Origin of the sequence: Dechloromonas hortensis (assembly GCF_009469765.1) — a bacterium.
Taxonomy (GTDB): Bacteria; Pseudomonadota; Gammaproteobacteria; order Burkholderiales; family Rhodocyclaceae; genus Azonexus; species Azonexus hortensis.
Genome location: NZ_SSSQ01000004.1, coordinates 230687 through 286782 on the forward strand (window position 1 = coordinate 230687; position 56096 = coordinate 286782).

The 56096-nt window shown below is 62.1% G+C and carries 55 protein-coding genes (2 of these 55 running past the window's edge); 16 read left to right on the forward strand and 39 right to left on the reverse strand.

The genetic code is table 11. From position 1 onward, the window contains the following. A protein-coding gene (locus GH663_RS09285) for a M48 family metallopeptidase (RefSeq protein WP_153131359.1) crosses the window boundary here: on the forward strand, positions 1-486 show its 3' portion. 321 nt of this gene lie to the left of the window's left edge; the window shows 486 of its 807 coding nt (coding positions 322-807); its start codon lies beyond the left edge, outside the window; it ends in the stop codon at positions 484-486. Positions 487-501: 15 nt separating this feature from the next. On the opposite strand, the gene GH663_RS09290 is transcribed toward GH663_RS09285, so the two are convergent. Continuing rightward, positions 502-834: a hypothetical protein gene (locus GH663_RS09290; RefSeq protein ID WP_153131360.1), complete on the reverse strand. Its 333-nt coding sequence runs from the start codon at positions 832-834 to the stop codon at positions 502-504. Between the two features lie 122 nt (positions 835-956). Here GH663_RS09290 and GH663_RS09295 point away from each other — a divergent pair, with 122 nt between their 5' ends. Beyond that, positions 957-2273, forward strand: coding sequence for an MFS transporter (locus tag GH663_RS09295; protein ID WP_153131361.1), 1317 nt, complete (start codon positions 957-959; stop codon positions 2271-2273). Here GH663_RS09295 and GH663_RS09300 read toward each other — a convergent pair. Beyond that, positions 2267-3253 (reverse strand): ankyrin repeat domain-containing protein, encoded by a 987-nt coding sequence (locus tag GH663_RS09300; RefSeq protein WP_170291387.1) that lies wholly within the window; start codon positions 3251-3253, stop codon positions 2267-2269. The two genes, GH663_RS09295 and GH663_RS09300, sit on opposite strands and share 7 nt — an antisense overlap. Between GH663_RS09300 and GH663_RS09305 the strand changes: the two genes are divergently transcribed. Both GH663_RS09305 and GH663_RS09310 read left to right on the forward strand, forming a co-directional pair. Further along, positions 3180-3875, forward strand: coding sequence for an energy transducer TonB (locus tag GH663_RS09305; RefSeq protein WP_170291388.1), 696 nt, complete (start codon positions 3180-3182; stop codon positions 3873-3875). The two genes, GH663_RS09300 and GH663_RS09305, sit on opposite strands and share 74 nt — an antisense overlap. Positions 3876-4001: 126 nt before the next feature. After that, positions 4002-5636, forward strand: a complete 1635-nt coding sequence (locus GH663_RS09310; RefSeq protein ID WP_153131363.1) for a methyl-accepting chemotaxis protein — start codon at positions 4002-4004, stop codon at positions 5634-5636. Positions 5637-5668: 32 nt separating this feature from the next. On the opposite strand, the gene GH663_RS09315 is transcribed toward GH663_RS09310, so the two are convergent. From GH663_RS09315 to GH663_RS09335, 5 genes are all read right to left on the reverse strand, one after another. Beyond that, positions 5669-6868, reverse strand: a complete 1200-nt coding sequence (locus GH663_RS09315; RefSeq protein WP_153131364.1) for a CaiB/BaiF CoA transferase family protein — start codon at positions 6866-6868, stop codon at positions 5669-5671. Position 6869: 1 nt separating this feature from the next. Continuing rightward, the gene (murI, locus tag GH663_RS09320) at positions 6870-7661 is read right to left on the reverse strand and encodes a glutamate racemase (protein ID WP_153131365.1); all 792 of its coding nucleotides are present in this window, start codon (positions 7659-7661) and stop codon (positions 6870-6872) included. Between the two features lie 58 nt (positions 7662-7719). Continuing rightward, complete coding sequence (icd, locus tag GH663_RS09325) at positions 7720-8961, reverse strand: NADP-dependent isocitrate dehydrogenase (RefSeq protein ID WP_153131366.1); 1242 nt, start codon at positions 8959-8961, stop codon at positions 7720-7722. Positions 8962-9074: 113 nt separating this feature from the next. Further along, complete coding sequence (locus GH663_RS09330; RefSeq protein WP_153131367.1) at positions 9075-10166, reverse strand: acyltransferase family protein; 1092 nt, start codon at positions 10164-10166, stop codon at positions 9075-9077. A gap of 142 nt (positions 10167-10308) precedes the next feature. After that, entirely contained in the window at positions 10309-12546 is a 2238-nt protein-coding gene (locus GH663_RS09335) for an NADP-dependent isocitrate dehydrogenase (RefSeq protein WP_153131368.1), read from the reverse strand. A gap of 224 nt (positions 12547-12770) precedes the next feature. Between GH663_RS09335 and aceK the strand changes: the two genes are divergently transcribed. Beyond that, positions 12771-14543: a bifunctional isocitrate dehydrogenase kinase/phosphatase gene (gene aceK / locus GH663_RS09340; RefSeq protein WP_153131369.1), complete on the forward strand. Its 1773-nt coding sequence runs from the start codon at positions 12771-12773 to the stop codon at positions 14541-14543. Between the two features lie 64 nt (positions 14544-14607). Here the strand turns inward: aceK and dut are convergent, their stop codons facing one another. Then, entirely contained in the window at positions 14608-15057 is a 450-nt protein-coding gene (dut, locus tag GH663_RS09345) for a dUTP diphosphatase (protein ID WP_153131370.1), read from the reverse strand. After that, positions 15057-16247: a bifunctional phosphopantothenoylcysteine decarboxylase/phosphopantothenate--cysteine ligase CoaBC gene (coaBC, locus tag GH663_RS09350; protein WP_153131371.1), complete on the reverse strand. Its 1191-nt coding sequence runs from the start codon at positions 16245-16247 to the stop codon at positions 15057-15059. The genes dut and coaBC overlap by 1 nt, the downstream gene beginning before the upstream one ends. 46 nt (positions 16248-16293) lie before the next feature. On the opposite strand from coaBC, the gene radC reads away from it, so the two are divergent. The 3 genes from radC to rpmG all read left to right on the forward strand — a co-directional run bounded on the left by radC (position 16294) and on the right by rpmG (position 17472). Next, on the forward strand, positions 16294-16974 hold the full coding sequence (radC, locus tag GH663_RS09355) for a RadC family protein (protein ID WP_153131372.1): 681 nt from the start codon (positions 16294-16296) through the stop codon (positions 16972-16974). A gap of 76 nt (positions 16975-17050) precedes the next feature. Next, positions 17051-17284 carry a 50S ribosomal protein L28 gene (gene rpmB / locus GH663_RS09360; protein ID WP_153131373.1) on the forward strand — a complete coding sequence of 78 codons (234 nt, stop codon included), beginning with the start codon at positions 17051-17053 and terminating at the stop codon, positions 17282-17284. A 20-nt stretch (positions 17285-17304) separates the two neighbouring features. Next, positions 17305-17472: a 50S ribosomal protein L33 gene (rpmG, locus tag GH663_RS09365; protein ID WP_066883653.1), complete on the forward strand. Its 168-nt coding sequence runs from the start codon at positions 17305-17307 to the stop codon at positions 17470-17472. A gap of 66 nt (positions 17473-17538) precedes the next feature. Here the strand turns inward: rpmG and GH663_RS09370 are convergent, their stop codons facing one another. Then, positions 17539-18030 carry a disulfide bond formation protein B gene (locus tag GH663_RS09370; protein ID WP_153131374.1) on the reverse strand — a complete coding sequence of 164 codons (492 nt, stop codon included), beginning with the start codon at positions 18028-18030 and terminating at the stop codon, positions 17539-17541. Between the two features lie 240 nt (positions 18031-18270). On the opposite strand from GH663_RS09370, the gene GH663_RS09375 reads away from it, so the two are divergent. Beyond that, on the forward strand, positions 18271-19416 hold the full coding sequence (locus GH663_RS09375) for an ABC transporter substrate-binding protein (protein ID WP_153131375.1): 1146 nt from the start codon (positions 18271-18273) through the stop codon (positions 19414-19416). 58 nt (positions 19417-19474) lie between these two features. Here GH663_RS09375 and cysS read toward each other — a convergent pair whose 3' ends face one another. Next, on the reverse strand, positions 19475-20845 hold the full coding sequence (gene cysS / locus GH663_RS09380) for a cysteine--tRNA ligase (RefSeq protein ID WP_153131469.1): 1371 nt from the start codon (positions 20843-20845) through the stop codon (positions 19475-19477). Positions 20846-20951: 106 nt separating this feature from the next. On the opposite strand from cysS, the gene GH663_RS09385 reads away from it, so the two are divergent. From GH663_RS09385 to GH663_RS09415, 7 genes are read left to right on the forward strand one after another with little or no spacing between them, the layout of a single operon-like run. After that, a complete protein-coding gene (locus GH663_RS09385; protein WP_153131376.1) occupies positions 20952-22073 on the forward strand; it encodes a L,D-transpeptidase Cds6 family protein in 1122 nt (373 codons plus the stop codon). Then, positions 22043-23401, forward strand: coding sequence for a L,D-transpeptidase family protein (locus tag GH663_RS09390; RefSeq protein WP_246181543.1), 1359 nt, complete (start codon positions 22043-22045; stop codon positions 23399-23401). The genes GH663_RS09385 and GH663_RS09390 overlap by 31 nt, the downstream gene beginning before the upstream one ends. Next, positions 23401-23973, forward strand: a complete 573-nt coding sequence (locus GH663_RS09395) for a peptidylprolyl isomerase (protein WP_153131377.1) — start codon at positions 23401-23403, stop codon at positions 23971-23973. Before GH663_RS09390 ends, GH663_RS09395 begins: the two co-directional genes overlap by 1 nt. Positions 23974-23983: 10 nt before the next feature. Continuing rightward, positions 23984-24475 (forward strand): peptidylprolyl isomerase, encoded by a 492-nt coding sequence (locus GH663_RS09400; RefSeq protein ID WP_066883659.1) that lies wholly within the window; start codon positions 23984-23986, stop codon positions 24473-24475. After that, on the forward strand, positions 24472-25209 hold the full coding sequence (locus GH663_RS09405; protein WP_153131378.1) for a UDP-2,3-diacylglucosamine diphosphatase: 738 nt from the start codon (positions 24472-24474) through the stop codon (positions 25207-25209). Before GH663_RS09400 ends, GH663_RS09405 begins: the two co-directional genes overlap by 4 nt. 4 nt (positions 25210-25213) lie before the next feature. Next, the gene (gene recQ, locus GH663_RS09410; protein WP_066883663.1) at positions 25214-27040 is read left to right on the forward strand and encodes a DNA helicase RecQ; all 1827 of its coding nucleotides are present in this window, start codon (positions 25214-25216) and stop codon (positions 27038-27040) included. A 1-nt stretch (position 27041) separates the two neighbouring features. Next, positions 27042-27653 (forward strand): DUF2238 domain-containing protein, encoded by a 612-nt coding sequence (locus tag GH663_RS09415; RefSeq protein ID WP_066883665.1) that lies wholly within the window; start codon positions 27042-27044, stop codon positions 27651-27653. Positions 27654-27745: 92 nt separating this feature from the next. Here the strand turns inward: GH663_RS09415 and GH663_RS09420 are convergent, their stop codons facing one another. The 28 genes from GH663_RS09420 to truA form a co-directional block, all read right to left on the reverse strand. Then, entirely contained in the window at positions 27746-28819 is a 1074-nt protein-coding gene (locus GH663_RS09420) for a tetratricopeptide repeat protein (RefSeq protein ID WP_066883667.1), read from the reverse strand. Between the two features lies 1 nt (position 28820). Further along, positions 28821-29648: an ExeA family protein gene (locus GH663_RS09425; protein WP_153131379.1), complete on the reverse strand. Its 828-nt coding sequence runs from the start codon at positions 29646-29648 to the stop codon at positions 28821-28823. A gap of 24 nt (positions 29649-29672) precedes the next feature. Further along, on the reverse strand, positions 29673-31406 hold the full coding sequence (gene mshL, locus GH663_RS09430; RefSeq protein ID WP_153131380.1) for a pilus (MSHA type) biogenesis protein MshL: 1734 nt from the start codon (positions 31404-31406) through the stop codon (positions 29673-29675). Beyond that, entirely contained in the window at positions 31403-31804 is a 402-nt protein-coding gene (locus GH663_RS09435; protein WP_153131381.1) for a hypothetical protein, read from the reverse strand. The genes mshL and GH663_RS09435 overlap by 4 nt, the downstream gene beginning before the upstream one ends. Next, the gene (locus tag GH663_RS09440; protein WP_153131382.1) at positions 31789-32481 is read right to left on the reverse strand and encodes a type II secretion system protein M; all 693 of its coding nucleotides are present in this window, start codon (positions 32479-32481) and stop codon (positions 31789-31791) included. The genes GH663_RS09435 and GH663_RS09440 overlap by 16 nt, the downstream gene beginning before the upstream one ends. Next, complete coding sequence (locus GH663_RS09445) at positions 32478-33137, reverse strand: PilN domain-containing protein (protein WP_153131383.1); 660 nt, start codon at positions 33135-33137, stop codon at positions 32478-32480. Before GH663_RS09445 ends, GH663_RS09440 begins: the two co-directional genes overlap by 4 nt. After that, positions 33134-34021, reverse strand: coding sequence for a type IV pilus biogenesis protein PilM (locus GH663_RS09450; RefSeq protein WP_153131384.1), 888 nt, complete (start codon positions 34019-34021; stop codon positions 33134-33136). The genes GH663_RS09445 and GH663_RS09450 overlap by 4 nt, the downstream gene beginning before the upstream one ends. A gap of 110 nt (positions 34022-34131) precedes the next feature. Next, positions 34132-38370 carry an L-type lectin family protein gene (locus GH663_RS09455; RefSeq protein ID WP_153131385.1) on the reverse strand — a complete coding sequence of 1413 codons (4239 nt, stop codon included), beginning with the start codon at positions 38368-38370 and terminating at the stop codon, positions 34132-34134. Positions 38371-38380: 10 nt separating this feature from the next. Further along, positions 38381-38866, reverse strand: coding sequence for a hypothetical protein (locus GH663_RS09460; RefSeq protein WP_153131386.1), 486 nt, complete (start codon positions 38864-38866; stop codon positions 38381-38383). Further along, positions 38863-39708 carry a prepilin-type N-terminal cleavage/methylation domain-containing protein gene (locus GH663_RS09465; RefSeq protein WP_153131387.1) on the reverse strand — a complete coding sequence of 282 codons (846 nt, stop codon included), beginning with the start codon at positions 39706-39708 and terminating at the stop codon, positions 38863-38865. Before GH663_RS09465 ends, GH663_RS09460 begins: the two co-directional genes overlap by 4 nt. Next, complete coding sequence (locus tag GH663_RS09470) at positions 39692-40249, reverse strand: type IV pilus modification PilV family protein (RefSeq protein WP_153131388.1); 558 nt, start codon at positions 40247-40249, stop codon at positions 39692-39694. The genes GH663_RS09465 and GH663_RS09470 overlap by 17 nt, the downstream gene beginning before the upstream one ends. After that, positions 40239-40745, reverse strand: coding sequence for a type II secretion system protein (locus GH663_RS09475; RefSeq protein WP_281349783.1), 507 nt, complete (start codon positions 40743-40745; stop codon positions 40239-40241). Before GH663_RS09475 ends, GH663_RS09470 begins: the two co-directional genes overlap by 11 nt. 98 nt (positions 40746-40843) lie before the next feature. Next, positions 40844-41308, reverse strand: a complete 465-nt coding sequence (locus GH663_RS21350) for a pilin (RefSeq protein ID WP_153131390.1) — start codon at positions 41306-41308, stop codon at positions 40844-40846. A gap of 21 nt (positions 41309-41329) precedes the next feature. Next, positions 41330-41905 (reverse strand): prepilin-type N-terminal cleavage/methylation domain-containing protein, encoded by a 576-nt coding sequence (locus GH663_RS21355; RefSeq protein WP_281349781.1) that lies wholly within the window; start codon positions 41903-41905, stop codon positions 41330-41332. Between the two features lie 60 nt (positions 41906-41965). Further along, complete coding sequence (locus tag GH663_RS09490; protein ID WP_153131392.1) at positions 41966-42394, reverse strand: hypothetical protein; 429 nt, start codon at positions 42392-42394, stop codon at positions 41966-41968. Between the two features lie 4 nt (positions 42395-42398). Then, entirely contained in the window at positions 42399-43631 is a 1233-nt protein-coding gene (locus GH663_RS09495) for a type II secretion system F family protein (RefSeq protein WP_153131393.1), read from the reverse strand. A gap of 6 nt (positions 43632-43637) precedes the next feature. Beyond that, on the reverse strand, positions 43638-45347 hold the full coding sequence (locus tag GH663_RS09500; protein WP_153131394.1) for a GspE/PulE family protein: 1710 nt from the start codon (positions 45345-45347) through the stop codon (positions 43638-43640). A gap of 128 nt (positions 45348-45475) precedes the next feature. Further along, positions 45476-46753, reverse strand: a complete 1278-nt coding sequence (locus tag GH663_RS09505; protein WP_083518393.1) for a DEAD/DEAH box helicase — start codon at positions 46751-46753, stop codon at positions 45476-45478. A gap of 49 nt (positions 46754-46802) precedes the next feature. Next, positions 46803-47984 (reverse strand): O-succinylhomoserine sulfhydrylase, encoded by a 1182-nt coding sequence (locus tag GH663_RS09510; RefSeq protein ID WP_153131395.1) that lies wholly within the window; start codon positions 47982-47984, stop codon positions 46803-46805. Beyond that, the gene (gene purF / locus GH663_RS09515; protein ID WP_153131396.1) at positions 47984-49522 is read right to left on the reverse strand and encodes an amidophosphoribosyltransferase; all 1539 of its coding nucleotides are present in this window, start codon (positions 49520-49522) and stop codon (positions 47984-47986) included. The genes GH663_RS09510 and purF overlap by 1 nt, the downstream gene beginning before the upstream one ends. A gap of 13 nt (positions 49523-49535) precedes the next feature. Beyond that, positions 49536-50027, reverse strand: a complete 492-nt coding sequence (locus GH663_RS09520) for a CvpA family protein (RefSeq protein WP_066883704.1) — start codon at positions 50025-50027, stop codon at positions 49536-49538. Next, positions 50024-50764, reverse strand: coding sequence for an SPOR domain-containing protein (locus tag GH663_RS09525; RefSeq protein WP_153131397.1), 741 nt, complete (start codon positions 50762-50764; stop codon positions 50024-50026). Before GH663_RS09525 ends, GH663_RS09520 begins: the two co-directional genes overlap by 4 nt. 3 nt (positions 50765-50767) lie before the next feature. Next, the gene (gene folC / locus GH663_RS09530; protein WP_153131398.1) at positions 50768-52078 is read right to left on the reverse strand and encodes a bifunctional tetrahydrofolate synthase/dihydrofolate synthase; all 1311 of its coding nucleotides are present in this window, start codon (positions 52076-52078) and stop codon (positions 50768-50770) included. Beyond that, entirely contained in the window at positions 52075-52941 is an 867-nt protein-coding gene (gene accD, locus GH663_RS09535; protein WP_153131399.1) for an acetyl-CoA carboxylase, carboxyltransferase subunit beta, read from the reverse strand. Before accD ends, folC begins: the two co-directional genes overlap by 4 nt. Next, complete coding sequence (gene trpA / locus GH663_RS09540) at positions 52938-53744, reverse strand: tryptophan synthase subunit alpha (protein WP_153131400.1); 807 nt, start codon at positions 53742-53744, stop codon at positions 52938-52940. Before trpA ends, accD begins: the two co-directional genes overlap by 4 nt. Then, positions 53744-54943 carry a tryptophan synthase subunit beta gene (gene trpB / locus GH663_RS09545; RefSeq protein WP_153131401.1) on the reverse strand — a complete coding sequence of 400 codons (1200 nt, stop codon included), beginning with the start codon at positions 54941-54943 and terminating at the stop codon, positions 53744-53746. The genes trpA and trpB overlap by 1 nt, the downstream gene beginning before the upstream one ends. Further along, positions 54930-55556, reverse strand: a complete 627-nt coding sequence (locus tag GH663_RS09550; protein WP_153131402.1) for a phosphoribosylanthranilate isomerase — start codon at positions 55554-55556, stop codon at positions 54930-54932. Before GH663_RS09550 ends, trpB begins: the two co-directional genes overlap by 14 nt. After that, positions 55553-56096: the 3' portion of a tRNA pseudouridine(38-40) synthase TruA gene (gene truA, locus GH663_RS09555; RefSeq protein WP_153131403.1), read on the reverse strand. Its footprint extends 245 nt past the window's final position; the window shows 544 of its 789 coding nt (coding positions 246-789); the start codon falls outside the window, past its right edge — the gene reads right to left on this strand; the stop codon is at positions 55553-55555. The genes GH663_RS09550 and truA overlap by 4 nt, the downstream gene beginning before the upstream one ends.

Below are 56096 nucleotides of genomic sequence, written 5' to 3' on the forward strand. Positions count from 1 at the left end.
TCCAAGCAACTGAACGCCTTCTGCATGCCGGGCGGCAAGATCGCCTTCTATAGCGGCATCATCGACAATCTGACATTGAGCGACGACGAGATCGCCATCGTCATGGGCCATGAAATCGCCCATGCCCTGCGCGAACATGCCCGCGAACAGATGGCCAAGAACAAGCTGACGCAGACCGGTGCCGCCATCCTCGGCGCCCTGGTCGGCGGTGGCGAACTGTTCCGCCTCGGCGGCAACCTGATGACCCTGAAGTTCTCGCGCGACGATGAAAGCGAAGCCGATCTAGTCGGTCTCGACCTCGCGGCACGCGCCGGTTACGACCCGCGTGCCGGGATCACCCTGTGGCAAAAAATGGATGCCGCCGGCAACGGGGCACCGCCGGCCTGGCTGTCGACCCACCCGGGAGGCGAGGCGCGCATCGCCGAAATCGAACGCAACCTGCCGGCGGTGATGCCGCTTTACGAAGCAGCGCGCAAGCCCCGCTGAAACGAAGGCGATGCCTTAAAGCGGAATGATGTCGTCGCCGCCGGAGCCGAAATTTCCGGCGTAGTGCGTTTGCTGGCGAACTTCCTTGCGGCGCAACAGCTTCTCCTGCACCTTGGCCGGCAAATCGGTAAAGAGAATCAAATCCTTGCTGATCAGCAATTCGATGGTGTCTTCGATGACGCGCACGAAATCGCGGTCGAGCTGACTGAGTTCGTTCTGCCGCCAGCGTTCGTGAATGAACTGGAGCACTTCCGGATTATCAGCCGGCAAGGCTTCCTGGGCATTACCCAGCGGCATCGGATGCAATTCGCGGATACAACCTGCACTATCTCTGGCCACGTAAAGCATATCGATTCCTCATCATTGTTTGTCATCAAGTCTGCATCAGGCAGGCCCGCTTGGCAATTGGACCAAAGTTCGAGGCAGGCGATAATGCGCCCTTTCGTGCCTTACCCGACCGGCGACCACCCATGAATTCCCCAGAAGCACAAAAGACAATCCAGAAAAAAGTGGTCATCGCCGCCTGTTTCGGCACCTTTCTCGAGTGGTACGACTTTCTGACCTTCGCCTCGCTGGCCACCTACTTCAGCATTCTCTTCTTCCCCTCCGACGACCCGGTCGCCGCGCTGCTGGCCAGTCTCGGCACTTTCGGTGTCGGCATGATCGTCCGCCCGCTCGGCGCCGCGCTGTTCGGCTCACTCGGCGACCGCCACGGCCGCCGTACCATTTTCCTGGTCACCATCGTGCTGATGGGCGTATCGACCGTCCTGGTCGGCCTGCTGCCGACTTACGAGCAGGTCGGCCTGCTTGCCCCGGCCTTGCTGCTCATACTGCGCATGCTGCAAGGCCTGTCGGTCGGCGGCGAAATCGGCGGCGCCGCCGTCTATCTGACCGAACACGCCCCCGAGGGCAAACGCGGCCTCTATACCAGCGTGCTGCAATTGATGGGGCCGCTCGGCATGATGGCCTCGACGCTGCAGATCGTGGCCCTGCAATACCTGCTCAGCGACGCGGATTTCAAGGCCTGGGGCTGGCGCATCCCCTTTCTGCTCTCGGCCCTGCTGCTCGCCATTTCGATCCGGAGCCGGATGAACCTGCACGAATCACCGGTCTTCAGCCATCTGCGCCAGAAAAACGCGCTGGCCAAGGCGCCGCTACGCGACTGCTTCCGCGACCGCCACACGCTGGGCCGCATGGCCCTGTTGTTCTTCTGTGTTTCGGCCGGCGGCTCCCTGCTCTTCTTCTCGGCCCAGGTCTATACCAGCGTCTTTCTGAAAACCGTGGTCATGCTGCCGGCCGCCCAGGCTGGTGGCCTTGTCATGATTTCCACGCTGGCGCTGTTCCCGGCGACGCTATTCTGCGGCTGGCTGTCGGACAGGATCGGCCGTCGCCCGGTCCTGCTCGCCGGTCTGATCAGCGGCACTATCGCCATCTTTCCGGTCTTCCAGGGCTTGCTCCACTATGGCACGCTGCCGACGCCCGACCTGATGATGATCACGCTGCTCCTCCTGATCCTGGTCATCCCGCTAGCCTGTATCACCGGCCCGCAAACGGCCACCCTGCCCGAACTCTTTCCGGCCCGCACCCGCTACACCGCCGTCGCCCTGCCGCACAACCTGTCGGCCGGCTGGATCGGCGGCATGTCGCCACTGATGGTCACCTGGCTCGGCGTGCATTACGGCAACCCGCAGGCCGGCCTGTGGTACCCGACCGGCCTGCTCATCGTGGCCAGCCTGGTCGGTGTCTTTTTCCTGCCGGAAGTGCGTAACCGGCCGCTCGATCAGTAGTTTTTGACGGCGCCCTTGGGCGGCATTTTCGGCGTCCCGAAATAGGTCGCCGCCGGCGCCTTGTAGCCGACCGCCTTGCCCTTGTTGTCGTAGATGATCTGGGCTGACTGTTCTTCCGGCTTTTTGCGACTGGCCGAGATTTCCAGCGTTGCCGCCCGAGCCGGCACCGGTGCCTGGCGATCCAGTTCGCTACGCACGATGCGCACCCGTTCGGCCGAGATCCGCTTGTCGATTGCTTCGGTCGACATGCCCCGTTCGATCAATTTCTCGCGCATGCCGAGCAGGTTCTCCAGTTCCTTCGAACTGCGCATCGAACGCTTCGGCTCGCCCCACTTTTCCTTGGGTTGGCTGACGGCGATATTGAATTCTTCCGGGTTGCTGACCATTCGGGCAATATTCAAATGGTTGTAGCGCATCGCCCATTCCAGGGCGCCATCGCCCCAGTCGTTGCGCGGCGTACGGTCGGCACCCTTTTCGATCAGCTTGCGGGCCAGGTCTTCCCGCCCCTCGTAGATCGCCATCATCAGTACGCTGGAGCCGTTGGTGCTGAGCGCATCGATATCGGCGCCTTGTTCGATCAGGTAATCCGTCACTTGGGCATGGCCGGCAAAGACGGCGTAATGCAGGGCCGACCATTGCCGTCCCGGGGCATTGATCCGCGCCCCCCGCTCGAGCAGCCACTTGACCGCCTCCTGATTGCCGCGCCAGGCTGCCAGCGCAATCGCCGTCTCGCCGTTGGCGTTGAGCCGGTTGATATCGGCGCCGCGCGAAATGAACAGGCGCATCAGGTCGAGATTACCCTCCCAGGCGCCAATCATTAGGCCGGAACCAATCCGGCTGCCCATAAAGTCGACGGGCAGGCCGGCATCGAGCCAGGCTTCGGCCTGCCGGAGATCGCCCAGCTCCATGTTGTTGGCGAAGGCGACCGGTGTCGGCAGGCTGACAGCCTGTTCTGCCTGGACCGGTAAAAACAGGCTCATCCCGATTATCATTGCGGCCAGTTTCTTACTGACCGACCGCTTCATTGCTGGTTTCATCAACGCTTTCATCCCTCAGGCCAGCCTGCATTTTCTCATGACCCGGACCGATTACCGGCTACTGCTGGCTTTGGCAGCCTCCTTGCTGTTGCATTTGCTGCCTTTTATCGAGGCACTGCTCACCCAGCCAGCCCCTCCGCCTCAAGCACCGCCCTTGCAGGCCAGCCTGCGCGCGCCAGCCCCCCTACCGGAGCAGGTTCCGCTGAGCTTGCCGGAACCCAGTGCCGCCACGCCCAAAGCCGTAGCGCCCCCACCGCAACCAAGCCCAAAAAATAGTACAAAAGTTATAAAATCATGGACACAGGAAATTCAGCGCCAATTCCTGAAGCAGCAGAAGCAGGGAATTTTCTACCCCGCCGAAGCCATTGCCCAAGGCCTTGAAGGTGACGTCCTGGTCCTGATCGTTCTCGACCATGAAGGCCAGGTGGTCGGGGCTCGGGTTGAGGAAAGCAGCGGTTTCCGCCTGCTCGATGACGGGGCACTGCAGGCGGCGCGCGCGCTGCGTGCCCTGCCGGCCGAGACGCCCCGCGAGACGCTGCTGCCGATTCGTTTCCGGCTGAAATAATTTTCTGGCAGAGACAAACGTCTGCTAGTTTTTACATTTTTTACCGGTGTATTATCGGCAAATAATATTAATTAATCGCTGAACAGCCCGTTAGAGGCCGTCGTTTTTTGGATAGGGGAAATTGCCATGAATAGTCTGAGTTCGCTGCGCGTTTCGACGCGTATGCAGTTGCTGGTTGGGCTGACCCTGATCGGCCTGCTCGCGCTCTGCCTGACCTCCTTGTTCCAGCTCAAGTCGAGCATGCTGGACGACCGCAAACAGAAGACCCGCAACCTGGTCGAAGTGGGCGTGGGCATTCTTGCCCACCACCAAAAATTGGTTACCGAGGGCAAGCTGTCGGAGGAAGATGCCAAGAAAGCCGCCCGCGACAGCCTGCGCGGCCTGCGCTACGACAAGGACGACTACTATTTCGCATTCGATACCACCGGCACCTATTTCGTGCACGGCGGCAACCCGGCAGCGGAAGGGCAAAACAAGATCGACCTGAAGGACACCAATGGCAAGCTGATCATCAAGGAACTGATCAGTGCCGGCCAGAGTGGCGGCGGCTTTGTCGATTATTGGTTCCCGCGCGCCGGACAACAGACGCCGGAACCCAAACTCTCCTACGCAGCTCCGTTTGCCCCCTGGGGCTGGGTGCTGGGCACAGGCATCTATATTGACGATATCGATCGTCAATACAAGGAAGGCGCCCTGTTGCTCGGCGGCATCTCGTTCGTCCTGCTCGCCCTGCTCAGCCTGGTTGGCTGGCAGGTCAGTTCCAGCATCCTGCGTCAGTTGGGCGGCGAACCGAAAACAGCAACGGAGATCATGCAGCGCGTCGCCGATGGCGACCTGACGGCCAAGCTGGACAACGCGCCGGCTGGCAGCCTGCTGCACGCGCTCGGCGGCATGGTTTCCTCGCTGCGCCAGCTGGTCAGCGTCATCCATACCGATGCCAATACGCTGGTCGACAATGCCGAGCACATTGCCCGCGCTTCGGAGGAAGTGGCCAAAGCGGCCGAGCATCAGGCCGACTCGACGTCGGCGATGGCAGCCGCAATCGAGGAACTGACCGTCAGCTCGAACCACATTTCCGACAGCGCCCGGGAAACGGCCCGCGAGACCACCGATGCAGTCCAACTGGCCGGCCAGGGTAGCAGCCGGGTCAACCAGGCTTCGCAGGCCATCCAGAAGATTTCCGACACGGTGTCCGACGCCTCCGGCCGTATTCGCGCGCTGGAAGAACGGGCCAAGCAGGTTTCCTCGATTGCCAATGTGATCAAGGACATTGCCGGGCAGACCAATTTGCTGGCCCTGAATGCGGCCATCGAGGCCGCCCGTGCCGGCGAGCAGGGGCGCGGTTTTGCCGTGGTTGCCGACGAGGTGCGCAAGCTGGCCGAACGTACTTCCTCGGCGACGCTGGAAATCGAACAGATGATCACCGGCATCCAGAACGACACAGTCGGCGCCGTCGAAGCGATGAGCGCCGCCCTGCCAGAAGTTCAGGAAGGCGTCGAACTGGCCAACTCGGCTTCCGAGTCGCTGCAGGCGATCGAGGACGGGGCCCGCCGGACCCTGGAACGGGTTGGCGAAGTAGCCGACGCAACGCTGGAACAAAGCTCGGCCAGCACGTCGATTGCCCAGCGCGTCGAGCAGATTGCCAACATGGTCGAGGAAACCACCGAAACCATCCGCGGCACGGCGGCAACCGCGCATGAGCTGGAAAACATTGCCAACAACCTGAAACAGCAGATCGGCAAGTTCAGAATCTCAGGCTGACCGACTCACTCAAAGCACACTCCGGGGCGGCCTCAAACCGCCCCGTTTTCTTTCAGGGCGGCGATTTGCGCGGGCGAATAGCCCAGCGCCGACAAGACCTCTTCGGTATGCGCCCCCAATTCGGGGCCGAGCCATTCGGTACTCCCCGGCGTCGCCGACAGCTTGGGCACGATGCCGGGAATGCGAAACGGCCGCCCGTCGGGCAGCTTGGCCGTCTCCAGCATTTGCCGGGCGATGAATTGCGGGTCGGCAAACATGTCGACCGCCGAATAGACGCGTGATGACGGCACCTCCGCCGTGGCCAGCATGGCCAGCACCTCGGCCTCGTCGCGCGCGCCGCACCAGTTGTCGATCAGCCCGTAGATTTCGTCGCGGCGGGCATCGCGCCCAGCGTTGTCGGCCAGGCCGGGATCATCGGCCAGATCGCTGCGCTCCATGGCATGCATCAGGCGCTTGAAGATGGCGTCGCCATTGGCGCCGATGGTGACGTGCTTGCCGTCGCGCGTCGTATGCGTATTGGACGGGGTAATGCCCGGCATGATGTTGCCGGTCCGCTCGCGAATGAAGCCGAAGACATCGAACTCCGGCACCAACGATTCCATCATCGCGAACACCGCTTCGTAAAGCGCAACATCGACCACCTGTCCGGCCCCGCCATTGACTTCCTTGTGGCGCAGGGCCATCAGTGCGCCGATGGCGCCCCACAGCGCGGCAATCGAATCGCCGATGGAAATACCGGTACGGACCGGCGGCCGATCCGGGAAGCCGGTGATGTAGCGCAAGCCGCCCATCGACTCGCCGACCGCGCCGAATCCCGGCTGGTCCTTGTACGGGCCAGTCTGCCCGAAGCCGGAAAGGCGGACCATGACCAGGCCGGGATTGGCCTCCTTCAGCACCTCCCAGCCCAGGCCGAGCTTTTCCAGCACGCCGGGACGAAAATTCTCGACCAGGATATCCGCCTCGACAATCAGCTTGCGGACGAACTCACGGCCTTCCGGGTGTTTCAAATTGGCGGTCACCGACTTCTTGTTGCGCGCCTGGACGTACCACCACAACGAGGTGCCTTCGTACAGCTTGCGCCACTTGCGCAGCGGGTCGCCGCCATCCGGCGCCTCGACCTTGATCACCTCGGCCCCGAATTCGGCCATGATGCGGGTGCAGAACGGGCCGGCGATCAATGTCCCCAGCTCCACCACTTTCAGGCCGGCCAGCGGCTTTTGTATTTCGCTCATCTCAGGGTTCCCAGTGTTCAACGGGCAATTTCTGCCCCCACAGGCGGTCGACCGTAGCAATCACCCGGGCCGGCGCACCGCTGGTCGCAATCTGCAGATGACCATGGCCGCCGCCGAGCAGATCCTTCGCACCCAGCAAACGCTCCAGTTGGCGCGCCACCGGTTCACCGGTATCGAGCAGGCTGACGCCGGCCGGCATTCGTGCCGCAATTGCCTCGGCCACCCACGGGTAATGTGTGCAGCCGAGGACGACGACATCCGCCCCGGCTGCCGCCAGTGGCGTGACAAAACCATCGAGCAGGGCCAGGACCTGCGCACTGTGCGGCCCCTGCTCCTCGATCGTCTCGGCCAAGCCCGGGCAGGCCTGCGCGACGACACGCAGATGATTGGCGTGATTGCCGACCAGGCGCTGGAAACGTTCGCTCTGCAAGGTCCGGGTCGTCGCCAGGACGCCGATCACACCGCTCCGGGTCAGGCTGGCGGCCGGCTTGACGCCGGGTTCCAGGGCGACGATCGGCAAGCTGCTGGCCGCCCGGATCGCCTCCGCCGCCGCTGCCGTCGCCGTGTTGCAGGCGATGACCAGCGCCTTGGCGCCGCGCCGGGCGAGTGCCTCGGCGATCAGGACGCCGCGCTCCTTGAGGAAAGTCTCCGGGCGGTCGCCGTAGGGCAAAAAGCGGGTATCGGCAAAATAGAAGAAATCTTCCTGCGGCAGGCGGTCCCGCAGGGCGCGCAACACGGTCAGGCCGCCGAGGCCGGAGTCGAAAACGGCAATGGGTTGGTTGTTCAATGGCATGCCCGGAAAAGAAGAAGCCCCCTGGCGGGGGGCTCATTCAACCACAATCGCGCCCGAATTACATGCGGGCGATCATCGCGTCGCCAAAGGCGGAACAGGACAGCTCCTCGGCGCCATCCATCAGGCGGGCGAAGTCATAGGTCACCTGCTTGTCGCCGATGGCTGCCTCCATGGCCTTGATGACCAGGTTGGCGGCTTCCACCCAGCCGAGATGGCGCAGCATCATTTCGGCGGAGAGGATCAGCGAGCCCGGATTGACCTTGTCCAGCCCGGCATACTTCGGCGCCGTGCCATGCGTCGCCTCGAAACAGGCATAGTTGTCGGAGATGTTGGCGCCCGGCGCGATGCCGATGCCGCCGACCTGAGCAGCCAGCGCGTCGGAAATGTAGTCGCCGTTCAGGTTGGTGGTGACGATGGTGTCGTACTCGGCTGGCCGCAACAGGATCTGCTGCAGGAAGGCGTCGGCGATGGAGTCCTTGACGGTGACTTCACGACCGGTGTTCGGGTTGGTGAAATGACACCACGGGCCACCGTCGATCAACTGGGCACCGAACTCTTCCTGGGCGACCTTGTAGGCGATGTCGCGGAACAGGCCTTCGGTGAACTTCATGATGTTGCCCTTGTGCACGATGGTCAGCGACTTGCGGTCGTTGGCGATGACGTACTTGAGCGCGGCGCGAACCAGACGGGTGGTGCCTTCGATGGAGATCGGCTTGATGCCGATGCCGGAGGTTTCCGGGAAACGTATCTTCTTGACGCCCATTTCCTGCTGCAGGAATTCGATGACCTTCCTGGCGCCTTCGGATTCGGCCGCCCATTCGATGCCGGCATAAATGTCTTCGGTGTTCTCGCGGAAGATGACCATGTTGGTCAGTTCCGGATGCTTCAGCGGTGACGGCACGCCCTTGAAGTACTGAACCGGACGGACGCACTGGTAGAGGTCGAGTTCCTGGCGCAGGGCAACGTTCAGCGAGCGGATGCCGCCGCCGACCGGCGTCGTCATCGGGCCCTTGATCGACACCGAGTATTCCTTCAGGGCATCGAAGGTTTCCTTGGGGAACCATTCGTCCGGGCCGTAGAGGCGGGTGGATTTCTCACCGGCATAGACCTCCATCCAGTGGATCTTCCTTTTGCCGCCGTAGGCCTTGTCGACCGCAGCATCGATCACCTTGATCATGACCGGGGTGATGTCGATGCCAATACCGTCGCCTTCGATGAACGGAATGATCGGATTGTCCGGAATCGCCTGGCCCGGAACGATTTTCTGACCACCTGACGGAACCTTGATGTGAGATGCCATAGTCACTCCTAGCGTTGTTATTGGGTTGCCTTGAGCGGTCGCGAACACTCGGGAAGCCGCCTCTCCTCCAACGGGCAACCAGCGCTAATTATGGAACAAAATCAGCGCTGATGTCAGCGCTCCAAAAGCAGCCGCCGCCCAGCAACATCCTGGCCATCCAACGGATCAGGAGCACGAAAGCGCTTCGAGAGCAAGGCGGATGGTGTCTCCACCCAGCGGTGGAACGCCCAGGCACTCGTCAGGCTAAGCAGAAATGCAAACAACAAACCGCACACGGCGGCCTCTGGCGAGTTCCACTCCATGCGCGCCCATAGCGCGCCAACCAGCACCAGAACCGGAAAATGGACCAAAAACAGGCTGAACGAGATCTTGCCAAGTGCCGCAACAAGACGGTTGCGCGGCCAGCGTTGGCCCAGACCGGAACGTTCGGCAACAAACAGCATCATCCCAAACAGCATCGCGATAACCAGCCGCCAGCGCCATTCGTAAAGAATGGCCAGGACCATCAAGCCTTGGAAGGCAACAAATTCGATCGGGGAACGGCGTACCAATGCCTTGTGCACAAGTATGCCCATGAAAAAATAGGGGAAGAAATACATCGCCCAGCACTCACCGCCCGGATCAAGGTTGAAGTGGAACAGCGAATAGATCGAACTGCCCCAGCCAAGCAAGGTAAAGATGCCTTCCTTCCCTTTGCCGAAATGCTGCTGCAAGACCATCCCGAAGGCGTAGCCAAACCCAAGCTGGAAGTTGATGCAGACAAACCACAAGCCGGCCGAGAGGGCCTCATAGCCCAGAATATCCTGCAGAAAAAACAGATGGGCGAGGAATTGGGCCAGCGATACCGGCTGCCCCAGCACGTCATCAGGCACCCAGCCGCGGGCGAATTCGTAAATGGGCAGGATGGCTACGACAATCGCCAGGTAGGGCAGCCCCAGGCGGCAATAACGCTGGATCGCAAAACGTCCTAGCTGATTAACGCTCCAGACCCGGGTACCGATTGTCTGGGCAGCGACAAAGCCGCTGACCACAAAGAAAACTTGTGTAGCACGGGCATATTGAGCCAGCCAAGCCAGGAAACCACCCCAAAGCGGTGCCGCCCAGTCGGTCAACGGGGCATAAAGGGCAAAGTGATGCCAGACGATGGTCAGTGCCGCAAAGGCGCGCAATGCCAGAATAAATGAAGGCCGAACAGCAGAAGCCATGACAGGGAAGCCAGCGAACAAAACCCGCCATTTTCGCACACCTACCCTGCCATGGAGGCGCTGATCGGCCACTCGCCCCAGTCACCATAAAAAAAGGAGGTCCGAAGACCTCCTTCTGCCAACACAATCAGGAAACAGCCGATCAGGCGTTCGCAGCCTTCAGTGCAGCGTTCAGCGTCGGACTCGGACGCATCACGGCCTTGGTCTTTTCGGCATCGGCCTTGTAGTAGCCACCGATATCGACCGGCTTGCCCTGCACCGTCTTCATCTCGGCGACGATCTGAGCCTCGTTGTCGGATAGGGCCTTGGCCAGCTTGACGAAATGGTCGGCCAGTTCCTTGTCCTCGGTCTGGGCAGCCAGTTCCTGCGCCCAGTACATGGCGAGGTAGAACTGCGAACCGCGGTTGTCGAGTTCACCGGTCTTCGGCGATGGCGACTTGTTGTTGTCCAGCAGCTTGCCGGTGGCGGCATCGAGCGTCTTGGCCAGCAACTTGGCGCGGGCGTTGTTTTCCTTGATGCCCAGTTCTTCCAGCGACACGGCCAGGGCCAGGAACTCGCCGAGCGAATCCCAGCGCAGGTGGTTTTCCTGGGTCAATTGCTGGACGTGCTTCGGGGCCGAACCACCGGCACCGGTTTCGTACATGCCGCCGCCGTTCATCAGCGGCACGATGGAAAGCATCTTGGCCGAGGTACCCAGTTCCATGATCGGGAACAGGTCGGTCAAGTAGTCGCGCAGGATGTTGCCGGTCACCGAGATGGTGTCGAGGCCGCGGGCGACGCGTTCCAGCGTGTAGCGCATGGCACGGACCTGCGACATGATCTGGATGTCGAGGCCGCTGGTATCGTGATCCTTGAGGTACTTCTGGACCTTCTTGATCAGCTCGTTTTCGTGCGGACGATAGGTATCCAGCCAGAAGATGGCCGGCATGCCGGAGTTGCGGGCGCGGGTAACGGCCAGCTTGACCCAGTCGCGGATCGGGGCATCCTTGACCTGGCACATGCGCCAGATGTCGCCAGCTTCGACGTTCTGGGTCAGCAGAACTTCGCCGGTATTGATGTCGACGATGTTGGCGATGCCGTCTTCGGCGATCTCGAAGGTCTTGTCGTGCGAGCCGTATTCCTCGGCCTGCTGGGCCATCAGGCCAACGTTCGGCACCGTGCCCATGGTCCGCGGATCGAAGTTGCCATGCCATTTGACGAAATTGATCATCTCCTGGTAAATGCGGGCAAAGGTCGATTCCGGCATGACGCACTTGCTGTCGTACTGCTTGCCGTCGGCGCCCCACATCTTGCCGCCCTGACGGATCATCGCCGGCATGGAAGCGTCGACGATGATGTCGTTCGGGGAATGGAAGTTGGTGATGCCCTTGGCCGAGTCGACCATGGCCAGACGCGGACGGTGTTCCTGGCAGGCGTGCAGATCACGGATGATCTCGTCGCGCTTGGATTCCGGCAGGGTCTTGATCTTGTCGTACAGATCGACCATGCCGTTATTGACGTTGATGCCCAGTTCCTCGAAGGTCTTGCCGTGCTTCTCGAAGGCGTCCTTGTAGTAGATCTTGACGCAGTGGCCAAAGACGATCGGGTGCGAGACCTTCATCATCGTCGCCTTGACGTGCAGCGAGAAGAGGATGCCGGACTCGCGGCAATCTTCCAGTTGGGCTTCGTAGAAGTCGCAGAGCGCCTTCTTGCTCATGAACATCGAGTCGATGATCTCGCCTTCGAGCAGGGAGAGCTTCGGCTTCAGCACGGTGGTCTTGCCACCCTTGGCGATCAGCTCCATGCGGACTTCGCGGGCCTTGTCGAGGGTCATCGACTTTTCGCCATGGTAGAAGTCGCCGTGTTCCATGTGGGAAACATGGGTCTGCGACCATTGCTTCCATTCACCCATGGAGTGCGGGCGCTTCTTGGCGTAGTTCTTGACGGCACCCGGCGCGCGGCGGTCGGAGTTGCCTTCGCGCAGCACAGGGTTGACGGCGGAGCCGAGACACTTGCCGAAACGGGCCTTGAGCGCCTTCTCTTCATCGGTATTGGCCATTTCCGGATAGTCGGGGATGGCGTAACCCTTTTCCTGCAATTCCTTGATGCAAGCCTTCAACTGGGCGACCGAAGCTGAAATGTTCGGCAGCTTGATGATGTTGGTGTCCGGCAGCAAGCACTTCTTGCCCAGCTCGGCCAGGGTATTCGGCAGACGCTGCTCTTCGGTCAGGAACTCCGGGAATTCGGCGATGACACGGGCAGAAACCGAAATGTCAGCCTTTTCAATCTCGATGCCGGCCGGGCCGGTGAAAGTGCGGATGATCGGCAAGAACGCGCACGTCGCGAGCAACGGCGCTTCGTCGGTCAGCGTGTAAATGATTTTTGACTTTCCACCAGCCATAAATATCCCCTTGCGTTGGATTGAATTATTGGTCCGGGCGGGCCCCGGAACTTTTGTAAACCGGTTTGCAATAGCAAAACATTGGAAGTATCGACCTCCAGCGCATCCCAGTCAACGAAACAGCTTTTCACATCGCGGGCGAAACGCCGGCCAAGCACGACGCATCGGGCATCTTCGTCCATTGGCGGTGCTAAGATCAGCGCTTCTGCAGGAGACAAGACACAATGAAGATATCCGTGGGTCTCTACGGCACCAATGCCCACCAGATAGCGCTCGCCCTGATCCAGGGCTTCAACAAGCACTACACCCTGTTCCGCCAGACCTGCCGGGAGGCGAAGACCCGTTTCGAGCAAGGCGACTGGCTGGGTGTACACAAGGCGGTCAAGGAACGCATCCGTTTCTACGACGACCGGGTCGATGAATGCGTCGAACGCCTGCGCAACGATTTCGACGCCGGCCTGATCGACCAGCCGACCTGGCAGCAGATCAAGCTGCTCTACATCGGCCTGCTGCTCAACCACAAGCAGCCGGAACTGGCCGAAACCTTCTTCAATTCGGTGACCACCAAGATCCTGCACCGCAATTACTTCCACAACGATTTCATTTTTGTCCGTCCGACGGTGTCGACCGAAAACATCGAAGCCGACCACGACCCCACCTATCGCAGTTACTACGCCAAGGAAGATGGGGTGCGCGGTGCGATGCTGTCCATCGTCCGTGATTTCGACTGGCAGCGCCCATTTGCCGATCTGGAGCGCGACGTCGACTATGTTTATCAAGCGATTCGCCGCTTCCTGAACGGCATCCCGCGGCGCGAAGTCAATTTCCAGATTCAGGTGCTGGCCTCCGCCTTCTATCGCAACAAGGCGGCCTACATCATCGGTAAGGCGGTGAACGGGGCCGCGGAGTATCCGTTCGCCATCCCGGTCATGCACGATGAAGACGGCAAGCTCTACCTCGATACCGTGCTCCTTGACGCCTGGCGGATCGGCCTGCTTTTCTCGCTGTCGCGCGCCTATTTCATGGTTGATATGGAAGTACCCTCCGGCTATGTCCAGTTCCTGCGCTCCATCCTGCCCGCCAAGCCGCGTTCCGAGCTCTACATCATGCTCGGCCTCGGCAAGCAGGGCAAAACCATGTTCTTCCGCGACTTCATCTATCACCTGCACCATTCGGAAGACAAATTCATCATGGCCCCCGGCATCCGCGGCCTGGTCATGCTGGTCTTCACGCTGCCGTCCTACCCTTACGTTTTCAAGATCATCCGGGATGTCTTCGGCGCCTCGAAGAACATGGACCGCGCCACCGTCAAAAAGAAATTCATGCTGGTCAAGCAGGTCGACCGCGTCGGTCGGATGGCCGACACCCTGGAATTCTCGAACGTGCTGTTCCCGCTCAACCGTTTCGACCCCGAGATCCTCGACGAACTGGAAAAGCTCGCCCCCTCCTGCTATGAAATCGACGGCGAGCAGTTGATCATCAAGCACCTCTACATCGAGCGCCGGATGGAGCCGCTCAACATCCACCTTGAGCGGATGGAACGCAGCAACAATATCGAAGGTCTCGAACACGCCATCAAGGAATACGGCAGCGCCATTCGCGAACTGGCGCAAGCCAACATCTTCCCCGGCGACATGCTGTGGAAGAATTTCGGCATCACCCGTTTCGGCCGGGTCGTGTTCTACGACTACGACGAAATCGAATACATGACGGACTGCAATTTCCGCCGGATTCCGCCCGCCCCCGATTTCGAAACCGAAATGTCCGGCGAGGTCTGGTACGCCGTGGCCAAAAACGATGTCTTTCCGGAAGAGTTCGCCACCTTCCTGCTCGCCTCGCCCATCGTCCGCAAGATTTTCTACAAGCATCACGCCGACCTGCTGTCACCCAAGTTCTGGCAGGAGGCGCAGCAGAAAATCCGCGCCGGTCACGTCGAGGATTTTTTCCCCTACCCGCAGGAACTGCGCTTCGGGAACAGCAAGCCGGACGCGACCTGAAGCCCATAAGACAAAAGGCCGCAAGGCGGCCTTTTGTCTTTTCAGCAGCGCGAATCGCTCCGGCTCAGGCGTGCCCGGTACTCCCGAAGCCGCCTTCGCCACGCTTGCTGGCGTCGAACTCATCGACAATATTGAAGCCGACCTGCAGCACCGGCACGACCACCAACTGGGCAATGCGATCGAGCGGATTGAGCGTGAAACTGTCGTGCCCGCGGTTCCACACCGAGACCATCAGCTCGCCCTGATAATCGCTGTCGATCAAGCCGACCAGGTTGCCGAGCACGATGCCGTGCTTGTGACCAAGCCCCGAGCGCGGCAGGATCATCGCCGCCAAGCCGGGATCGGCCAGGTGAATCGCCATCCCGGTCGGGACCAGTGTCGTCTGCCCCGGCGCCACATGCAACGGCGCATCGAGACAGGCACGCAAATCCAGGCCGGCCGAACCGGGCGTGGCGTAGTGTGGCGGATTGTCGCGCAGGCGGTTGTCGAGGATTTTTACGTCGATACGGTGCATCAGTGTTTTCCTGTCAAATGAGCTATGTGTTCAACCAACTGCCGGGCCAGCACCGATTTTGGAGCCGGCTCCAGCGGGTGCGAACCGGCATCGTCAAATAAGACCAGTCGGTTATCGTCGCCGCCGAAACCATCCTGAATCAGGTTGCCGGCGATCAGCGGGATATTCTTCTTGCGCCGTTTAGTCTGCGCATATTCTTCAAGATTCCTGCTCTCGGCGGCAAAGCCGACACAGAACGGGCCATTCTTCAGAGCGGCCACTTCGGCCAGGATATCGGGATTCTCGACCAGCTCGATCGGCGGAATACCGCCAGTATCCTTCTTCAATTTGTGCTCGGCAGCATTGGCCACCCGATAATCGGCCACCGCCGCCACGGCAATAAAGACATCCGCGGCCGCTGCCTGCGCCATCACCGCCGCATGCATCTCGAGGGCGCTTCTGACATTGATGCGGTCAACCCCTTGCGGCGGGCAAAAACCAACCGGCCCGGAAACCAGCGTCACCTCGGCGCCGGCCTGCCGGGCCGCCCGCGCTACGGCATAACCCATCCGCCCAGAAGACAGATTGGTAATGCCGCGCACCGGATCGATCGCCTCGAAGGTCGGCCCGGCGGTAATCAGCACCTTGCGGCCAGCCAGCAGCTTGGGCGTGAAGAAGGCGATCACCTCTTCGAGAATCTCTTCCGGCTCCAGCATGCGGCCGGCGCCGACCTCGCCGCAGGCCTGCTCGCCGGAAGCCGGACCAAGAATATTGATGCCATCGGCCAGCAACTGATTCACGTTGCGCCGGGTGGCCGGGTTTTCCCACATCTGCCGGTTCATCGCCGGGGCCAGCAACAGCGGACAATCGCGGGCCAGCACCATGGTCGCCAACAGGTCGTCGGCCATGCCGTGCGCGATGCGAGCCATGAAATCGGCTGAAGCCGGGGCGACCAGGATCAGGTCGGCCTGCCGCGATAGATCGATATGCGCCATCGCATTCGGCATCCGCGCATCCCACTGGTCGGCAAATACCGGCTGGCCGGAGAGCGCCTGAAAAGTCGTCGCGGTCACGAAGTGGGTCGCCCCTTCGGTCATCGCCACTTGCACGTTGGCGCCCTGCTTGCCCAGCAAGCGAACCAGCTCAGCCGCCTTGTAGGCCGCGATACCGCCAGTCACGCCAAGAACGATGCGCTTTCCCTGTAATTCCATTGTCTTACCATTAGAATATGAGCCTGCCAATTCTACTGGAAATAGCATGGCGATCACCGACTGGCCCGAGGGCGAACGACCGCGCGAACGCCTGCTTTCCCATGGCGCCGAAGCGCTGTCCGACGCCGAGTTGCTCGCCATCTACCTGCGCGTCGGCGTGCGCGGCAAAAGCGCCGTCGATCTCGCCCGCGACCTACTGCAACGCTTCGACGGCCGCCTCGGCGTCCTGGCCGAAGCGACGCTGGAAGAACTGGCCAGTGTCTCCGGGATCGGCATGGCCAAGGCAGCCCAACTGAAAGCCAGCTTCGAACTGGCCCGCCGAGCACTCAGCCAGGAAATGGCCAGTCGCGACACCTTCGCCGCCCCCGGCCAGGTCCGCGACTGGCTGCGCCTGAAGCTCGGTGGCCGCCCGCACGAAGTATTCATGGCCCTGTGGCTCGATGCGCAAAATCGTCTACTAAGAGCAGAGGAATTGTTTACCGGTTCGCTGACCCAGACTTCGGTCTATCCGCGCGAAGTCGTCAAGGCGGCGCTGGCACATAATGCGGCAGCCGTCATCCTCGCCCACAACCACCCATCCGGTGTCGCCGAGCCTTCGCGTGCCGACGAAATGCTGACCCGGACGCTGAAAGAGGCCTTGGCCATGGTCGACGTCAAGCTGCTCGATCACTTCATCGTCGCCGGCACCCAGCCGCCTCTTTCTTTCGCCGAAAGAGGCTTGATTTAGAAAAAGCGCTTGATACTTCCGGTACTTATCCTTTAAAATCGCGGGCTTTCTTCTAGCAAATTCTGGAGCACCAATCATGGCGCGAGTCTGCCAAGTAACGGGTAAAGCCCCGATGGTTGGGAACAAGGTTTCCCACGCCAATAACAAAACGAAGCGCCGCTTCCTGCCGAATCTGCAGTATCGCCGCTTCTGGGTCGAAAGCGAAAACCGCTTCGTCCGTCTCCGCGTTTCCAACGCCGGCCTGCGCGTGATCGACAAGAACGGTATCGATACCGTCCTCGCCGACCTGCGTGCCCGCGGCGAAGTCTGATTTAAGGAAGGATAGATAAAATGGCTAAAGGCGGTCGCGAAAAAATCAAGCTGGAATCCACAGCTGGTACCGGTCACTTCTACACCACCTCCAAGAACAAGCGCACGACGCCTGAAAAGCTGGAGATGATGAAGTACGATCCGAAGGCCCGTAAGCACGTCGCTTACAAGGAAGTGAAGCTGAAGTAATTCAGCCTCCTCCAGCTTTCGACAAACCCGCCTTTCGGCGGGTTTTGTTTTTTGCGCAGCGGAAAATCAGAATTTCCGCCGGAAGAGAAAAACGGCATAACCGACAATGCCGACAAAGACCAGCAAGGACCAGTTGGCCATCGACAGCCCGAACATTTCCCAATCGCGGCTAGTGCAAAAACCAGTAGCCAGGAACATCGAGGGAAATTGCATACCCAGCCAATCAACCAGGCTTTCGATCAGGTTCGGATCGGTATAGCTGCACTCGCTGGCCAATTCGGGAAAGGCCTGCATCCAGGTCTGATAACCGGCGACGCCGACCCCCAGGACCGCCAGCAACCCGACCAGGCCAGCCCACAACTGGCGCAGCTTCGGTAGCAACGCGCCGATTAGCGCCAAGCAGCCAATCACGATGTAGAGCAGGCGCTGAAAAATACAGAGCGGACAGGGCGCCAGATTCAGCATCGCCTGCAAGGCCATCCCCACGCCAACCAAACCAAAGCAACCGAGGGCCAGCGTCAAGAACCACGCCCTGAGCGGTACATTTGCAAAGACCATGAACAATATCCATTGAAAACGCGACCAGGGGCTGGAACGCCGTGTCGCACCAGGCGAATTCTACGACACGACAAGGTTCACACCCCTTAAAAGCAGTTCGCGCAGCCAGGACACTCGCCAAAAATCGACAGCCCCAATTGCGAATCACCCTTTATCACCAAAGCAAGCCCTTGCCGCGCTCCCCACGCCGACTGGCGACTGTTAGAATCTTCGGAATAGTCAAACTGGGGAGACAAAAGAATGCGAGTCATCAAGCGACTGGCCTGCCTTGGCGCCATTGCGTTTTCTACACTCGGCTGGGCTGCTGACCCCGGCATCACCGACACCAGCATCACGCTCGGCATGTCCGCCCCGCTCTCCGGCCCGAACGGCGCCTATGGACAGGACATGCGGCAAACCATCCAGACCTATTTCGAGCAGGTCAACAAATCCGGCGGCATCAATGGCCGCAAGCTGGAACTGGTCGCCCTCGACGATGGCTACGAAACAGAAAAGACGCTGAGCAACACCAAAACCCTGCTCAACGAGAAACACGCTTTTGCACTGCTCGCCTACTACGGCTCAAGCCCGACCACCGAGGCGATGAATACCGTTTTCGGACCGGCCAAGGTGCCGCTGGTCGGCACCATTTCCGGCGCCACCAGCCTGCGCGAACCAATAGCCAGCAACCCGAACTCGCGCTACATGTTCAATGTACGCGCCAGTTACGCCGACGAAACCGAAGCCATCGTCAATCAGATGGTCTCGCTCGGCCTGAAAAGCGTCGCCGTGCTCTACCAAAATGACGGTTTCGGCAAATCGGGACTAGACGGCGTCACCGCCGCCCTCAAGAAACACGGCCTGACACCCTCCGCCGTCGGCACTGTCGAACGCAACTCGGTGGATATCAGCAAAGCCCTCGAGCCGATCAGCAAAGCCAATCCGCAAGCGGTCATCATGGTGACGCTGTACAAGCCGACCGCCGCTTTCGTCAAGGCGATGAAAAAATCCGGCCAGAACCCGATGTTCATGACCCTGTCCCCGGTCGGCACCGAACAACTGATTCAGGAACTTGGCGCCGACGCCCGCGGCATCGGCATTTCACAGGTCGTCCCCTACCCGTGGAACGACATCATCCCGGTCGTCCGCGAATACCAGCGCCTGATCAACAAACCCGGCGCCTACTCCTACTACGGCATGGAAGCCTATTTGATGGCGCGCACCATGGTCGAAGGTCTGCGCCGCGCCGGCAAGGATCTCAGCCGCGAAAAGCTGCAAAGCGCCCTGGAAAGCCTGAACAACGTCGACTTCGGCGGCTATCGCATCAATTACGGCAACAATGGCCGTCTGGGTTCGCGCTATGTCGAACTGACCGTCGTCGGCCCGGGCGGCAAGATATTGAAGTAAGGCCTGCGGTAAACATAATAAAAACGGCCCTTTTCAGGGCCGTTTTTATTTGCCGATCTCAGGCTCGGCGCCAGGTCGTGCCTTGCGCACTGTCATCGAGCGCAATGCCGGCCGCCTTCAACTCGTCGCGAATGCGGTCGGCCTCGGCAAAATTCCGGCCTTGCTTGGCCGCCGCACGATCCGCGATCATTTGCTCGATCGCCGCCTCGTCGAGACTGCCCGCCGCAACGTCACCGCGCAGATAAACCATCGGCTCGCGCTCAAGCAGGCCAATGACGCCGCCCAAAGCCTTCAGCAAACCGGCCAGTGCCGCACTGCGCTGCCGATTAACCTCGCCGGCCAGCTCGAAGAGCACCGAAATCGCGCCGTGCGAGTCGAAGTCCTCGTTCAGCGCCGCGGCAAAGCGGGCGGCAAAATCGGAATTCCAGTCAATTTCCACGTCAACCGGCGGCACATCGCGCAGCGCGAAATACAGGCTATCCAGACTGCGCTTGGCATCATCGAGATGCGCATCGGAGTAGTTCAGCGGGCTGCGGTAGTGGGCACGCAGAATAAAGAAGCGGATCACTTCGGCATCGTAGCGTTCCAACACCTCGCGAATGGTGAAGAAGTTGCCCAGAGACTTCGACATCTTCTCGTTATCGACACGAACGAAGCCGTTGTGCATCCAGTAGTTCACATAGGAACACTGGTGTGCACCTTCCGACTGGGCGATTTCATTTTCATGGTGCGGGAACTGCAGATCCTGGCCGCCGCCATGGATGTCGAAATGCTTGCCGAGAATACTCGAACTCATCGCCGAACATTCGATATGCCAGCCCGGACGACCTTCGCCCCAGGGCGACTCCCAGGCCGGCTCGCCCGGCTTGGCGTGCTTCCAGAGCACGAAGTCGAGCGGGTCCTGCTTGGCCGAATCGACCTCGACCCGTTCCCCGGCCCGCAGATCGTCGAGCGACTTGCCGGAAAGCTTGCCGTAGCCCTCGAACTTGCGCACCGCATAATTCACATCGCCATCGACCGCCTGATAGGCCAGGCCGTTGGATTGCAACTTGCTGATCAGATCGAGCATCTGCGGCACATACTCGGTGGCGCGCGGTTCGTGATCGGGACGCAGCACACCGAGCGCATCGGCATCTTCATGCATGAAGGCGATGAAACGATTGGTCAGCTGCTGGATGGTCTCGCCATTTTCAATGGCCCGCCGGATGATCTTGTCGTCGATGTCGGTGATATTGCGAACATAGGTCACGTCGTAACCGGCAGCCTTCAGCCAGCGGTACACCATGTCGAAAACGACCATCACGCGCGCATGCCCGAGGTGGCAATAGTCGTAAACCGTCATCCCGCAGACATACATGCGGACCTTGTTCGGTTCGATGGGCGTGAACGGCTGTTTTTCCCGTTGCAGGGAGTTGTAGATTTTTAGCATGGCGGAAGGCATTCCCGGCGCCGCCAGCGCAGAGCAAAACTATGGGAAGGGCGGCGTTTTTGGTAGAATCGAAAGATTGTAAAACACCGAAAATTATAGCATAGCGATGACCTCAACTTCCCTGCTCCAGCCCCGTTTCAAACAGCTGAAAACGCTGCGTGCACTGGCAATTGGCCTGGCCATCGGCTTTGCCGTCCCGGCCTTTGCCGACAACTTGCCGGAAGTTCAGCGCCTAATCAAACAAGGTCAGTACCCGCAAGCCATGGAAAAGGTGGACGCTTATTTGAGCAGCAAGCCCAAGGATGCCCAAGGCCGCTTCCTCAAAGGTCTGATTTACACCGAAATGAACAAGCCGGCCGAGGCCATCGCCGTCTTCACCAAGCTGACTGAAGACTATCCGGAACTACCGGAACCCTATAACAACCTGGCTGTGCTCTACGCCCAGCAAAAGCAGTACGACAAGGCCCGTACAGCGCTTGAAATGGCGATCCGGACCCATCCGTCCTACGCCATCGCCTACGAGAACCTCGGCGACATCTACGCCAAGCTGGCCAGCCAGGCCTACGACAAGGCCCTGCAGCTCGACAACGCCAATGCGGCAACGCAGAACAAGCTGGCGCTGATTCGCGACCTGATCACCACCTCAGGCAAGGGCAACGTCAAACCCAGCGCTGCCCCCAGTTCCACCGGACTGGCAGTCCCGGCACCGACCGCCGCAGCGCCGGCAGCTGCCGTCAAGCCGGCCGCCGCGCCGAGCGCCAGCGTCGTCACCAGCACCCAGGGCGCCGCCTCGACCACCCCGGCCAAGCTGGTTGAAGCCAAACCGACCCCGGCCGCCGCACCGACCCCGCCGACCCCGCCGGCCCCGGTCGCCAACAAAGCCGACGCCGCCAGCGAAGATGTGGCCAAGGCGATCGCCGCCTGGGCCAACGCCTGGTCGCGCAAGGACGTCAAGGGCTATCTGGCGGCCTACGCCAACGATTTCAACACGCCCAAGGGCATGCCCCGCAAAGCCTGGGAGGCTGAGCGCGAAGACCGCATCGCCGGCAAGCCGGGCAAGATTTCGGTCACGTTCGATGAGCCGAAGATTTCGGTCAGCGGCGACAAGGCCACCGCCAAGTTCCGCCAGCACTATCAGGCGCCCGGCCTTTCCAGCTCGACGACCAAGACCCTGGTTTTCGTCCGCTCGGGTAACAAGTGGCTGATCAAGGAAGAAAATTCCCGTTGATGCAGGGTCGCAAGTTAATCCTTCTCGGATTGGCGGCTTGTCTGGCCGGCAGCGCGCTGGCCAAGCAGGCAAAAACGCAAACGCCGGTCAGCAAGACCGCGTCGAAAGCCAGCAAGAAGACAGGCAGCTCGGCTTCGCTCGCCAGGCTCGCCGCTCCGGCGGTCCTGGCCACGGTAGCCAGCGCTGCGCCCGCCAAGCGTCTGCCGGTGATCGTTTCGGACTCCGGCCCGGAAGCCCAACTGGCCAAGATTTTCAAGGAAATCGAAGGCAACCGGCTGGGCAATGCCCTGCAACTGACCGAGTCGCTGCTGCAGCAACACCCGAACTATCGGCTGGCCCACCTGATCCGCGGTGACCTGCTGCTCGCCCGGACCCAACCGATCCAGACTTTCGGCGCACTGAATGGTGCTCCTGCCGACAAGGTGGCCGACCTGCGGGCCGAAGCCGTCGTTCGCTTGAAGGGCTATCGCGAAAAGCCGGAAGCCAATTTCGTGCCGCGCTACCTGCTGCAGATGCAGTCCGACCAGCGCTACGCCATTGTCGTCGACACCAAGCGCTCGCGCCTCTACCTCTACGAGAACGATGTCGCCAATGGTGGGCGGCCCCGCTTCGTAGCCGATTACTACATCACGCAGGGCAAGCTGGGCGCCGAAAAGCTGGTCGAAGGCGACAAGAAGACACCGGTCGGCGTCTATCACGTCACCGCCAACCTGCCCAAGCAGAAGCTGGCCGACCTTTACGGCAGCGGCGCCTTCCCGATCAATTACCCGAACGAGTGGGACAAGCAGCAAGGCCGCAAGGGCAGCGGCATCTGGCTGCACGGTACGCCGTCCGATACCTTCGCGCGGCCGCCGCGCGCCTCCGACGGCTGCGTCGTGCTGACCAACCAGGATCTCGATGCCGTCGCCAAGAACCTGCAGGTCGGCCTGACCCCGGTCATCATCAGCAACTCGGTCGAATGGCTGTCGCTCGATGACTGGGCCAAGGAACGCAACGATCTGAACAAGACGATCGATGCCTGGCGGGCCGATTGGGAAAGCCGCGACACCGATCGCTACCTGCGCCATTACTCGAAGCGCTTCAAGTCAGCCGAGCAGAACTTCGACCAGTTCGCCGCCCAGAAAAAACAGGTTAATGCCGGCAAGGAATGGATCAAGGTCAAGCTCGACAACCTGTCCGTCTTCCGCAACCCCGGCAAGGAAGAAGTCGTCGTCGTCACCTTCGACCAGGACTACCGCAGCAACAATCTGAACAACCAGATGAAGAAGCGGCAGTACTGGCTGCGGGAAGACGGCAAGTGGAAAATAATCTACGAAGGAAGTGCCTGATGCTGAAAAAAATCTCCGTGCTGGCCGCTGGCCTGCTCGCCTCGGTCGCCGTCTGGGCGGCCCCGACGGTCGAAATGACGACCAACCTGGGCAAGTTCACCCTTGAGTTGTTCCCGGACAAAGCCCCGAAGACGGTCGAGTTTTTCCTCTACAACGCCAAGCATGGCTTCTACGAGGCGACCATCTTTCATCGCGTGATTGACGGCTTCATGATCCAGGGCGGCGGCTTCACCAAGGCCATGGAAGAGAAGAAGACGCTGACCCCGGCCATCCAGAACGAATCGACCAACGGCCTGGCCAACGAGCGCGGCACGGTCGCCATGGCCCGCACGCAGGACCCGCATTCGGCCCGTGTCCAGTTCTTCATCAACCTGAAGGACAACAGCTTCCTCAACCACCGCACCTCGGCCGACCCGCGCGGCTGGGGCTATACCGTATTCGGCAAGGTGGTCCAGGGCATGGACGTCGTCGACAAGATTGCCAAGGTGCCGACCGGCAGCGCTGGCTATTACGAAAACGTTCCGACGACCCCGGTTGTCATCCAGAACGTCAAAATCATCTCCGAGAAATAAGGATTACCCAATGATCAAGCTCACCACCAACCACGGTGTCATCACCCTCAACCTGGACGCCGAAAAGGCCCCGAAGACGGTTGCCAACTTCATCTCCTACGTCGAAGCCGGCCACTACAACAACACCATCTTCCACCGCGTCATCAAGAACTTCATGATCCAGGGCGGCGGCATGGAGCCGGGCATGAACCAGAAGGAATGCCAGGCTCCGATCGAGAACGAGGCCGCCAACGGCCTGAAGAACAAGCGCGGCACCATCGCCATGGCCCGCACCAATGACCCGCACTCGGCCACTGCCCAATTCTTCATCAACACCGTCGACAACGACTTCCTCGACTTCAAGGCACCGAGCGGCCAAGGCTGGGGTTACTGCGTGTTCGGCGAAGTCGTCGAAGGCATGGACGTCGTCGACAAGATCCGTGCCGTCAAGACCGGCAACAAGGGCTTCCACCAGGACGTGCCGGCCGAAGATGTGATCATCGAAAAAGCTGAAATCGTTTGATCCTCTTCATTTCCGATCTGCACCTGTCGCCCCGGTCGCCCGGGGCGACTTGTTTGTTCCGCCAGTTTCTCGCCGGGCGCGCCCGCCAGGCGACGGAGTTGTACATCCTCGGCGACCTGTTCGAAGCCTGGGTCGGCGATGACGACATCGATGACCCCTACCATGCCGAACTGGTTGCCGCGCTCCGCGCCGCCAGTGAGAGCGGACTGCAGATCAGCCTGCTGCATGGCAACCGCGACTTCCTGCTCGGCGCCGGCTTTGCTGCCGCTACCGGTGTCCGGCTGATCGGTGACCCTTACATCCTGTCCACGCCGGAATGGCAGTTCGTGCTCTCGCACGGCGATGCGCTGTGCCTGGACGACACTGCCTACATGGCGTTCCGCGCCCAGGTGCGCAATCCGGAATGGCAGGCAGCGCTGCTCGCCAAGCCGCTCGCCGAGCGCCGGGCGATCGCCGCCCACATGCGCGAAGTCAGCGAAACCAGCCAGCGCGGCAAGGACAACCCCTATACCGACCTCGACCCGACCGCTACCGACGATTTCCTGCGCCAGCACGGCTACGCCACCTTCATCCACGGCCACACCCACCAGCCGGCCAAACACGACCACATCGTCGATGGCATTCACGTCGAACGCTGGGTGCTGGCCGACTGGCACGAAGCACGTGGCGAATGCCTGGTCTGGGACGGCGAAGCGCTGAGCCGCGAAGCCGTGCTGCCTGAAAATCGGTCTTAAAACAGTGTCGACCGCAGCACAACCCGCCAGCCGCGCGCTGACCATCCTGCGCGACGTTTTCGGCTACCCCGCCTTCCGCGGCGCCCAGGCCGAGATCATCGACCACGTCGGCAACGGTGGCGACGCGCTGGTGCTGATGCCGACCGGCGGCGGCAAAAGCCTCTGCTACCAGATCCCCGCCCTGCTCCGCCCGGGCTGCGCCGTCGTCGTTTCGCCGCTCATTGCGCTGATGCAGGACCAGGTCGATGCCCTGACCCAGCTCGGCGTCAAGGCCGCCTGCCTCAATTCGACACTCGACTGGCGCGAGGCGCAGGCCATCGAACAGCAGATGTTCAGCGGCGGCATCGACCTCGTCTATATCGCCCCCGAGCGCCTGCTGCTCGACCGCACGCTGTCGATGATCGACGCCCTGTACGAGGCCGGCAAGCTGGCCCTGTTCGCGATCGACGAAGCGCATTGCGTCTCGCAATGGGGCCACGACTTCCGCCCTGAATACCTGCAGCTGTCGACGCTGCACGAGCGCTACCCGGACGTGCCGCGCATCGCGCTGACCGCCACCGCCGACACCGCGACGCAGAACGAAATGCTGGCCCGCCTCGGCCTAACCGAAGCCCGCGTGTTCCTGTCCAGCTTCGACCGGCCGAACATCCGCTATACCGTCGTCGAGAAGGACAACGCCAAGAAACAGCTGCTCGGCTTCCTGGCAGGCCGCCGCGGCCAGGCCGGCATCGTTTATTGCCTGTCGCGCAAGAAGGTCGAGGAAACCGCCGAATGGCTGTCGACCCAAGCCTATCCGGCGCTGCCTTACCACGCCGGCCTGCCCGCCCCGGAACGCGCCGCCAACCAGCGCCGCTTCCTGCGCGAGGAAGGCCTGATCATGTGCGCCACCATCGCCTTCGGCATGGGCATCGACAAGCCGGACGTGCGCTTCGTCGCCCACCTCGACCTGCCGAAGAGCATCGAGGCCTACTACCAGGAAACCGGCCGGGCCGGCCGCGACGGCGAACCGGCCGAAGCCTGGATGACCTACGGCATGCAGGACGTCGCGCTGCAACATGCGCGCATCGCCGAATCGGGCGCCGGCGAAGGCCAGAAAATCCTCGAATCGCAACGCTTGACCGCGCTGCTCGCCTACTGCGAAGCACCGCGCTGCCGCCGCCAGGTGCTGCTCAACTATTTCAGCGAAAGCCGCGAGCCTTGCGGCAACTGCGACGTCTGCCAGGAACCACCGGAACTGTGGGATGGCACGCTGGCCGCCCAGAAGGCGCTGTCGGCCATTTTCCGCACCGGCATGCGCTTCGGTGTCACCCACCTGACCGATATTCTGCGCGGCAAGGCGACCGACAAGGTCAAACAGTGGAATCACGACCAGCTACCGACTTTCGGCGTCGGCGGCGATCTCGACGATCATGGCTGGAAGAGCGTTTTCCGCCAGCTCGCCGCCGCCGGCCTGGTCCATGTCGACATGGCCGAGCACGGCGCGCTGCAACTGACCGATGCCGCGCGCAAGGTGCTGAAGGGGGAGCAGAAGGTGGAACTGCGCCGCCCGGTCAAGCGCAAGTCGGCACCGTCCAAAAGCAGCAACACCGTGGTCAGCGACCTGGCGCCGGCCGACGAAGCGCTCTTCCAGTTGCTGCGCCGCTGGCGGGCCGATACGGCCAAGGAACAGGGTGTCCCGGCTTACGTCATCCTGCACGACAAGACGCTGCGCGAACTGGCCGAAGTCCGCCCGGTCAGCCACGGCCTGCTGGCCAGCATCACCGGCATGGGTACCGCCAAGATCGAGCACTATGGCGAGGAACTGCTGCAGCTGATCCGCAACGAGGCCTGAAATGGACGCGCGCCAGTTGCTCAATGGCAGCCTGCTGACCGGCGTTGTCATCGCCCTCGTCATTTCCGGTATCGCCCCCTTCGAACGCCTGACCTGGCTGATGGAAGTGGCACCGGTCCTGATCGCGCTGCCCGTGCTGATCGCCACCCGCCAGCGCTATCCGCTGACGACGCTGCTCTACGTGCTGATCGCCGCCCATGCGCTGCTACTGATCGGCGGCGGCGCCTATTCCTATGCCCGCGTCCCGCTCGGCTTCTGGCTGCAGGATCTGCTCGGCACGATGCGCAATCCGTATGACAAGATCGGCCACTTCATGCAAGGCTTCGTGCCGGCCATGGTCGCCCGCGAAATCCTGCTGCGCGGCGGCCATGTCTGCGGCCGCCGGATGAGCGCCTTCCTGTGCCTCTGCGTCGCGCTGGCGATCAGCGCCAGCTACGAGCTGATCGAATGGGTGGCCGCCCTGTCGCTCGGCCAGGGGGCCGATGAATTCCTCGGCACTCAGGGCGATGTCTGGGATACCCAATCCGACATGTTCATGGCCCTGCTCGGAGCAAGCAGCGCGCTGCTCATGCTCAGCGGCTGGCACGACCGCCAGTTGGCAAAACTGCGCTAAGCACGGGCATTCCGGCGGTCGACCGGTCAAAACAGGCAAAATTCACCAGACAGTAAGCGCCCGCTCACTCGCGGCGGGCGGGCAAAGCCGATTCAGCGCAAATGCTGCTCGGCCACCGCCGTCAGTTCGCTCGACAAGGTCGCGCTGGCCAACGCCCGGCGCAACGCCTCCTTGCCCTCGCCGGGGCGACCGTCGGCTTCCAGCGCCAGGCCCAGACCAAGCCACCAACGCCCCTCCTGCGGAGCCAGCCGCGTCGCCCGCTGGTAATGGGCGGCTGCCTGGCGATGCGCATTCTGGCGCGATTTCAGATGGCCCTGGAAGCCGGCGTAATCGGCATAATTTTCGGCATAGGCCTGCGAGCGGGCCAGGGTCCGGTCGGCTGCGGCGAGATCGCCCTGCTCCAGTTGCAGGCGGGCCAGCGACATCGCCCAGCCGGTTTGCGCCGGCTGCAGTTCCAGACCGTCCTGCAGGACGACGATGGCCTCCTCCACTTTGCGGCTGTCGAGCAACTGGCGGAGCAGTGCCTGGCGCACCTGGACGTAGCCGGGGTCGTGCTTCAGGGCGGCCTTCAGAGCCTCCAGCGCTTCGCCGCTGCGGCCGGCGGCCTGGGCCTGCTCGGCCCGCCGGTATTCGGCATCGGCCCGGTCGCGTGGTGTCGCCAGTACCGGGCTTTTCTCGATCTTGACCGGGCCGCTCGGCTGCGCCGGCGCCGGCTTGATGGCCTCCGCCTCGACCTTGGCCGGAACGGCTGCCGGCAACGGGTCGTGCACCGCCAGCACCGGTGGCACCGGGCTCGGCAAGGCCGCCAGATCCTGGGCCAGGCGCAGGTTGTCGGAAATCAGGGCAGGCTGGACGTCGACCGCCGGATCGACCGCTGGAACGGGTGCTACCGGGCTGACCACCGGCGCTGGCGGCGCCGGCACGACCACCGCGACGACCGGCTCGGCTGGCAGGCCGGGCAGCGGCAGCAGTTCGCCTTTGGCGTGCAGCACGGCGGCAGCAACACCCAGCGTCGGCAAGCCGAGCAGCAGGAAAAGTTTGAAGAGGCCACCCCGGCGGGCCTGGGCGGCCGGCAGCGAACGGATCTCGCGCTGCAGGTTCTGCTTGGCCAGATCGTCCGGGCGCTTGGCCTCGAGATTGCGCAGCATGTCGTTGATCAGGCTCATCTCACCACCAGCCGGGCGCCCCGGCCCCTTCGGTATCGGCTGCCGCCTGCCGGACATGGCTGGCGCGCACGCTGTGCCGCCCTTCGCCAAAGACCGCGAGCAGCGACTTGTGGGCCAGGATGTTGAGCAGACGCGGCGTGCCGCGACTGGCGCGCTGCAGGCAGCGCACGGCGCGCGCTCCGAACACCCCTTCGCCACGGTAGCCAGCGACCCGCAGGCGATGCGCCAGGTAGTTATCCACTTCCTGGCGATCCAGCCCGGACAGTCGGTAATGGAAGGCGATCCGCTGCAGCAACTGGCGTACCGAGGGCTCGGCCAGCTTGCGGTCGAGTTCGGGCTGGCCGAACAGGATGATCTGCAACAGCTTGCGCTTCTCGGTTTCCAGATTGGAGAGCAGGCGCAGCGACTCCAGGGTTTCGAGCGGCATCGCTTGCGCCTCGTCGATGCAGACGACAACCTGGGTGCCGGCCGCCGCATGCGCCATCAGCGCGCGGTTGACGCTCTGCAGCAGGTGATATTCGTCGCAGTCGATGCTGACGGCGAGCCCCAGTTCCTCGGCCAGCGCCAGCAGCAGGGTGCGCGGCGCCAGATAGGGATTGGGCAGGTAAGCCGAAATGCTGCCGGCCGGCAGCGCCTGCAACAGCCGGCGACAGAGCAGCGTCTTGCCGGTGCCGACTTCGCCGGTGATTTTGATGAAGCCCTCGCCGCTATTGAGCGCCACCAGCAGCGTGTTCAAGGCTTCTTGGTGGCTGCGGGTAATCACCGTAAAACTGGTGTCCGGCGTGATGCCGAACGGCAGTTCGCTCAAGCCGAAATGGTCAAGGTACACGGCAAACGACCTGCAGCGACGGGTTTATTGCCATTCGAGCCGGCGGCGCTGGCTCGGGTCCAGCCCCTGCATGCGATCCTGAACTTCGCCGGCGGCCTCGCGCCAAGAATTTTCGCCCTTGATGACGGTCGACCGCATCAGGATGACCAATTCGCGCTTGCGGCTGGCGCCAGCCTTCTGGCCGAACAGCAGCCCTACCCCCGGCACATTGCTGATCCCCGGCAGGCCGAAGCGGCTGGTCGTCTGCTCCTGGCTCATCAGGCCGCCGATGGCGACGATGCTGCCATCCTGGACGCGGACGATGGAGTCGGTTTCGTTGATGCTGCTCGAAGCGAGCGGCAAGGTAAAAGTGCCGAGGTCGCCGAGATTGACGTTCTTGGTCTTTTCCTCGACGACACTGACCGAAGGATGGACGTGCAGGATGATGTTGCCCTCGTCATCGATCTGCGGCGTCACGTCGAGCGCGATGCCGGAGAAGAACGGTTGCAGCGTGATGTTCGGTGTCACGACGTTGCCGCTGGCGCTGGCGGTCGTCGTGGTACTGACACCGGTGACGAAATAGTCGTCGGTACCGACCTTGAGCACGGCCTTCTGGTTGTTGGTGGTCGCGATGCGCGGGCTGGACAGCACCTGAACATCGCCCTGCCCTTCGAGGAAGGAAAGCAAGGCGGCGAAATCCTTGGACTGGAAGGACAGCCCGAAGAAGCCGCGACCGGCTGATGAGGTCGCTATTGAACCATTCAGGCCGGGCGTGGCCGTGACCACCGAGCCAGCAGTAATGCCGGTGGCCGAACCGCTGAGCACGCCGGAACCGGACAGCGCCGCCCCCGGCGCCAGCACGCCGAGCGCGAAACGGTCGGCGACGCCGGCAAACTGCGTCCAGTTGATACCGGTCTGGTAGGAGTCGCTGAGCGCCACTTCGATGATCTTGGCCTCCAGCATGACCTGGCGCTCGACGACCAGTTGCGTCGCCTTCAGGTAATCGTCGACGGCGCGCAATTCGTTCGGCATGGCCTTGACCAGCACGACGCCGGAAGCAGCATTGACGATCACGTTGCGCCCCTCCTGGGTGCCGACGATCATGTTCAGCGCATTGCCGAGATCCTTCCAGAAGTCGAAATCTGAAGTGGTCTGGACGCGCGAACTATCCGGTGTCCGCTGCTGCCCGGTGCTGCCGGGCACCCCGGTGCTACCGGGCGTCTGCTGACCGGTACTCGAAGTGGTGCCGGTGGTCGGGGCCGCCGCCGTCGGCGAACTGCCGGTGACACGCATGTCGCTGACCCCCTGGCGCCGGTTGGCCAGGTAATTGATCTTGAAAATACGGGTCTGGATGGTGTTGGACAAGACCGTGATGCGCTTGCCCTGCACCCGATAATCGTAACCATAGACATCGCGCAGCGTATCGAGCGCCTCACGCACCGTCGCGTTCTTCAGATTCAGGCTGACCGTGCCGCCGACATCCGGGGAAAAGAGCATGCTGTAGGGCGTACCGGAAACCAGCGCGGTGAGCACCTGGGTGACCGGCGCATTATTGACCGCCAGATTGAAGCGCGGCTCGGGCTTGGCGACTGGTTGTGCCTCCTGCAACAGCGGCGGCAGCATGGCCTGGCCGACGGCATCGGCCGGCACCCGCCGGGCGTTCTTGGACGCCTCAAGCTCCTGGCCGATGCGATCAAACGTATCGGCACGGCGTACCGGCTCGCCGGTGCAAGCGGCCAACAGCAAGCCCGACAAAGCGACAATCACAATCCTGCTCATGGCAAATCCTTCCCCTGCCTGCTTTTCTTCGCTGAAGCAGCAGGCAACACAATCATTTGTTTCTTTACATCGGGCGTCAGATAGAGGCGAGTCAGCCCCTCCGGCCCCTGCAGCACGGCTTCGTGCTCGCTCAAGCGGATCAGGCGGGCCTCGCCCAGCCGCCCACCAAGCGGAACAGTCGTCCCGCCGATGATGGCAACCGGCTTGCCGCGTTGCGGCCACAAGACCGACTGCAGACGCAAACCACCTTCATCGGCGACCGCTCCCGCATCCGGGCCGCCCTGCAGCCAGCCGGCCGGCGGCCGGGTCGGATCGCCTTCGGCGAGCGCCGGCAGCGACGCCAACGCGCCCAGTAATAGGGTCAGGCAACGCAGACGGGCGTTCATAAGGCGAGCCATGCCCGCTCCGGACTCAAGGTATAAACCATCAGGCTCATTTCAGCCCGCGGATACTCGCGGACCTTGTAGCGCAGTTGCCCCCACAGCAAGCCTTTTTGCAGCTGTTCCAACTGGCCGAGATAGGCCTGCAAATCGGCGTAATTGCCTTCGAGACGAATCTCGACACCATGCCGGTAGAGGTCATATTGCTTGTCGACGGCCGGGGCGCTTGTGCCCTTGGCGGGTACCTTACCCTCATCGGCCAGCACACTGCTCGGCGCCAGCGTCTTCAGGCTGATCAGGCGCAGACCGGCGTGCCGGGCGAGCAGGCGCTCAAGCAAACCATTCATCTGCTCCGGCCGGACCAGCGTCGACGCATAGTGCAGCAAATCGTCGTCGAGTTTTTTTTGCTCGGCCTGCAGCGTCGCCAGCGCAGCCTTGTTGGCCGCATCCGGATCGGTCTGCATTTTCTGCTGCAAGGTCGCCAGTTGCGCCTGCATTTCGGCCAGCGAGGCCGACTGGCTGGCGATACTGCGTTGCAGGCTGCCGGCCTTGGCCAGTTGCGGGTCGATCATCAGGGCATTGCCGATCAATAGCGGCCCGAGGACCAGTGCCGCCGCGACCAGCCCGCGCTCACGCCTACTGAGCGCGACATAGCGGGCATTCAGGCGCTGCCAGTGTGGGCGTAAAGCCTTCATGGAGTTTTCTCCGGCGGCGGCGCCGATTCGGTGCGCAGCGCAAACTCGGTATAGCGCTTGCCGACCGGCTTGGCCGCGACCGTCCGGTTGGCCTCAGGCTTCTCGGCCACCGGATCGACACCCTTCATTTCCAGTGCGGCAAAACGTCGACCGGCGAAGGCCGGATCGGCGTTCAGCCGGGAGATATAGACCGGCAACAAGGCCGGATCGAGCAGGCGGCCCTGGATTTCGACGCCATCCGGGCTTAGTCCGAAAGCGACCAGCCAGACACCATCGAGCGTCTGGCGCGAAAAGCCCTGCAAGATATTGAGGAAGCCACCGCCCTGGTTCTTGTCGCGGCGCCCGATGAAGTCGAGCACCTCCTGGCGCTGCGCGACGCCGCTCTTGGCGAGGTCGAGTTCGGGCAGCAAGGCTGCATTCGGTTTGCGATTGATCAGGACCTGCCCGAGCACCTGGACCTGCTGCTGCAGATTCAGCAACTGGCCATTGAGCGTCGCCTCCTCGGCCTTCAACTGGGCAACCCGCATCGACTGGCTCTGGGCCACGACCAGCAGCAGCACAAGGGCGACCAAGGCGGCACCGGCGACGACCGGCAGGGCCAACCAGTCAAAACGCGGCCGCAACTCCGGCAGCAACAGATTGATCTGCTGGCTCATGCGGCTGGCCTCAAGGCAGCGCCAATCGCCAGCAGGCCCTGCGCCTGCCGTTCAAGCTGGCGCAACTCCGGCAGGCTGTCGAAATCGACGACCTGCGCCAGATCCATGGCCTGCACCGGCACGTAGAGGTTATCTGCAAGCCCGGCCACCAGACCGGCACTGTCGTACTCGGTGGCAACCATCAGGCGCGACACCGAAATGAAGCTGTATTGCCGGTCGAAGGTATCCAGTGTGCGCTGCAGCTCAAGGGCCAGCCGCTCGAGCATCTGCTGCCGGCGCTCCGGATCTTCCGAGGCCAGTGCTTCCGGCGACATTTCGATGCGCCGCGATAGACACAGTTCGCCCTGGTAGGTGATGGTCAGCAGACTGGCGCCCTTGCTCAGGGCCAGGAAAGCCAGGCCGCGATTGCTTTCCTCGAACAAGGCCGCGACATTGCGTAGCGCCAGTTCCGGAATGTCGATCGCCTCCAGACGCAGCTTGGCTTGATCGAAGGCGGCCATGCGCTGGCCAACCACGTCTTGCGCTGCCGCCACGGCAAAGATGCCGCCAGGCCGGCCCGGCTGGCTGGGAAAATCGACAACACCCAAAGCCGCCGACTCGACGGGGAAATCGACCATGTCCTTGAGGCGCCAGCGCAAGGCCTGCAAACGCTCCTCATCGGGGACATTCAGGGCATCGAGTTGGGCCAGTTGATACTCGCCCTCGACGAGCAGCGTGGTGCAGCGAAAACGCTTCAATTGCTTGCCCTGGGCCAGACGGCTCAGCGCATCGAGCTCGTCGCGTTCCAGCTTGAACGACTCCAATGCCTTGATTTTCGGGCGCTGGCCGGCAGTCGAAATGACATGGGCAATATCCAGCCGCTCGTCGCGCCGGACCACTGCCATCCACCCATCCTCAAATTTAGCCCCTAACTTCGGCCACATTGCTACAGCACCTCAAGTTTTTTGGGAAGGATATCCAGTAACACATTATTTTTCAATGACTTTTCAGCAGGTCAGTAGCTTTCACGTAAATAGATGACCGGCGAACGTGGACCGCAGGCGCCGAAACAGGCGCGGGCATTTCCCGTCGGCGGTAGCCAGGCGGCAGCGCCAAGTTTGCTGCCGATTACATCGACATAACCGAAGTTGCCGCTCCCCGGCCCCTGCGTACTGCTGCCGGGGCTGCGCAGAACCAGGCGCGCATCGCCACTCAACAGGTTGACGCTATTGGCGGTAGAGCCGCCCATCTGGGCAATGACCTCGCCCGGCGCCAGCGCATTGCGGGCAGTGTCGGGCGGTGCATAGAAGACCAGCCCGCCATTGCCGGCATCCTGCCGGGTCGGTTGGGTCAGTGCCGTACAACTGTCATTGCCGTTCTTCAGCCAGCCAGCAGCCGTCCAGTACTGCGCCTGCACCGGCACCGCCAGCGGCAGCATCTCGGAGCCGTAGGCGCTGTTCAACCAGAGGCGGCCATAAGTGACGGCAGTCGTACCGATCTTGCGGGCGGTGCAGGTCGTGCACGTGCCGCTGCTTGCTGCGTCCATATCAGGCAGGTTGAGCTTGGCGCCGGCATCGCTATCGGTCATCGAGACACCGAGATCGAGCAGCCAGAACGGACCACCGGCGCTGTTCCGGTTGGCCGCACAGCTCGCAGTCGTCAGGTCGACCGGCGCTGCCGGCCGCGAAAAGGTAGCCGCCGCGCTGTCCGGTACATTGTTGGCATCGCCGTCGTTAAGCGCATAGACGCCGGCCACCCATTGCGCCGAAGCCAGCCCGCTGATCCGGCTGGCCAGATCGCAACCCTGATGTGCCACTGCCTGGTCTTCGGCCGCCAGGGTCGGGTTGCTCACCGGGTAGCCCAGCGTCTGCGAGTAGTTGCGCGTTACCGTACCACTGCCATTTTCCGCCTGCAGGCGATAGGCGACACCCAGCGCCGGCTGGCCCATGTAGGTGAAGGGCGTTGCGGCTGCACAGAACGGCTTGATGCCGCCGCCGAGATAGCTGAAATGATCCGGCACGAAGCGACCGAACAGCACCGAGTTCGGGGTTGAGGCACCGCTATCGAGCAGCCCGAACAGGCAGCCGTATTTGCCATCCGCATCCTTGCTGTTGCTGTAGCTCCCGGCGACGCAGTCATTCTTGGTCGCCACGCTATCCACCGTCACCCAGTCGTCGTCGTAGATGCCACGAGGCGATGTCGCATCGCTGGCCGGGTCGTAACCGAGCAAGCGGAAATTGCCGACCTCGCCGTACTTGAAGCTACCCGTCGCCACCGAAGTCGAAGCGCCGGGCGTCGCATTGGCAAAAACGGTTGGGGTTAGCGTACCGACCACCCAGCCGGCACCGTTGGCACTCATCGCCGCCGTATTCACTTTCGGGGCACCGCTGTAGCCACCGGCATTGGCGGTCGCCGTCAGGGTAAAGCTGTCGGTGTCGGCCTTGAACTTCGGTGCCCCGGTGAGTGCGCTATTGCTGGCCGAAGAGGTCACGCTGCTGAACAACGTCGGCCGCACGGCAAAGCTGTCGATCGAGCAGGCCGTCGTCGTGCCGTCGCTCATCACCGCCACCAGGTTGGCGTAGGCCGAGTTCAGGGTGAAATTTGCCGTGGTCTTGATGCCTTTGTCAGTCGAGGTATAAGCCAGCGTCTGGCTGCCGCCACTGACTGCCGCCTTGCCATTGCAGGCAGCACTGGCACAGGCCGTGGCACGCGTCAAATCGGTACCGCACATGCCATCACTGTTGTCGACCAGTTTGAGGCTGACATTCTTGGTACCGCCGGCGGCATAGGTGGTCTGGATCTGGCTATTGGCCAGTGCGGCCACCTTGAGCTTGAAAGCCGTACCGACCAGCTTGGTGTAAATATGGCCGGTCAGGAAGCTCTGCACCGCCGAACTGTAAGCCTCGTCGATGGCGCTGAACCCCCCGGCGGTGCCGCCGTCGGGCGGCACGTAATACTGGGCGCAGATGCGGACCTGGCCAAGTTCGTGGATATTGGTCGAGCCACCGGTCGAACCGGTGAAGGAAAGCTGCCAGTTGGCCGGCACCGCCGCCTGCGTGTAGCCGGTCGACACGGCATAGGCATTGAAGGACGGCACCACGGAACTGTAGCTGTTGCCGGTACCGCCGGTATCGCGATTGACCGCGACCCAGGTCTGACCCAGGGCGGAATTCCGGGCATCGACGATGATCTGATAGAAGTGCCCGTAAGCCGGCGACGTCGAACCCGCATTATCCACCCCGGGCGACAGGCTGCCCGTTGTGCCGCCAAGATAGGGATAGCCGGTCTGTCCTGACCCCGAGCCACGCACGGCCACGCCATCGACGATGAAACCACGGCCAAGCACCCGCCCTTCGGTGGGATTGGAGAAGTTGCCGAATTCGTCGATACCGACCCCGATCCACCCCCCGGCAAAACCGGCAGTTCCGGTCTTTTGCGCGTAGCCGAGCGAGCCACCGTAGGCCCCGGGAACTGGCGCCACCGAATAATCCGACAGCGCGACCGCGATGCCGTCCGCACCACTGCCGTTATAGGCGTAATGCTTGAACTCCACCGAGATGTAATTGCCGGCTGCCGGAAAAAAACCCGGCGCAGTCGCCGCCTTGGCGTTGTTGCCGGTGCGCTCGGTCAGGCGCAGGAAACCGGTCGAGCTGTTGATATAGGGCACGACCCCGGTGGTGTCGCTGGTCGAGACGATCCAGTTGCCGGTGCTGAAGATTGGCGAAGGATTCAGCGCGCTACGACCAAAGCTGTCGCATTGGCAGTTCAAGATCAGCCCCGCCGGCGTATTGGCCGGCTGCGGGCAACTTGAAGCGGTCCCCGCCTCGCCGATGGCGAAAGCGCCGAATGCCGTCACGCCGCTCACCTGCCGACTGTTGCTGGCCGATGCCGACGGAGTCAGCGTGCTCCAGCTGCCAGCGGCCTTTTCGGCAACCACAAAGTTGCTCGCGGTCGCAGTGCCGTCGACATCATTGACCGTGCAATCTGCGGTAGCGCTCGTAGCGCAATATTGCAGCAGGGCGTCATAGGTATAGAAGGTCGAGCCACTGCCGGCGGCCAGCGTCCAGTGGCGATTAACGCTCTTCGAGGCATTGATCCCTGAGCTACCGGCGATAGTATCGGGATGGTCGCCGCCGGTCGTGTTGGCGGTCACCGTGCCGCCCAGCGGCGCCGAATGCCAGGGATAGGTAAACGTGACGGGGGCGTAGTTGCTGCTGTCGCCAACATCGAAAACGCAACTCGCGTTATAGGCCGGCATCGTCAGCTGCAGATTGCCGTTGATCCAGCTACCGGCCGTTCGCGAGACCATGCTGCCGCTGCAATTCTTCGGAATCACGACAGCGTAGCTGCTGGTGGTCAGCTTGCCGCTGCTCAGGGTCAGCGTTCCCCAACTGGTATCGCCAACCGTCAGGTTGCCGCCCAAGATCAGACCGCTGCTGTTGTTGAGCGTTACCGAACGGATGGTAGCCGCCGCAGAAATATTCTGTGCGGTGCTCCCGTTGAAGGTCCAGACACCGCTGCCGAGCGCCGACAAGTTGCCGCCGATGGTCAGATCACCGGCCAGGGCGACCGAAATCGAGTTGCTTTGCGCATTGAAGGTGGCGCCGGCATCGATGGTCAGGCTGCCGAGAATGGTCAGCAAGCTTCCGCTATTAACTGTTTTCGTCCCGCCGGACACCCGAAGATTCGGCATTTTCAGGCCATCGACCGGAATGCTCTGCGCTCCACCGTTGAAATAAACCGTGGCCAAGCGATTGGGCGAACCGCCGTTGTTGAAAGCGCTGACATTACGCAACGGACTGGCAGCATTCAAGGCAATTACCATCGGCGACGCGCTGTCCAGAGTCAGTGTCTGCCAGTTCGTATCGAGATGGGAAAGGGTGACCGAACCACTGCCGCTCCAGGTTGATCCCCCCTGCAGGATCAGACTGCTGGCCGCCCCGCTGATGTCGCCGTTATTGACCAGATTGCCGGACAGGGTGATGACCCGGTTACTACCATCGTCGGTGATCGAGCCACCGGCATTGATGGTCAGCGCCGCCAGATTATTGGTATTGCCATCGAGAACGAGGTCATCCGCAGCGCGTACGGTCGCAGTATCCCCGGCTTGCGGCGGGCCGTTGCGATTACCCGAGCCGCAATTCCAGGTATTGGCTGCCGTCCAGTTGCCATCGGTACGGCTGATACAGGTTGCCGCATTGACTGCTGCGGTCGACAGCCCCAAAAGGCAAAAAACCAAAAGACGGCGCATCATCTTCCCTTGCTTAGCAATCATAAGGCGGCGCTGTCATCGTCAAGTCCCGACACTTCTCCAGCGTTACGACAATGCGCCGCTCAATGCCGGGCGCCTTGACCCCAAGGGCCGTCGCCGTCGCCTGAATACGGAAAATCCGGATCTGCCGGTTTCCCTCCTGGTAAACCGCCGCATCGCTCGGGAAGGCGGCGCAAGTCACCGTCACCGTATGACCGGGAATCGTGTTCAAGACACCGCCCGCCGCCGCGCAGGTCGGCAAGTTGGCCGACTCGGCATTTGGGTCGAGCTGGAACATCCCCCACTCCACCCCGGCCCGCGCCGCCTGGTAGGCCCGCGAACCACCAATGTCCGAGGCCATGTTGACCTGGGTCACCGTAGTCAGGTTGGCGAGCAACCCGGCCAGCACCGCCATCAACATGAGCAGGAAAATCGCCGCGATGATCGAAACGCCGCGTTGCTGCGGTCGACCTGCAGAAATGGGCAAAAACCGCTTCATGGCGTATTCAGCACATCGATCTGGTGCAGCAACTGGACTGACTCGCCATTACGGGTCAGCGTCAGGCGCAGGACAACCAGCCCGTTGCGTTGCAGTACGGCCGGCGTGTAGTTGAAAGCGCAGGCCGCAACGTCGCCGACCAGGACTGAAGTTTGGCCGCCGAGGACGGCAAAATCGGCGGCAACCGGCTGTGTGCCCTGAAAACCGTAGCCCCAGCGCCGGGTCACCGTGCCCAAGGCCGGATTACCCGGATTCGGCGCGCACTCGTAAGTCACCGGCGCACCGACAATCTGGAAACGGCTTTGTGGCGAAGCCAGTGGAAACTGGGCGCCATTCGGATTGAACACCACCTTGCTCAAACCAACACCGGCCGTAGCGGCTCGCCGGCTCGTACCGGCATAGACATCCGAGCCAGGCTGCCCGAGGTTGAAAATAACCAGCTCCTCGCCCGCCCCTATCGTGACCGGCGGCCCGAACACGTCGAAACTGCCATCGGCATTGCTGCCAAAATCGAGGATGTCATCGCCCGCCCCGCCGCCAACATCGGCCCGGTAACGCCCGGCATCGGTGATCGGCACGAACTCGATGAAATTTCCCGACTGACGGACGCTGTTCGGCAGCGCCGACTGCAGGTCGCGGCCGATCCGCCGCAAGGCCGTATCGGCCGCATCGGAGAGGTCGGCCCGATTGCTGACATCTAGGTAAGCCTCGATCTGGCCGCGCCCGAAGACCGCGACAATGGCGACGATGATGCCGGTGATGACGATGGAGACGATCATCTCGACCAACGTAAAGCCGCGGTCGACGGTCAGAAAAGGGCGTAAATCAGCTGCGCGGCGCATAGCGGAAACGGTATCCGGTCAGAGAAAACGTGGTCCCGGCCCGGGTCACCGTCACGGTGACGCTCAGCGCAGCCGTATTATCGGCCAGCCCGAGCGCTGCACCGACCTGTGCAACCGCGACATTGACCGCGAAGCCAGCCATCGGATTATTGCCCGAGGCATCATCCACATTGGCCATGTTGAAGCCACCGTAGTCGGCCACATTGTCGAAAGCCGTGCCCGGCCCGGTGTCGTAGCGCGCCTCGCTAACCGGCACCCTGGTCGTGGTGTTTTGCGGATTGGCGCAGTCGGCGTAGGACAGAGCCGTGCCAGCCGTCGCATCCTCGGGATCGCACCAGGTGAAGGGTTGATGTAAGGCCTCGTTGAGCACCGCCTCGGCGACTGCTGCCATCTGCTTGGTCAGCATTGGATCCGCGCTGTTGCGAATCAGCGGGTTCATCACCGAGACCAGGCCGATCACCCCGACGCTGACAATCACGATGAAGATGATCTGCTCGACCAGCGTGATGCCGCATTGGCGAGCGGGCCGCTTAATGGACATAGCCTGTTTCCGCCTCGACCGTAATGGCCAGCGCAGCCGGCAAGCCGGAAATGGAAATGACGGCGGGACCATTGGGTCGGCCAGCCGCATCGAACACAATACTGGCTGGCGCAGCCGTGAAGGTCGCGCTGCCGGTGGCGCCAACAACCAACACAAGACCGTCGGGCCCGATCAGGTCGGCCCCCACCGTGCAATCCGCCGCCCCGTTCAGGCTCGAAATGCGAAAACTGACGCTGGGCGGCACCGTCACGAAGGTGGCACAAGTTGTCAGGCGGGCCGCAATCGCTGACTTCTGGGCATAACGCAGGGCTGCGGCGGTACGGTCGCGAAAACCGCGCTCGTCAAATCCGGAGTTGCCACTCCATCGAGGAACGATGGTTGCGGCCAATATTCCGATGATCACGATGGTCACGACCAACTCAACCATGGTGAATCCGCCATGCGCAGCGCGAGATGGCAAGAACCCGCCTTGCGGCGGGTTCTTGCTCAATCTCATGAGAGGAAAAGAACCTCTCGCAGCTTTCACTTGCCCGCAAAAACCAGGCTAGCTTGGCGCACTCTCACGAATCAATCTCTGCAAAGTTCGCTGAAGGGTTAGCCACCACAGTTTGCAGTCGTTACTGCTGCAGTGCTGACCACCCCGGTCGCCTCGGTGTAAGTCACGGCACAGGCGGCCGGGCTACCATTTTGCGTAATTGTGCAAACACCACCACCGGCTGGACAAGCGAAAGTGAAGCCATCCGTAGATTGCATGGCTGCTTGAATACCGGCCGCCGTAGCCGCCGGAATCCCGGTACCGGCCGCCACGACAACAGAGGTAGGCGTCCCACCCAAGCCCATGTTAACGGTCGTCGCCGTTGCATCGCCGGTCGCCACATAGCGCGACTGGGCCAAGGCAACCGCTGAACGCAGACCACCAGCCACACCGTTCATTGCCGCAATGCGCGCATCCGTCGCCACATTGATGAAGCGTGGCAACGCCGTCGCCGCCAGAATGCCGAGGATGACGATCACCACGATCAGTTCAATCAGCGTGAAACCCTTTTGTTTTGCTTGCATGTCCAACTCCCTAAAGAAAAATCAGCATCCGGAAACGGTTAATCCACTGATCGTGGCGGCGGAATTGGCCACGCTCGGTTGGGTATAGGTGAAAAAACAGGTCGCGGGGTCGGTCGCACCGACCACGCCGAAGGTACCCACGCCGCCGGACGCCGAGTAGGTATAACCCTCGGCCTCCAGTTGCGTCTGGTTCGGGTTGTAGATCCCCGTCAGGCCGGCCATCGCCAGGATGCCCGGGTTACCGCCGAAAGCCGTCACTTCGGGGTAACCGAATACCATGTAGATCAGGCCGCTTTCGGTACACACCGTACCAGTCGTCCCGTTGCTGTTATTGGCCCTGATGCCGGTCGTCACACAATTGGTCGTATCGACCACACCGCCCCGCGACAGGGTGGTGGCGTGCACCAGCGCCGAACCGGCCGAAACGCTGCCGCGCGCCGCCTGCAGCTTGGCAATGCGGGCATCGCGCTGCAGGTTGATGAAACGCGGCAAGGCAACAGCCGCCAGAATCCCCAGAATAATGACGACGACAATCAGTTCAATCAGCGTGAAACCGCGCTGGCGGGGTTGGCTGGCAAGGGGGAATCGACGGTCCATACCTGTCTTATCGGTCATAAAGCCCACTACTTTAGTCATAGCCATCTTCTTTCTCAAGGCCTATTCACGTTTATCTTCAAGTCGCTGCAAACCGACGCCGGCCAGCACGGCTCTGCTATCCGAAGCTCCGGCCTGGCGGCTCAGGCGAAAGCGGGCACGATGACCATCGCGAAATCGGTAAACCAGCACCTTTTCCTGGCGGTCGAAGTACCAGATCGAGCCTTCGGCCGGCGCAGCATCGAGCGCTCCCCGGTAGTCGCGCAACGGCGTCGGCAACCAGTCGGCCGGATTGTCGCTGCCTGGCAGGACACCGCCGAAGGTTTCGCGATGCGCTACCGCTTCCAGCAACTGCGCCCGCATGGCCTGAAATTCGGCTTGTACGGCAGCCTCCTCCATGTCGTCGCGGGCCTTTTCCAGCTTGTTGATCAAGAGCAGCCCCAGCATGCTGAGCAGGATGACGACGACGGCAAATTCGTAATAGCGCCGCATCGGTTCATCGCTTGATGGCGACCTTGCCGAGGTCCCACATCGGCAGGAAGATACCGAGGGCCAGCACCAGTACCAGCGCACCGAGACAGACAATCAGGATCGGTTCGATCTGCTGGCCGAGCGTTTTCAGTTCGTACTCGACCTCCTTCTGATACATCTGGCCGATTTCTTCCATCATGTCGTCCAGCGCACCAGACTCTTCGCCGACCGCCACCATCTGCAGCACGACCGGCGTGAAGAAGGCGGTTCCGATCGCCGCCCGCAAGACGCTCTCGCCGCGCTCGACGTTGTCACGCATGCCTTCGATCTTGGCGGCGATGTAGCTGTTTTCGACGGTCTGCGCCGAATTGCTCAGCGCCTGCATGACCGGCACGCCGCTCCGAGTGCTCAGCGCAAAGCTTCGGGCAAAGCGCGCCATCGCCGCCTTGCTGACGATCTTGCCGGCAATCGGCATGCGCAGGGCCAGCGCTTCCCACTGCATGCGCCCCTGCCGGGTACCGACCCAGGAGCGAAAGGCGAAGGCGGCAACGATCACCCCACCCAACATGGTCGGCCACCAGTTCACCATGAAGTCGGAAAAACCGAGCAGCAGCCGGGTCATGATCGGCAGTTCGGCGCCGAACCCCTGAAACACCTTGGCAAATGCCGGAATGACGAAAATATTGACGACGACAATCGCCGCCGCCATCGCCAGCACGACGAACATCGGGTAACGCAGCGCCGATTTGACCTGCTCGCGCATGTAGCGCTCGAATTCCAGATGCTCGAAAAGGCGCAGGAAGATCTCGTCGAGCAGGCCGGTCGCTTCGCCGACCCGCACCATCGAGATGTAGAACGGCGTGAATACCTTGGGATGGCGGGCCAGCGAGACGGAAAGCTCGCGCCCGGCCTCCAGGCTCTCGCGCACGTCGCGGATCACGTCTTTCATCGACGGATTGGTCGCCGATTCCTGCAGCCCGCTCAGCGCCCGCATGATCGGCACGCCGGCCTTGAGCAGGGTGTGGATCTGCCGCGAGAAAAGCAGGATATCGACATGCTCGACCCGCGGTTTGAACAGTGCCAGGGCAAGATCGCCGCCACCGGCCTTGACGGCCTTACCGCGCGCCGGTTGGATCGAGATGGGGGTCAGGCCGCGACCGAGCAGGATATCCGCCACACTGCCGGCCGAGGCGCCGTCCAGTACACCTTCGACCAGCTTGCCGGCGGCATCGCGGCCCTTGTAGGCGAAATTGGCCACGCGTCCTTATTCCTCGAACTGGTTGCTGATCCGCATCGCCTCGGCGACGCTGGTCCGGCCGGCCAGAACCAGCCGCACGGCATCACGCCGCAAGGTCTCGCCAGCCATCTGCTGGCGGGCGACGCGCATGAATTCGCTGGGATCGCCATGGTTGACCGCCTCGACCACCGCATCGCTCATTTCGAGAAACTCGTAGACACCGGTCCGTCCCTGGTAGCCGGTGTTGCCGCAATGCGCGCACCCACGGCCCTGATGGTAGGTGTGGCGCGCCACCTCGTCGCCTAGCTCGTAACGCAGCCATTCATGTTCGGCCGGGGTTGGCGTGTAGACGTCATGGCAATTGCTGCAGATCACGCGAACCAGACGCTGGGCCATCACCATGTGCACCGACAGCGCTACCATGTAGCGCGGCACCCCCATGTCGAGCAGGCGAATCGGCGTCGAAATGGCATCGTTGGTATGCAGCGTCGATAGCACCAGGTGGCCGGTCATCGCCGCCCGCATGCCGATTTCCGCCGTTTCCTGGTCACGCATTTCGCCGATCAGCACGATGTCCGGGTCTTGCCGCAGCACGGTGCGCAGCACGCGCGAGAAGGAGAGATCAATTTTTTCGTGCACCTGCACCTGGTTCAGGCCGGGCAGGCGGTATTCGACCGGGTCTTCGACGGTGATGACCTTCTTTTCGCTGCTGTTCAGTTCGTTTAGCGCTGCGTACAGCGTCGTCGTCTTGCCGGAGCCTGTTGGCCCTGTTACCAGCACCATGCCGCTCGGCCGCTTCAACGAGTGGCGGAAGCGCTCGAGCACGCGTTCCGGCATGCCCGTCTTGTCCAGCCCGAGCAGGCCGGTATTCTGGTTGAGCAGGCGCATGACGACCGACTCGCCAAACTGGGTCGGCAGCGTCGAGATCCGCACGTCGACCGGATTGCCGCGCACCTTGATGTGGAAGCGGCCATCCTGCGGCAAGCGCTTTTCGGAAATATCCAGCCCGGACATCAGCTTCAGGCGCAGTGCCACGGCCGGCGAAATCTTGGCATCAGCCTCGGTCTGCACGTGCAGCACGCCGTCGATCCGGAAGCGGATGCGCAGCCCCTTTTCCTGCGGCTCGAAGTGTATGTCGGAAGCACGCAGGCGCATGGCTTCCTCGAACACGGTCTGCAACAACTTGACGACCGGCGCATCTTCGGCACCCGGCGACAGGCCGAGCAGGTCACCGAACTCGATCGGCATGTCGCCGAGCTCGGCGGTCAGTTCCTTGGCCAGACCGGTAATTTGCTCGCCGCGATGATAGACGCGGTCGATCATCGCCAATAGCTGGCTTTCGGTCAGCACAGCGAGATCGATCTCGCGTTTGACCAGACGGCTGATCTCGTCATAGGCCTGCAGGTCGGTCGGATCGGACATGCCGATCTGTAGCTGGCCATCGGGCAACTGGTCGAGGACCATGGCCCTGAAACGCCGAGCCGGGGCCTCCGGCAACAGCTTGATCAGGTCAGGCTTGGGGGTGAAGCTCTTGAGGTCAATGAAGGGGATGCGCAACTGGCGGGCCAGGGCCTGCGAAATCCCCTCTTCGGTGACGTAGCCGCTTTCGACAAATACCCGCCCCAGCTTGCGACCAGTGCGTTTTTGTTCATCCAGGGAAAGCTTGAGTTGCTCTTCAGTCAGCAAACCTTGCTGAATCAGCAAGTCACCCAGACGAACTTTTTGCGGGGGGGGCATCCCGACCTCCAAAATACCTTAGAAAACTGCGTTAACAATATGAACTTACAGCCTTAGTTTCCACAGTAGACGTTTTTTGGGGCCCCGACAAGCAAAAACCCGGCCGGAGCCGGGTAAATCAATGCAAATCAGCGGTGCCGGCTGCCGCTGCGATGTTGCTGCGGTCCACCCGGCTTTTGCGGTGCTTTTTGCCCTTGCGGCCGGCCCGGTTGCGGCTTGCGCGCGCCACGCGGCGGCTGGACCGGACGCGGTGCGGCAGTGGCCGATTGTTCGAAGCCGGGAATCACGACACGTTCTAGCGAGCGCTTGATCAGCTTTTCGATATCGCGCAGATTGGGGCGTTCATCGTGGCAGACTAGCGAGATTGCCTCGCCTTCCATGCCGGCCCGGCCGGTCCGGCCGATACGGTGCACATAATCTTCGGCCACGTTCGGCAACTCGTAATTGATGACGTAAGGCAGCGCGTCGATGTCGATACCGCGGGCCGCGATGTCGGTCGCCACCAGCGCCACCAGCTTGCCGTCCTTGAAATCGGTCAGGGCACGGGTGCGGGCGCCCTGCGACTTGTCGCCGTGGATCGCCGCCGACTTGATGCCGGCCTTGTCCAGCGTCCGGGCCAGCGCATCGGCGCCGTGCTTGGTGCGGGCGAAGACCAGCACCTGATGCCAGCCGCGCGTCTCGAACAGGTGACAGAGCAATTCCTTCTTCTTCTCGCGGTCGGTTTCGATGACGCGCTGGGTCACCGTCTCGGCCGCCGTATTGCGTGCTGCAACATCGACCGAAGCCGGGTTATGCAGCAGGCCGCCGGCCAGTTCGCGGATTTCCGGCGAGAAGGTGGCCGAGAACATCAGGTTCTGCCGCTGCTTCGGCAACAGCGCGATGATCTTGCGGATATCGCGGATGAAGCCCATGTCGAGCATGCGGTCGGCTTCGTCGAGGACGAAAATCTCGATGGCGGAGAGGTCGACCGTACGCTGTTGCACGTGGTCGAGCAGACGGCCCGGCGTCGCGACCAGGATATCGACGCCGCGGCGCAGGTTGGCGATCTGCGGATTTATGCCGACACCGCCGAAGACGGCCAGCGAGTTGATCGGCAGATGCTTGCCATAGGTGCGCACGCTTTCCTCGACCTGGATGGCCAGTTCGCGGGTCGGCGTCAGGACCAGCACGCGCGGCGTCTTGGAAACGCGGGTCAGGCGGTCGTTCGGACCACTAGCCAAGCGATGCAGGATGGGCAGTGTGAAGCCGGCGGTCTTGCCGGTACCGGTCTGCGCCGTGGCCATCAGGTCGCGGCCGGTCATCACGGCCGGAATGGCCTGTTGCTGGATCGGGGTTGGGGTGTCGTAACCCTGCTCGCTGACGGCGCGCAGGATTTCGGCCTTGAGGCCGAGATCGGTGAATTGCATGGGAACTCCGTGCGGGCAACCCGGCCGCTGGCCGGGTGCCGCTGATAAATCAGATGAGCGCCAGACCCCGGTCGAGGTCGGCTTGCAGGTCTTCCACCGCTTCGAGGCCGACTGCAATGCGCAGCAGGCCGTCGCTGATGCCGGCCGCGGCCCGGGCTTCCGGGGAGATGCGGCCATGCGTGGTGGAGGCAGGATGGGTAATGGTGGTCTTGGTGTCGCCGAGATTGGCGGTAATGGACAGCAGTTGGCAGTTATCGACGACCTGCCAGGCTTGCTCGCGAGCGCCCTTCACTTCGAAGGAAACGATGGCCCCGCCGGATTTCTGCTGGGTTTTGGCCAGCTCATACTGCGGGTGTGACGGCAGGCCGGGGTAAAAAACGCGCGCCACCTTGGGGTGGGCTTCCAGCCAGCTCGCCAGTTGCTGCGCGTTGGCGGCCTGGGCCTCGATCCGGATCTTCAGCGTTTCCAAGCCCTTGAGCAGGACCCAGGCATTGAAGGCGGACAGCGTCGGACCGGCCGTGCGCAGGTATTTGAAAACTTCCTCGGTCAGCTTCTTCGAACCGCAGACCGCACCGCCCAGCACGCGGCCCTGACCATCGAGATACTTGGTCGCCGAGTGGATGACCAGATCGGCCCCCATTTCGAGCGGCCGTTGCAGGATCGGTGTGCAGAAACAGTTATCGACCACGACCAGAATGCCCCGGGCGTGGGCGACTGCGGTCAACGCTCGAATATCGGCAATTTCGGTCAGCGGGTTGGACGGCGTTTCCAGGAAAAAGAGCTTTGTTTCGGGGCGGATCGCCGCTTCCCAGGCCGCCGGATCGGTCTGCGACACGAAGCTGGTGCTGATCCCGGTGCGTGACAGGATGTTGGAAAAAAGGTTGATGGTGGCGCCGAACAGGCCGCTGGAGGCGACGATGTGATCGCCGTTCTTCAGATGGGCCAGCACCGCCGCCATGATCGCCGCCATGCCGCTCGCCGTGGCAACGCAATCCTCGGCCCCTTCCAGGGCCGCGAGACGTTCTTCGAACATCGTCACCGTCGGATTGGAAAAACGGGCATAGACGTTGCCCTCCTCCTCGCCGGAAAAACGCTTGGCTGCCTGAGCGGCACTCTTGAAGACGAAGCTCGAAGTCAGATACAGCGCTTCCGAATGCTCGCCAAACTGGCTGCGCTCCTGCCCGGCACGCACGGCCAGGGTTTCAGGACGGTAGTTGGGCCGCTCGCTCATCAGTCCTGTCCCGGTGCCAGGCCAAGTACCAGTTGCTGCGAGGCCTTGCCGTCGCCATCGTCGTCATTGCCCTTGCTCGCCTTGCCGCCGCGCTTGCCTTCGACGGCATCGAGGTAATACTCGTCGATGTCGCCGGTGATGTAGCAGCCGTCAAAGCAGGAGGCATCGAAAACGTTCAGGTCGGCACGGATCGAGGTGATCGACTGCTTCAGCGCGTCGAGATCCTGATAGACCAGCGCATCGGCACCGATTTCTTCGGCGATGCCGGCATCGTCACGACCGGTGGCGATCAGTTCGGAACGGGTCGGCATGTCGATGCCGTACACATTCGGGAAACGTACCGGCGGCGCCGCCGAGGCGAAGTAAACCTTCACCGCACCGGCGGCCCGGGCCATTTCGACGATTTCCCGGCTGGTCGTACCGCGCACGATGGAGTCATCGACCAGCAGGACGCGTTTGCCCTTGAATTCCTGGCCAACGGTATTCAGCTTCTGGCGCACCGATTTCTTGCGCATCGACTGGCCCGGCATGATGAAGGTCCGGCCGACATAACGGTTCTTGACGAAACCCTCGCGGAACGGGATGCCCAGCGCCTGCGCCAGTTGCATGGCGGATGGCCGGCTGGAGTCCGGAATCGGGATGACGACATCAATCTCTTCGACCGGGATGTGCTTCTTGACCTTCTCGGCGAGCAATTCGCCCATCGCCAGACGCGATTCGTAAACTGAAACGCCATCGATCACCGAATCGGGACGGGCCAGATAGACGTACTCGAAAATACACGGTGCGTAGGTCGGCTGCTGCGCGCACTGGCGACTATGCAACTGGTGGTTGAGGTCAATGAAGACTGCCTCGCCCGGCTCGATGTCGCGCACGATCTGGAAACCCAGCGTATCCAGCGCCACCGACTCGGAAGCGACCAGATACTCCATGCCGTCCGGCGTTTCGTTCTGGCCATAGACCAGCGGACGGATGCCATACGGATCGCGGAAGGCGAGCAGGCCGTAACCGGCAATCAGCGCCACCACGGCGTAGGCGCCGCGACAACGACGGTGCACCCCGGCTACCGCCTGGAAGATGCTGTCCACATCTAGTTCGTAACCGTGCGAGGCCGACTGCAGTTCGTGGGCCAGCACGTTGAGCAGGACTTCGGAATCGGAATTGGTGTTGATGTGACGGCGGTCGAGCCGGAACATCTCGCCCTTCAACTGTTCAGCATTGGTCAGGTTGCCGTTATGGCCGAGCACGATGCCGAACGGCGAATTGACGTAGAAGGGCTGCGATTCGGCAAAGTTGTAGGCCGAACCGGCGGTCGGGTAACGAACGTGGCCGATCCCCCAGTTGCCGGGCAAGGCGCGCATGTTGCGGGTACGGAACACGTCGCGTACCAGCCCCGGCCCCTTATGCAGATGGAACGTATTGCCCTCCGCCGTTGCAATCCCCGCTGCATCCTGGCCACGGTGCTGGAGCACCATCAGGCCATCATAAAGCAACTGGTTAACCGGCGACGTCGCCATCACACCGAGAATCCCGCACATAGTTTCTTCCTGCCTAGCTGAATCGAATTCGTTTTGCCAAATCGTCCGGCAGCCAGGGTTTGACTGCCAGCACGGCTGTTTCCAAAGGCGGTGCCAGCGTTGCATCCCGCCACCAGGCCTGCTTGGGTGCGGCCGTCATGCCGCCCAGCCCAACCAGAACCATGGTGACCAGCACGCCACGCAGCAGGCCAAAGACCATTCCCAACAGACGATCCGAGACGGACAGGCCCAAGGCCTTGACCATACTGCGCACCGCCATGCGTACCAGCGACATCGCCACCAGAACGCCGACAAAAATCAACACACAACCGGCCAACATCCGCATGGCCGGATCGGCGATGCCGCCAAATACCGCCTGCCCAACCTGGCCGCCAAATTCCAGCGCTGCGAAAACCGCCAACACCCAGGCAATCAGCGCGATGATTTCGCCGACCACGCCGCGCCACAAGCCGAACAGCAAGGACAGACCGACGATGCCGATCACGACATAGTCAAACCAGGTCATTGCTTAGCCGTCACCACCCCGGAAACGCCGATCCGCTGCATCTTTTCCAGCGCCTTCTCGGCTGCTTCACGACTGGCGAAGGGGCCGGCCCGAACGCGGGTTTTCTTGCCCTGCGGCGTCTCAAGCGGCTCGCTATAGGTCTTGATACCCTGCTCGCCGAGCTTGGTTTTCAGATTCTTGACATTCGCTTCGTTGGAGAAGGCCCCGATCAGCACCAGGTATTCGCCAGACTTGACGGCCGGCTTTGCCTCGGCCGCCTGGCCGGCGAGAATCGCAGCGGCGCGCTTGGCGTCGTCGGGCTTCGCTGCAGGTTTTTCGATGGGCTTTTCAGCCGGCTTCTCCGGCTTGGCGGCAGGTTTTTCCGCCGGTTTTTCGACCTTGGCCGGCGGCTTTTCCGTCGCCTTTTCGACCGGTTTATCCTTGGCCACCTCAACGACGCGGGCCGAGGGTGCGACCGCCACCTTCGGTTCGACCGGCGCAGCGACAGGCGCTTCGGTCGGGGTCGCGACAACGGGTTTTTCGCTGGCTTTTTCCACCGGCGCCGCCGCAAATTTCGGCGCGAACGGCTTTTCGTCCTGGCCCGGAATGCGGATTTCGACGTCCGGTACGACCTGCCGCGGCTCGTGATCCATCACCATGGGCAGGACAACGGCAACCACGGAGACGAAGGCGACCGCCCCTACCAGCCTGCGGCGGGCGCGTTTTTTGAGTTGCAACTGGGCGTCGTTATCTTGCATGAACTAGGATTTTTTCCGTAGCGCGACTAGCGCCCCGGCCACCGTGTAGAACGATCCAAAGGCGAGAATTCTATCACTTTCAGCAGCTTGCCCCTTGGCTGCCTGCATGGCGACCTCGGGTGACGGGTAGCAAATGACCTCGCCGCCCAGCCCGGCGGCACTGACGATGCCGGCCAGCGTCTCGGCACTAGTGCCGCGCGGACCATCCAGCGTCGCGAGGTGCCAGGTATCGACCTTGTCCTTCAGTGCCTGCAGCGCGCCGGCAATATCCTTGTCGTTCAGCATGCCGAGCACGACATGGGTGCGGTTGAAGAAGCCCATGCTCGACAGGTTGTCGGCCAGTACCTTGATGGCCTGTGGATTGTGTCCGACATCCAGCACGATGGCCGGTTTGCCGGGAATCACCTGGAAGCGCCCGGACAGTTCGGTTTCGATCAGGCCAGGACGAATCGCCTGCATGGTGACCGGCAGACGATCGCCGATCGCATCGAGCGCCGCCAGCACCACACTCGCGTTATAGAGCTGGATCGGACCGCGCAATCCGGGATAGGCCAGCGCCCGTTTCAGCACCTGCTGACCGCTACGGCACCACCAGCGCCACTGCAGCCGATTCTCGTTGGTTTCCGCACTCGGCCGTTCGAAGCCGAAGTCGCGGCCAATCAGGCGCAGGTCGGCACCGATCGCTGCCGCATGATCGAGCAGGCTTTGCGGTGGATTCGGGTCGGCACAGAGGGCTGGCTTGCCGGCACGATAGATACCGGCCTTTTCGAAGCCAATGCTTTCCCGGTCCGGCCCCAGCCAGTCGGTATGATCGAGGGCGATAGTGGTGACGATGGAAACATCCGGTTCGTAGGCGTTGACCGCATCCAGCCGCCCACCCAGCCCGACTTCGAGGATTGCCGCCTCGACGCCGGCTGCGGCAAAGACTTCCCAGGCGGCCAGCGTCCCGAATTCGAAATAGGTCAGCGCGACGTCGCCGGCTTGCCGGCGAGCTGCTTCTACACGGGCAAAAGCGGCGCACAAGGCCTCGTCGCTAACCGAGCGGCCATTCAGCCGAACCCGCTCGTTATAGGCGAGCAGGTGCGGCGAGGTGTAACAGCCGACCTTGTAACCCGCCCGATCGATGATGTTTTCGAGGTAGGCACAGGTCGAGCCCTTGCCGTTCGTGCCACCGACAATGATGACCGGGCAGTGCTGCGTTTGCCCGAGGGCATCCTTGACCCGGCGAATGCGGTCGAGGCCCAGCTCGATGCCGGCCTGCCCCTTGGGGTGCAGCCCTTCGAGGTGGGCCAGCCAGTCTTCGATATTTTTCAAGCGGCGGCGGGCAGTTTTTGCAGCAGGGCCAGGACGCGGGCAACCTGATCGCGCAGTTCGCGCCGGTCGACGATCATGTCGATGGCCCCCTTCTCAAGCAGGAACTCGGAACGCTGGAAGCCTTCCGGCAGGGTTTCGCGGACGGTCTGTTCAATGACGCGCGGCCCGGCAAAACCGATCAGCGCCTTCGGCTCGGCGATCACCACATCGCCGACGAAAGCGAAGGAGGCCGAGACGCCGCCCATGGTCGGGTCGGTCAGAATCGAGATGAACGGCATGCCGACTTCCGACAGCTTGGTCAGTGCGGCAGTCGTCTTCGCCATCTGCATCAGCGAGAACAGGCCTTCCTGCATGCGTGCACCGCCGGAAGCGGTGATGCAGATGAAAGGCATCTTCTGCTCGACTGCCGTTTGCACGCCGCGGACAAAGCGCTCGCCGAGCACCGAGCCCATTGAACCGCCCATGAAGTCGAATTCGAAAGCGGCGGCAACGACCGGCATGGTCTTGATCGCCCCTTGCATGCAAACCAGCGAATCGCTCTCACCCGTGGACTCGTTGGCCTCCATCAGGCGATCCGGATACTTCTTGGAATCCTTGAATTTCAGGCTGTCGACCGGTAGAACTTCGGCGCCGATCTCGAAACGGCCTTCGCCATCCAGCAACAGATCGAGACGCTGCCGCGAGTTCAGGCGATTGTGATGGCCGCACTTCGGGCAAACCTGCAGGTTGTTTTCCAGATCGGTCGCATAAAGCACCGCCTCGCAGGACGGGCACTTGCTCCACAGGCCTTCCGGCAACGCCGAGCGGCGCTGGCCCTGTTCGCGTTTGATCTTGGGGGGCAGAAGCTTGGTCAGCCAACTCATTGTTTCACCTCATCTACGCCACGACGAATATCCGCTACCAAGGCTTTCACATTGGCACAGGCGGTTTCGGTGGTGGATTTTTCAATTTCTTCAATAATCCGGCTGCCGACGACGACGGCATCGGCAATACCGGCGATGCGGGCTGCGGTCGACGCGTCCCGGATGCCAAAACCGACCCCAACCGGCAAGCCGGTCTTTTCGCGGATCAGCGGCAGGCGCTCGGCCACTGCCTGGACATTGAGCGCGCCGGAACCGGTCACCCCGGCCAGCGAGACGTAATAGACATAACCGCTGGCGATCCCTGCCACCTGCTCGATGCGAGCGGCGGTCGAGGTCGGCGCCAGCAGGAAAATCGGATCCATGCCCTGCGCCTTGATCGCGGCGCCGAAGGCAACCGCTTCTTCCGGCGGGTAATCGACGACCAGCACGCCATCGACCCCGGCTTGTGCGGCCGCCGCGGCGAACTTTTCGAGGCCCATGGCTTCGATCGGATTGGCATAGCCCATCAGCACAACCGGCGTCTTGACGTCGGTCTTGCGGAAATCGACGACCAGTTGCAGCACCTTGCGCAGCGTCATGCCCTTGGCCAGCGCCCGTTCGGAGGCGCGCTGGATGGTCGGGCCGTCTGCCATTGGGTCGGAAAACGGCACACCGAGTTCGATGACGTCGGCCCCGGCCTCGACCAGGGTATGCATCAGCGGCAGGGTCAGCGCGGCATCGGGGTCGCCGGCGGTGATGAAGGGAATCAGCGCCTTGCGGCCTTCGCCGTTGAGGCGATCAAAAGCGGATTTGATACGCGACATCAGAAGACGATCCCGGATTTTTCGGCCACGGTATGCATGTCCTTGTCACCCCGGCCGGAGAGGTTGACCAGCAGAATCTTGTCTTTCGGCAGCGTCGGCGCCAGCTTGGCGGCGTAGGCCAGGGCATGGCTGGATTCAAGCGCAGGGATGATGCCTTCGAGACGGCACAGGTTGTGGAAAGCCTCAAGTGCTTCGGCATCGTTGATCGGGACGTACTCGGCCCGACCAAGATCCTTCAGCCAGGCGTGTTCCGGACCGACGCCGGGGTAATCGAGGCCGGCCGAAATGGAATGGGTCTCGATGATCTGGCCGTCTTCGTCCTGCAGCAGGTAGGTGCGGTTGCCGTGCAGCACCCCCGGCACGCCGGCGGTCAGCGAGGCGGCGTGGCGGCCGCTTTCGACACCGTCACCCGCCGCTTCGACGCCGATCAGGCGAACGCCTTCGACATTGATGTAGGGGTAGAAAATACCCATCGCATTGGAACCGCCACCGACTGCGGCAATCACCGCATCCGGCTGGCGGCCGGCCATTTCCGGCATCTGGGTCAGGCATTCTTCACCGATGATTTTCTGGAAATCGCGAACCAGCATCGGGTAGGGGTGCGGGCCAGCCACCGTGCCGATGATGTAAAAAGTGTTGTGGATGTTGGTCACCCAGTCGCGCATCGCTTCGTTCAGTGCATCCTTCAGCGTCTTCGAGCCACTTTCGACCGGCACCACGGTGGCGCCGAGCAGCTTCATGCGATAGACGTTGGCCGCCTGGCGCTTGACGTCCTCGCTGCCCATATAGACCACGCATTCCATGCCGTAGCGGGCGGCAACGGTTGCCGTCGCCACGCCGTGCTGGCCGGCGCCGGTTTCGGCGATGACGCGCGGCTTGCCCATGCGCTTGGCGAGCATGGCCTGACCGATGCAGTTGTTCACCTTGTGGGCGCCGGTGTGGTTGAGGTCTTCCCGCTTCAGGTAGATCTGCGCACCGCCGAGCAGATCGGACCAGCGCTTGGCGTGGTAGATCGGCGACGGCCGGCCGACGAAATGCTTCAGCTCGTATTCGTATTCGGCACGGAAAGCCGGATCGACCTGGGCTGCGGCATAGGCCGCCTTCAGCTCATCAAGCGCGCCAAACAGCGTCTCGGCGACAAAAACACCGCCGTAGGGGCCAAAATGGCCCTTGGCATCGGGGAAGTTATATTGATTCATCGGCTTTCCGTACAGCCGCCACGAAGGCAGCAATTTTCGAGTGATCCTTGATTCCCTTGCTCATTTCAACGCCTGACGACACGTCAACCGCCACCGGCCGGACGCGCTGTATAGCCTCGCCGATATTGCCGGCGGTCAGCCCGCCCGACAACACCAAAAACGCCGGGAGGGCCGGCGGAATCAGCGTCCAGTCGAAGACATGGCCACCGCCACCGTAGCCCTCGACGAAGGCATCGAGCAACAAACCCCGGGCATCGGGAAACGAGCGGGCGAATTCTACCAGATCGAGCCCCGGCCTCACCCGCGCCGCCCGCAGATACGGTCGGGCGAACTGGCGGCAATAGGCCGCGTCCTCATCACCGTGAAATTGCAAGACATTGATGGGCAGCGCGGCACAGGTCGCCCGCACGACCTCGGGCTCGGCATTAACGAAGAGGCCGACGACATCGACAAACGGCGGAATCCGCTTGGCCAGTGCAGCAGCCTGCTGCGGCGTCACGTAGCGCGGGCTGGGCGGATAGAAGACAAAACCGATCGCATCGGCGCCCGCCGCCACGACGGCATCGACATCGGTTTCACTGGTCAGGCCGCAGATCTTGATTCTGGTCTTCACTTCAGCATTCCATCGAGAAAGTCGTCATCCGGGTCGGGCAGCGCCCACTGCGGCTCATAGAGCGGCCCGCGAAAATAGAGACCGTCCGGCGAAAAGGTCGGTGCCGCCAGCTTGCGATCCCTGGCCTGTAGCAATTCGTCAACCCAGCCTGGCGACTGGGTTCCCTTGCCAATATAAACCAGCGTGCCGACCAGATTGCGCACCATATGATGCAGAAACGCCGTCGCCTCGAAATCGAAGACGAACATGCTGCCGCACTGGCGAACCTCGGCCCGCGACAGGGTCTTGATCGGCGTCTTGGCCTGACACTCGGCCGCCCGGAAAGCCGAGAAATCGTGCTCGCCGAGCAGTCGACCGGCGGCATCCTGCATCAGCGCCAGATCGAGGGCGCCGTGGAACCAGCCGACCCGCCCCTGCCACAAGCCGGGTCGCTGTGGCCGATTGAGTAACAGATACCGGTAACGCCGACCGCGCGCACTGAAACGGGCATGAAATTCGTCGCTCACCGGTTGCGCCCAGCGCACGGCGACGCCGTCCGGC

What these genes read in the sequence shown, in the direction of transcription:
- rpmG (WP_066883653.1), top strand. Translation starts at nt 17,305, where the DNA reads ATGGCTAAAGGCGGTCGCGAAAAAATCAAGCTGGAATCCACAGCTGGT.
- GH663_RS09415 (WP_066883665.1), top strand. Translation starts at nt 27,042, where the DNA reads ATGGACGCGCGCCAGTTGCTCAATGGCAGCCTGCTGACCGGCGTTGTC.
- GH663_RS09385 (WP_153131376.1), top strand. Translation starts at nt 20,952, where the DNA reads ATGACCTCAACTTCCCTGCTCCAGCCCCGTTTCAAACAGCTGAAAACG.
- GH663_RS09505 (WP_083518393.1), bottom strand. Translation starts at nt 46,753, where the DNA reads ATGCAATTCACCGATCTCGGCCTCAAGGCCGAAATCCTGCGCGCCGTC.
- GH663_RS09510 (WP_153131395.1), bottom strand. Translation starts at nt 47,984, where the DNA reads ATGAGCGAGCGGCCCAACTACCGTCCTGAAACCCTGGCCGTGCGTGCC.
- GH663_RS09295 (WP_153131361.1), top strand. Translation starts at nt 957, where the DNA reads ATGAATTCCCCAGAAGCACAAAAGACAATCCAGAAAAAAGTGGTCATC.
- dut (WP_153131370.1), bottom strand. Translation starts at nt 15,057, where the DNA reads ATGCACCGTATCGACGTAAAAATCCTCGACAACCGCCTGCGCGACAAT.
- GH663_RS09445 (WP_153131383.1), bottom strand. Translation starts at nt 33,137, where the DNA reads ATGAGCCAGCAGATCAATCTGTTGCTGCCGGAGTTGCGGCCGCGTTTT.
- GH663_RS21355 (WP_281349781.1), bottom strand. Translation starts at nt 41,905, where the DNA reads ATGGACCGTCGATTCCCCCTTGCCAGCCAACCCCGCCAGCGCGGTTTC.
- accD (WP_153131399.1), bottom strand. Translation starts at nt 52,941, where the DNA reads ATGAGTTGGCTGACCAAGCTTCTGCCCCCCAAGATCAAACGCGAACAG.
- icd (WP_153131366.1), bottom strand. Translation starts at nt 8,961, where the DNA reads ATGGCATCTCACATCAAGGTTCCGTCAGGTGGTCAGAAAATCGTTCCG.
- GH663_RS09455 (WP_153131385.1), bottom strand. Translation starts at nt 38,370, where the DNA reads ATGATGCGCCGTCTTTTGGTTTTTTGCCTTTTGGGGCTGTCGACCGCA.
- GH663_RS09520 (WP_066883704.1), bottom strand. Translation starts at nt 50,027, where the DNA reads ATGACCTGGTTTGACTATGTCGTGATCGGCATCGTCGGTCTGTCCTTG.
- mshL (WP_153131380.1), bottom strand. Translation starts at nt 31,406, where the DNA reads ATGAGCAGGATTGTGATTGTCGCTTTGTCGGGCTTGCTGTTGGCCGCT.
- GH663_RS09500 (WP_153131394.1), bottom strand. Translation starts at nt 45,347, where the DNA reads ATGCCCCCCCCGCAAAAAGTTCGTCTGGGTGACTTGCTGATTCAGCAA.
- GH663_RS09475 (WP_281349783.1), bottom strand. Translation starts at nt 40,745, where the DNA reads ATGAGATTGAGCAAGAACCCGCCGCAAGGCGGGTTCTTGCCATCTCGC.
- GH663_RS09440 (WP_153131382.1), bottom strand. Translation starts at nt 32,481, where the DNA reads ATGAAGGCTTTACGCCCACACTGGCAGCGCCTGAATGCCCGCTATGTC.
- GH663_RS09465 (WP_153131387.1), bottom strand. Translation starts at nt 39,708, where the DNA reads ATGCGCCGCGCAGCTGATTTACGCCCTTTTCTGACCGTCGACCGCGGC.
- GH663_RS09370 (WP_153131374.1), bottom strand. Translation starts at nt 18,030, where the DNA reads ATGGTCTTTGCAAATGTACCGCTCAGGGCGTGGTTCTTGACGCTGGCC.
- GH663_RS09395 (WP_153131377.1), top strand. Translation starts at nt 23,401, where the DNA reads ATGCTGAAAAAAATCTCCGTGCTGGCCGCTGGCCTGCTCGCCTCGGTC.
- GH663_RS09460 (WP_153131386.1), bottom strand. Translation starts at nt 38,866, where the DNA reads ATGAAGCGGTTTTTGCCCATTTCTGCAGGTCGACCGCAGCAACGCGGC.
- radC (WP_153131372.1), top strand. Translation starts at nt 16,294, where the DNA reads ATGGCGATCACCGACTGGCCCGAGGGCGAACGACCGCGCGAACGCCTG.
- coaBC (WP_153131371.1), bottom strand. Translation starts at nt 16,247, where the DNA reads ATGGAATTACAGGGAAAGCGCATCGTTCTTGGCGTGACTGGCGGTATC.
- purF (WP_153131396.1), bottom strand. Translation starts at nt 49,522, where the DNA reads ATGTGCGGGATTCTCGGTGTGATGGCGACGTCGCCGGTTAACCAGTTG.
- GH663_RS09305 (WP_170291388.1), top strand. Translation starts at nt 3,180, where the DNA reads ATGTTGTTGGCGAAGGCGACCGGTGTCGGCAGGCTGACAGCCTGTTCT.
- GH663_RS09435 (WP_153131381.1), bottom strand. Translation starts at nt 31,804, where the DNA reads ATGGCTCGCCTTATGAACGCCCGTCTGCGTTGCCTGACCCTATTACTG.
- rpmB (WP_153131373.1), top strand. Translation starts at nt 17,051, where the DNA reads ATGGCGCGAGTCTGCCAAGTAACGGGTAAAGCCCCGATGGTTGGGAAC.
- GH663_RS09375 (WP_153131375.1), top strand. Translation starts at nt 18,271, where the DNA reads ATGCGAGTCATCAAGCGACTGGCCTGCCTTGGCGCCATTGCGTTTTCT.
- aceK (WP_153131369.1), top strand. Translation starts at nt 12,771, where the DNA reads ATGAAGATATCCGTGGGTCTCTACGGCACCAATGCCCACCAGATAGCG.
- murI (WP_153131365.1), bottom strand. Translation starts at nt 7,661, where the DNA reads ATGCCATTGAACAACCAACCCATTGCCGTTTTCGACTCCGGCCTCGGC.
- GH663_RS09400 (WP_066883659.1), top strand. Translation starts at nt 23,984, where the DNA reads ATGATCAAGCTCACCACCAACCACGGTGTCATCACCCTCAACCTGGAC.
- GH663_RS21350 (WP_153131390.1), bottom strand. Translation starts at nt 41,308, where the DNA reads ATGCAAGCAAAACAAAAGGGTTTCACGCTGATTGAACTGATCGTGGTG.
- trpA (WP_153131400.1), bottom strand. Translation starts at nt 53,744, where the DNA reads ATGTCGCGTATCAAATCCGCTTTTGATCGCCTCAACGGCGAAGGCCGC.
- GH663_RS09470 (WP_153131388.1), bottom strand. Translation starts at nt 40,249, where the DNA reads ATGTCCATTAAGCGGCCCGCTCGCCAATGCGGCATCACGCTGGTCGAG.
- GH663_RS09310 (WP_153131363.1), top strand. Translation starts at nt 4,002, where the DNA reads ATGAATAGTCTGAGTTCGCTGCGCGTTTCGACGCGTATGCAGTTGCTG.
- GH663_RS09420 (WP_066883667.1), bottom strand. Translation starts at nt 28,819, where the DNA reads ATGAGCCTGATCAACGACATGCTGCGCAATCTCGAGGCCAAGCGCCCG.
- GH663_RS09450 (WP_153131384.1), bottom strand. Translation starts at nt 34,021, where the DNA reads ATGGCAGTGGTCCGGCGCGACGAGCGGCTGGATATTGCCCATGTCATT.
- GH663_RS09315 (WP_153131364.1), bottom strand. Translation starts at nt 6,868, where the DNA reads ATGAGCGAAATACAAAAGCCGCTGGCCGGCCTGAAAGTGGTGGAGCTG.
- GH663_RS09300 (WP_170291387.1), bottom strand. Translation starts at nt 3,253, where the DNA reads ATGAGCCTGTTTTTACCGGTCCAGGCAGAACAGGCTGTCAGCCTGCCG.
- GH663_RS09525 (WP_153131397.1), bottom strand. Translation starts at nt 50,764, where the DNA reads ATGCAAGATAACGACGCCCAGTTGCAACTCAAAAAACGCGCCCGCCGC.
- GH663_RS09335 (WP_153131368.1), bottom strand. Translation starts at nt 12,546, where the DNA reads ATGGCTGGTGGAAAGTCAAAAATCATTTACACGCTGACCGACGAAGCG.
- trpB (WP_153131401.1), bottom strand. Translation starts at nt 54,943, where the DNA reads ATGAATCAATATAACTTCCCCGATGCCAAGGGCCATTTTGGCCCCTAC.
- GH663_RS09290 (WP_153131360.1), bottom strand. Translation starts at nt 834, where the DNA reads ATGCTTTACGTGGCCAGAGATAGTGCAGGTTGTATCCGCGAATTGCAT.
- GH663_RS09490 (WP_153131392.1), bottom strand. Translation starts at nt 42,394, where the DNA reads ATGCGGCGCTATTACGAATTTGCCGTCGTCGTCATCCTGCTCAGCATG.
- cysS (WP_153131469.1), bottom strand. Translation starts at nt 20,845, where the DNA reads ATGCTAAAAATCTACAACTCCCTGCAACGGGAAAAACAGCCGTTCACG.
- GH663_RS09330 (WP_153131367.1), bottom strand. Translation starts at nt 10,166, where the DNA reads ATGGCTTCTGCTGTTCGGCCTTCATTTATTCTGGCATTGCGCGCCTTT.